This window comes from Nocardiopsis sp. NPDC055824, assembly GCF_053616335.1.
The window spans coordinates 1-48,128 of record NZ_JBSHDN010000027.1 but is presented as its reverse complement, the minus strand read 5'-3'; the positions used below and the strand labels follow the sequence as shown (position 1 = coordinate 48,128).

General features: G+C 74.0%; 35 protein-coding genes. 14 read left to right on the top strand and 21 right to left on the bottom strand.

The annotated features are described in order from the left end of the window. The first annotated feature begins 409 nt into the window (after nt 1-409). A complete protein-coding gene (locus ACWGL3_RS09000) occupies nt 410-1,006 on the top strand; it encodes a DUF3224 domain-containing protein (RefSeq protein WP_267944652.1) in 597 nt (198 codons plus the stop codon). A 266-nt stretch (nt 1,007-1,272) separates the two neighbouring features. Next, nucleotides 1,273-1,896 carry a response regulator transcription factor gene (locus tag ACWGL3_RS08995; protein ID WP_267944653.1) on the top strand — a complete coding sequence of 208 codons (624 nt, stop codon included), beginning with the start codon at nt 1,273-1,275 and terminating at the stop codon, nt 1,894-1,896. On the opposite strand, the gene ACWGL3_RS08990 is transcribed toward ACWGL3_RS08995, so the two are convergent. From ACWGL3_RS08990 to ACWGL3_RS08935, 12 genes are all read right to left on the bottom strand, one after another. Further along, nucleotides 1,838-2,467, bottom strand: a complete 630-nt coding sequence (locus ACWGL3_RS08990) for an SAM-dependent methyltransferase (protein WP_267944654.1) — start codon at nt 2,465-2,467, stop codon at nt 1,838-1,840. The two genes, ACWGL3_RS08995 and ACWGL3_RS08990, sit on opposite strands and share 59 nt — an antisense overlap. Continuing rightward, entirely contained in the window at nt 2,464-3,459 is a 996-nt protein-coding gene (locus ACWGL3_RS08985; RefSeq protein WP_330161957.1) for an NAD-dependent epimerase/dehydratase family protein, read from the bottom strand. The genes ACWGL3_RS08990 and ACWGL3_RS08985 overlap by 4 nt, the downstream gene beginning before the upstream one ends. Beyond that, complete coding sequence (locus ACWGL3_RS08980; protein WP_267944656.1) at nt 3,452-3,940, bottom strand: adenylyltransferase/cytidyltransferase family protein; 489 nt, start codon at nt 3,938-3,940, stop codon at nt 3,452-3,454. Before ACWGL3_RS08980 ends, ACWGL3_RS08985 begins: the two co-directional genes overlap by 8 nt. Further along, the gene (locus tag ACWGL3_RS08975) at nt 3,927-4,496 is read right to left on the bottom strand and encodes a helix-turn-helix transcriptional regulator (protein ID WP_330161958.1); all 570 of its coding nucleotides are present in this window, start codon (nt 4,494-4,496) and stop codon (nt 3,927-3,929) included. Before ACWGL3_RS08975 ends, ACWGL3_RS08980 begins: the two co-directional genes overlap by 14 nt. Continuing rightward, nucleotides 4,489-5,394, bottom strand: a complete 906-nt coding sequence (locus ACWGL3_RS08970; RefSeq protein ID WP_267944658.1) for a carbohydrate kinase family protein — start codon at nt 5,392-5,394, stop codon at nt 4,489-4,491. Before ACWGL3_RS08970 ends, ACWGL3_RS08975 begins: the two co-directional genes overlap by 8 nt. After that, nucleotides 5,391-6,575, bottom strand: a complete 1,185-nt coding sequence (locus ACWGL3_RS08965) for a glycosyltransferase (protein WP_452461114.1) — start codon at nt 6,573-6,575, stop codon at nt 5,391-5,393. The genes ACWGL3_RS08970 and ACWGL3_RS08965 overlap by 4 nt, the downstream gene beginning before the upstream one ends. Before the next feature lie 221 nt (nt 6,576-6,796). Next, nucleotides 6,797-7,459, bottom strand: a complete 663-nt coding sequence (locus tag ACWGL3_RS08960) for a hypothetical protein (protein ID WP_267944660.1) — start codon at nt 7,457-7,459, stop codon at nt 6,797-6,799. Between the two features lie 46 nt (nt 7,460-7,505). After that, the gene (locus ACWGL3_RS08955) at nt 7,506-7,955 is read right to left on the bottom strand and encodes an acyl-CoA thioesterase (RefSeq protein WP_267944661.1); all 450 of its coding nucleotides are present in this window, start codon (nt 7,953-7,955) and stop codon (nt 7,506-7,508) included. Next, nucleotides 7,948-13,671, bottom strand: a complete 5,724-nt coding sequence (locus ACWGL3_RS08950) for an SDR family NAD(P)-dependent oxidoreductase (protein WP_452461113.1) — start codon at nt 13,669-13,671, stop codon at nt 7,948-7,950. The genes ACWGL3_RS08955 and ACWGL3_RS08950 overlap by 8 nt, the downstream gene beginning before the upstream one ends. Beyond that, nucleotides 13,668-14,594 (bottom strand): enediyne biosynthesis protein UnbU, encoded by a 927-nt coding sequence (locus tag ACWGL3_RS08945; RefSeq protein WP_267944663.1) that lies wholly within the window; start codon nt 14,592-14,594, stop codon nt 13,668-13,670. The genes ACWGL3_RS08950 and ACWGL3_RS08945 overlap by 4 nt, the downstream gene beginning before the upstream one ends. After that, on the bottom strand, nt 14,591-16,525 hold the full coding sequence (locus ACWGL3_RS08940) for an FG-GAP repeat domain-containing protein (protein ID WP_452461112.1): 1,935 nt from the start codon (nt 16,523-16,525) through the stop codon (nt 14,591-14,593). Before ACWGL3_RS08940 ends, ACWGL3_RS08945 begins: the two co-directional genes overlap by 4 nt. Continuing rightward, a complete protein-coding gene (locus ACWGL3_RS08935) occupies nt 16,515-17,441 on the bottom strand; it encodes a DUF1702 family protein (RefSeq protein WP_267944665.1) in 927 nt (308 codons plus the stop codon). The genes ACWGL3_RS08940 and ACWGL3_RS08935 overlap by 11 nt, the downstream gene beginning before the upstream one ends. Nucleotides 17,442-17,638: 197 nt before the next feature. Here ACWGL3_RS08935 and ACWGL3_RS08930 point away from each other — a divergent pair, with 197 nt between their 5' ends. From ACWGL3_RS08930 to ACWGL3_RS08895, 8 genes are all read left to right on the top strand, one after another. Further along, complete coding sequence (locus ACWGL3_RS08930) at nt 17,639-18,976, top strand: flavin monoamine oxidase family protein (protein WP_276567166.1); 1,338 nt, start codon at nt 17,639-17,641, stop codon at nt 18,974-18,976. Between the two features lie 116 nt (nt 18,977-19,092). Next, the gene (locus ACWGL3_RS08925; RefSeq protein ID WP_267944666.1) at nt 19,093-19,455 is read left to right on the top strand and encodes a VOC family protein; all 363 of its coding nucleotides are present in this window, start codon (nt 19,093-19,095) and stop codon (nt 19,453-19,455) included. Nucleotides 19,456-19,618: 163 nt separating this feature from the next. Further along, the gene (locus ACWGL3_RS08920) at nt 19,619-20,389 is read left to right on the top strand and encodes a class I SAM-dependent DNA methyltransferase (RefSeq protein ID WP_267944667.1); all 771 of its coding nucleotides are present in this window, start codon (nt 19,619-19,621) and stop codon (nt 20,387-20,389) included. After that, nucleotides 20,376-21,710 carry an aminotransferase family protein gene (locus ACWGL3_RS08915; RefSeq protein ID WP_267944668.1) on the top strand — a complete coding sequence of 445 codons (1,335 nt, stop codon included), beginning with the start codon at nt 20,376-20,378 and terminating at the stop codon, nt 21,708-21,710. Before ACWGL3_RS08920 ends, ACWGL3_RS08915 begins: the two co-directional genes overlap by 14 nt. Before the next feature lie 52 nt (nt 21,711-21,762). Then, nucleotides 21,763-22,509 (top strand): HAD family hydrolase, encoded by a 747-nt coding sequence (locus tag ACWGL3_RS08910; protein WP_267944669.1) that lies wholly within the window; start codon nt 21,763-21,765, stop codon nt 22,507-22,509. Nucleotides 22,510-22,605: 96 nt separating this feature from the next. Then, nucleotides 22,606-23,187, top strand: a complete 582-nt coding sequence (locus ACWGL3_RS08905) for a hypothetical protein (RefSeq protein WP_267944670.1) — start codon at nt 22,606-22,608, stop codon at nt 23,185-23,187. After that, a complete protein-coding gene (locus tag ACWGL3_RS08900) occupies nt 23,184-23,624 on the top strand; it encodes a hypothetical protein (RefSeq protein WP_267944671.1) in 441 nt (146 codons plus the stop codon). The genes ACWGL3_RS08905 and ACWGL3_RS08900 overlap by 4 nt, the downstream gene beginning before the upstream one ends. Nucleotides 23,625-23,814: 190 nt before the next feature. After that, nucleotides 23,815-25,278, top strand: coding sequence for an alpha/beta fold hydrolase (locus ACWGL3_RS08895; protein ID WP_267944672.1), 1,464 nt, complete (start codon nt 23,815-23,817; stop codon nt 25,276-25,278). 199 nt (nt 25,279-25,477) lie between these two features. On the opposite strand, the gene ACWGL3_RS08890 is transcribed toward ACWGL3_RS08895, so the two are convergent. Together ACWGL3_RS08890 and ACWGL3_RS08885 are read right to left on the bottom strand one after the other, a co-directional pair. Next, the gene (locus ACWGL3_RS08890; RefSeq protein WP_267944673.1) at nt 25,478-25,873 is read right to left on the bottom strand and encodes a Fur family transcriptional regulator; all 396 of its coding nucleotides are present in this window, start codon (nt 25,871-25,873) and stop codon (nt 25,478-25,480) included. A 320-nt stretch (nt 25,874-26,193) separates the two neighbouring features. Further along, on the bottom strand, nt 26,194-26,634 hold the full coding sequence (locus tag ACWGL3_RS08885) for a VOC family protein (protein WP_267944674.1): 441 nt from the start codon (nt 26,632-26,634) through the stop codon (nt 26,194-26,196). 437 nt (nt 26,635-27,071) lie between these two features. Here ACWGL3_RS08885 and ACWGL3_RS08880 point away from each other — a divergent pair, with 437 nt between their 5' ends. The 3 genes from ACWGL3_RS08880 (at nt 27,072) to ACWGL3_RS08870 (ending at nt 30,351) form a co-directional block, all read left to right on the top strand. Continuing rightward, entirely contained in the window at nt 27,072-27,692 is a 621-nt protein-coding gene (locus ACWGL3_RS08880; protein ID WP_267944675.1) for a transcriptional regulator, read from the top strand. Beyond that, nucleotides 27,689-29,323 (top strand): pyruvate, phosphate dikinase, encoded by a 1,635-nt coding sequence (locus ACWGL3_RS08875; protein WP_452461111.1) that lies wholly within the window; start codon nt 27,689-27,691, stop codon nt 29,321-29,323. Before ACWGL3_RS08880 ends, ACWGL3_RS08875 begins: the two co-directional genes overlap by 4 nt. Before the next feature lie 155 nt (nt 29,324-29,478). Further along, the gene (locus ACWGL3_RS08870) at nt 29,479-30,351 is read left to right on the top strand and encodes a phosphotransferase enzyme family protein (protein WP_267944677.1); all 873 of its coding nucleotides are present in this window, start codon (nt 29,479-29,481) and stop codon (nt 30,349-30,351) included. 63 nt (nt 30,352-30,414) lie between these two features. Here ACWGL3_RS08870 and ACWGL3_RS08865 read toward each other — a convergent pair whose 3' ends face one another. The 5 genes from ACWGL3_RS08865 to ACWGL3_RS08845 all read right to left on the bottom strand — a co-directional run bounded on the left by ACWGL3_RS08865 (nt 30,415) and on the right by ACWGL3_RS08845 (nt 34,028). Beyond that, complete coding sequence (locus tag ACWGL3_RS08865) at nt 30,415-31,002, bottom strand: histidine phosphatase family protein (protein ID WP_267944678.1); 588 nt, start codon at nt 31,000-31,002, stop codon at nt 30,415-30,417. A gap of 278 nt (nt 31,003-31,280) precedes the next feature. After that, nucleotides 31,281-32,276 (bottom strand): YihY/virulence factor BrkB family protein, encoded by a 996-nt coding sequence (locus tag ACWGL3_RS08860; protein WP_431061424.1) that lies wholly within the window; start codon nt 32,274-32,276, stop codon nt 31,281-31,283. A 108-nt stretch (nt 32,277-32,384) separates the two neighbouring features. After that, a complete protein-coding gene (locus ACWGL3_RS08855) occupies nt 32,385-32,972 on the bottom strand; it encodes a DUF3618 domain-containing protein (protein WP_267944679.1) in 588 nt (195 codons plus the stop codon). After that, entirely contained in the window at nt 32,948-33,388 is a 441-nt protein-coding gene (locus ACWGL3_RS08850) for a phage holin family protein (protein WP_267944680.1), read from the bottom strand. Before ACWGL3_RS08850 ends, ACWGL3_RS08855 begins: the two co-directional genes overlap by 25 nt. 1 nt (nt 33,389) lies before the next feature. Next, nucleotides 33,390-34,028 carry a hypothetical protein gene (locus ACWGL3_RS08845; protein WP_330161216.1) on the bottom strand — a complete coding sequence of 213 codons (639 nt, stop codon included), beginning with the start codon at nt 34,026-34,028 and terminating at the stop codon, nt 33,390-33,392. An 815-nt stretch (nt 34,029-34,843) separates the two neighbouring features. Between ACWGL3_RS08845 and ACWGL3_RS08840 the strand changes: the two genes are divergently transcribed. After that, a complete protein-coding gene (locus tag ACWGL3_RS08840) occupies nt 34,844-35,077 on the top strand; it encodes a peptidoglycan-binding domain-containing protein (protein WP_267944682.1) in 234 nt (77 codons plus the stop codon). A gap of 220 nt (nt 35,078-35,297) precedes the next feature. Here ACWGL3_RS08840 and ACWGL3_RS08835 read toward each other — a convergent pair whose 3' ends face one another. Both ACWGL3_RS08835 and ACWGL3_RS08830 read right to left on the bottom strand, forming a co-directional pair. Then, the gene (locus tag ACWGL3_RS08835; protein WP_267944683.1) at nt 35,298-35,957 is read right to left on the bottom strand and encodes a hypothetical protein; all 660 of its coding nucleotides are present in this window, start codon (nt 35,955-35,957) and stop codon (nt 35,298-35,300) included. A 213-nt stretch (nt 35,958-36,170) separates the two neighbouring features. Continuing rightward, nucleotides 36,171-48,104, bottom strand: coding sequence for a hypothetical protein (locus ACWGL3_RS08830; RefSeq protein ID WP_452461110.1), 11,934 nt, complete (start codon nt 48,102-48,104; stop codon nt 36,171-36,173). Nucleotides 48,105-48,128: the final 24 nt, after the last annotated feature.

The window sequence follows — 48,128 nt, the reverse complement described above, 5'->3', positions numbered from 1 at the left end:
GCCGGGGCCCGTGCGCCGCCACAGGACCGCCGCCCCCGCCCCCGCACCGGGCTCCGGGCTCCGGGCTCCGGGCTCCGGGCTCCGGGCTCCGGGCTCCGGAAAACGCTTCCTCCGCAACCGGGGGACCGCGAACCGTAATTCCATTCCCTCCCCACAGGGGATTCCCTCTCCCTTCCCGGGGGATTTCCAAGGAAAAGCACCGGAGAAAAAAGGCGGCCACTATTTAAAGTAATGGATCGGAAACAGAAGGTGAGGAACCGAGATCTAGGCCCCCGCCGTATCCAACGACTCATGCGACCGTCCGAAATGTTCCCTATGTTCATTTCCAGGGTGAATGACGATCCACCCCCGGTGCAGAGGAGTAGGCATGAGAATCTGCGGCAGAGATTTCGCGAGAGCAACCCCCCTGTTGGCCGCCGGAGCCGCGGCGACGCTCCTGTCGGCCTGCTCACCCGTGTGGGCCGACCCGGGAGACGGCCCGCCCCCGCCCGACGGCGGCACCGCCTCCCCGACGCAGGGCCCCGGCCCCGGCGCGACCCCGGACCCGAGTGCCCAGCCCAGCACCGGCCCCACCCCCGAACCCAGCTCCAGCCCCTCCCAGGAGCGCACCGCCACCGCCGTCGTCCACCTCCTCGACCAGACCGTCGAGGAGATCGGGCCCCCCGGCGACCCCAGCGGGACCCAGATCCTCAACACCGTCTTCCAGACCGACTTCGTCGGCGACCTCGACGGCAAGGGGTACCACGTCTATCTGGACCTCGTGGACGCCTCCGGCGGCGCGACCAGCGAGGGCGCGGGGAGGTTCGTCGGCTCCCTGAACGGCGTCGAGGGCACCTTCGCGATGGACGCGTGGGGCACCGCCGACGCGGGGGGCGCCATCAGCGCCGAGTGGTGCGTCGTGGACGGGTCCGCGAGCGGCGACCTGGCAGGACTCAGCGGCTGCGGGCAGATCCTCACCGACGGCACCCCGGAAGCCCACGTGACCTTGACCTACACCCTGCCATAACCCCCTGACCTGCCCCTTGACCCCCGGCCGAGCTCTTTTGGTCGGGGGTCGCGCCTTCTTCCGGCCGACAGCGCCTTTACACGGACACGAAAACTGTCAATGGACAAGTGAATGCCGGACTTCCTACTCTGTTACCCACTCCGGTTCGAGGATACGGTCACCGCCTGGTACCCGCCACGTTGGAAAGCAGACGCCGCATGCACCTGTTACTGATCGACAATGCCCGACTCTACGCGGAGCCCCTAGCCCGACGTCTTCGGGGACATGTGGACATCAACGAAGTCACGTTGTGCTCATTAAGAGAAATCAATGACCACACGCATGCGGAGGCGCTCAGATACGACGCCGCCCTGATCAACGCGAGCGCCCCCAACGTCGAGCAGGTGATCTCCTCCCTGTCCAAGGTCCCCCTGGCCGTCATCGCCCTGGGGGTCGAGGAGACCGAGAAACAGGTCATCGGGCTCGCCGAGTCCGGTGCGGCGGGCTACGTACCGCTCAGCGGCGACATCGACGACGTCGTCAGGAGCACGAGGGCCGCCGTCCGCAGGGAGATGCACTGCTCACCGGACATCGCCTTCCAGCTGTGGCGGCACATCGGCCTCATGGCCTCCCAGGCGCCGGAGCAGAAACCCGCCGTCCACCTGACCCGGAGGGAGCAGGAGGTCCTGTCCCTGATCTCCCTGGGGGCGTCGAACCAGCAGATCTCACGCGAGCTCTTCATCGAACTGCGCACCGTCAAGAACCACGTGCACAACATCCTGCGCAAGCTCGGGGCGAAGCGGCGGGGCGAGGCCGCCGCGCGGGCCCACGAGCTCGTCGGCTGGTCGGCGGTCACCCCTTCCGACGCTCAAGGACGACGATCTCGAAACCTGGGTCGTCGAGGCTCATGACCGTGTCCAGCCCCATGCGCCCCTCCACCGCCCGGTGCGCGTTGTAGCCGTCCCACCCCTGCCCCGGCGCCGTGCTCCGCCGGTGCACGCAGACGACGTGGCCGCCGGGCCGCAGGCGGTCCCGGAGGCCCTTCGCGAGGAGCTCGAGGTCGTCGGGGGTGAAGTAGTACAGGAACTCGGAGAGGACCACGAGGTCGAAGGAGGCGTCGGGCAGGTCCCGGGGGAGCACCGACCGGCGCACGCTCACGTGCGGGGAGTCGGCCAGCGCGGCCGTGGCGGCCTCGACCGCCGCGGGCGCGCTGTCCACGGCCAGCAGACGGTCGCAGCGTCCGGCCAGCCCCCGTGTCAGCACCCCGATCGAGCAGGCGGGCTCGTATCCGGAGGCGTAGCGCCTCCGGGGCAGGCTGGCGAGGGTCAGGTCGTACTTCCTGCGCTCGTACCAGCGCACCGACAGGTTCCACGGGTCGGGGGACTCGGTGTAGCGGCCGTCGAAGTAGGACGGGGGGATCGAGTGCTCGTGCGGGGCCGCGTCGTCGCCGTGCCGGCGCGGCCGGGGGCCGGCCCCGCTCACGGGCGCTCCCCGAACAGGTCCGGGTTGGCCCGTGTCCAGTCGAGGTAGTGCCGCAGGCCGTCGGCCAGCGTCGTGCGCGCCTCGAACCCCAGGAGGTCGCGCAGGCGGGCGGTGTCGGCCGCTCCGCCGTCCGGGTCCCCGGCCGGGCGGGGGCCGCGGGTCACCCGGACCCCCGGCACCAGGTCCGCCACGGTCCGGGCGAGCTCCGCGATCGGGGTGGCCCGCCCGGTTCCGACGTTGACGGTGCGCCCGGCCGCTCGGGGCGCGGTCACCGCCTCCGCCGTCGCGGCGGCCACGTCGGTCACCGAGACCATGTCGCGCACCTGCGCGCCGTCCCCGTGGACCACCAGGGGCAGACCGCGCAGCGCCCGCACGCAGAAGATCGCCGCGCACCAGCTGTGGCTGCCCGCCTTGGGCACCTGGTGCGGCCCGTAGACGCTGAAGTAGCGCAGGACGGTGACCGGCACCCCGAACCGGGTCCCGTAGAGCCGCGCCTGGCGCTCCGACCAGCTCTTGGAGTTGGCGTAGAGCATGCCGGGCTCCCCCAGGGGGTCGTCCTCGTGGAACCGGTCGCCCCGCGCCGGGACGTCGCCGTACACCTGGGCGGAGGAGGTCAGGACGACACGCCCCGTGCCGTGCCGCCGGGCCGCCTCCAGGACCACCTGGGTGGCCCTCATGCTGGCGAAGTCGCGGTCGGGCTCCGCCGTGCACGCGGCGACGTCGGCCAGGGCCGCGGCGTGGACCACCGCGTCGCTGCGCGCGACCAGCGGTCCCGTGGTCGCGGCGTCGGTGACGTCCCCCCTGACGACCTTCGCCAGCGCGCCGACGCCGAACCTCTCCGCCTGGTCGAAGGCGTAGGCGTCCAGGGAGTCGAGCACCGTCACCTCCGCGCCCGCCTCCGCCAGGCGTCGCACGACGTGGCTGCCGATGAATCCGGCGCCGCCCGTGACCAGCACGCGCCGTCCGGCGACCGGGTGCGGGGCGCTAGGCATGGAGCCTCCTCAGGAGTGCGGTCGAGGACGCGGTGACGGCCTCGTCGGTGAAGACCGTGCGGCCCCCCAGCCGTTCGACCAGTGCCGATTCGGCTCGCAGGCGCACACAGGGGTTGCGCGCGTAGTCCGGTCCCTTGACGTACACGTCGGGGCGCAGTGCCTCGATGACGCGCATCGGGCTGCTGTCCTCGGCGGCGTGGACGTGGTCGACGGCCTCCAGCGCCGCGATCAGGCCGGTCCGGTCGGCGACACCGTACAGGGGGCGCCCCGGTCCCTTCACGCACGCGGCGTCTGCGCTGACGCTGACGACCAGCAGGTCGGCCAGGGCCGCGGCCTCGTGGAAGTGGTGGACGTGGCCGACGTGGAGCAGGTCGAAGCAGCCGTGGCACAGGGCGGTGCGCAGTCCGGAGGAGCGCGCCCGCTCCCCCAGCCGCCGCAGGCCGTCGAGGTCCTCGGCCTTGTCCGGTCTAGGCGTGCCCATGGCCCACGCTCCCCCGTCCGCCCCCGGTCAGGGCCACCACGGCGGCTGTGCGGCTGCCGACGCCGAGCTTGCCCAGGATGCTCTGCACGTGGTTCTTGACGGTGTGGTGGCGTATCCCCAGCCGGGTGGCGATCTCCCTGTTGGGGAGGCCGACCGCGACGAGGGCCAGCACCTGGGTCTGGCGCCGTGTGAGGCGCCTGCCTCCCAGGGCTCCCCTGCGCACGACGTCGCGCAGGGCGCCGACCAGGCTCTCGGTGCTCTCCTGCGCCGACACGAAGCCGACCGCGCCCGCTTCCAGGCAGTGCAGGACGGCCTCATGGCAGACGCCGGAGCCGATCACCAGGGCGGCGGGGCCGTCCCCGCCCGCGAACCGGCGGATGACCTCGACGCGGCGGGGGTGGGCTGCCTCGACCAGGACGACGTCGACGCCGTCGCAGCTCTGCGGGGGGTCGGCAGCCGCCGAGCTGTCGAGCCCGGCCCGGGAGAGCTCCTCGGCCAGGCTGAGTCCTCTGGCGAGGAACTCGTCCACGACCAGTACGTGGGGGCGGTCAACCATACGCGGGCTCCGTCTCTGTGGGGGTCAGTCCGGACGCGACCAGTTCACGGGGGCTGCTGCGGGGGAAGGAGAGCGAGGCCCGGCGGCAGACGTGGCGTCCGGCGTGGATCGCCGCGGCCCTGAGCGAGGGTTCCCAGTCGGCGCCGGAGGCCCTGGCCACGAGCAGCGCGGCGGTGAACGCCTCCCCCGCGCCGTTGGGGTTGCGGGGCGTCCCGCCGCGGGACAGGGCGGGCTGTCGCAGGCGCCGGTCCCCGGTGCGCAGGACGCTCCCGCCCGCACCGCTGGTGACCGCGACGGCGCCGACGAGGGAGATCTCGGGCAGCGGTGCGAGAAGGTCGAACTCGCGCCGGTTGGCGACCAGGAGGTCGACCGCCCCGAGGAGGTCGGCGCGCCGGCCGGAGGGCATGGCCGCGAGTTCGCGGCACTGGGTGAGGTGGGGGACGAGCACGAGGCGGCGCCCGCGTGCCCGGGCGGCGAGGGTGGAGAGCCGGCTCGGTGAGCAGACGACGAGGACGGTGTCCGGCCGCGGTGCGGCGGCCGGGTCGTGCACCGCTTCCAGGGGAGGCTGCTCCCTGCGGGTGACGGTGACGGACTCCAGGCTAGGCGTGACCAGGGTGACCGTGTGGTCCAGCGGTCCGGTGCCCCGGAGAGGGCCGACGCGGACGCCCTCCGACTCCAGCAGCGACAGCGCCCGGGTGCTGTCCTCCTGGTCCCCGAGGGCGGTGGTGAGCTCCACGTCGGCGCCGAGGCGGCGCAGCGCGAGGGCGAGGCAGGCCCCCGGGCCGCCGGGGGTGCGCTCGTGGCCGGAGGCGGTGAGGCTGACGTCGAAGTCGAGTTCGGAGCCGACCCAGTAGACGTCGTCGGTGTAGGTCCCGCCGACGACGTGGAAGGCGGTCACCGCGCCGCCCCGGCGGCCAGTTCCTCGATGTCGGTGACGAGCGTGTCCAGGGAGGGCAGGGCGAGCATGTCGCGCTGCACCCCCCTGGCCCGCGCCCGGAAGGAGGGGTCGCCCAGCACCTCGCGGCAGGCGTCCGCCACTCGCCCGGCGTCGAGGTGCTCCCAGTCCAGGCGCCGGGCCAGCCCGAGCTCCTCGCACCTGGTGGCGACCAGGTGGTTCTCGGCGATCCAGGGGATCGCGACCATGGGCAGGCCCGCGCGCAGCGCCTCCCTGACGCTGGTGAATCCGGCGTGGGTGACCAGCAGGTCGGCCGTGTCCAGGAGGAGGGGCTGGGCGACGAAGTCCACGACGCGGACGTTGGGCGGGGCCGAGCGGGCGAGATCCTGCGCCCGGCCGCGGCCGACGGCGACGACGGCCTCGCAGGCGACCTCGCCGAGTCCGTCGACGATGGACCGCAGCCGTGTGTCCGCGGCTCTGAACAGGGGCGCCACGGTGCCGAGGCTGGCGTAGACCAGCGGGAGGGAGTGGTCGAGCCCGCCGAGCAGGGGCGGCAGCCGGTCGCCGGGGCGGTCCACCGTGCGGTGCCGGTAGCAGCGCAGCGTGGGGATGGCCGTCTCGGCCGGGTCGTAGCCGGGCGGCATGAGGTGGGCGTGCAGGTGGGCGTAGAGGCGCTCCGCCCGGGGGTCGGGCGGCAGTCCGAGCTGCGCGCGGTGCTCGTCCAGGGGCTGTGCGAGGAGGTCAGGGGCCAGGAACTCGGTGACCCGGCCGACCACGCCGACGGAGGCGTGGGCGATCCCGGCGGCCTCGGCCGCGAGGTAGCCGCCCATGTCGTAGGCCTCGCGCACCACCGCGTCGGCGCCGCCCTCGCGGATGTGGCCGAGCACGTCGCGGGCCGTGGCGAGGGCGCCGTCGCCGGGCAGCCCCTCGGAGACGAGCCGGCGCATCAGGGCGTCGACCTGTTCCGGGGGGATGCGTTCGGAGTCGAAGAGGGGGGCGAGCATGCCGGTGATCCAGTCCTTCCCGGCGGGGAGGAAGGGCAGGCCGTAGTGGTCGACCTCGTCCCGGAAGGACTCGGGGGCGCAGACGGCCACGTCGTGCCCCCGGGCCAGGGCGGTCTCCGCGACCGCGACGAGCGGTCGCAGGTGGGTCTCGACCGGCAGGGTGGTGAACAGGATCCGCATGGCGCCTCTCCGTGGGGACGACGGGCCGGGGGTCCTGTGGGGGACCCCCGGCCCCGGTACAGGGACCGGTGTGCCGGGCCCTCCCCGCGGTCGGGGACGGGTCCGGTGTGGGAAGGGCCCGGCCCGGCGGGCCGGACGCCCGCCCGGCGGCGTCCGCGCGTCCGGGCGGTCGCCCGGTGCGGGCCGCCGGGCGGGGCCGGGGCCGGTTCAGGGGAAGGGCCCTAGTCCACCAGTGCGGTGAGCTCGCTCTCGGTCGTGGTCTTCATGCAGACGACCTGTCCGTCGGCGTCGTACAGCGCGACCTGGCCCTGCTGGACGTAGGGCTGGCCGATCGGCGGGATGGAGGTCAGGTCGCAGTGCATGACAGCCGGCAGGCGGTTGTGCAGGGTGCCCAGGGGGGTGTCCGCCTCGACGTACACCTCCTGGACGCTGCGCACCGGGTCGGTGCCGAAGTTGACCAGGGGGTCGATCTCCAGGCGCCCGAAGGTGGGGCGCATCATCGGGTCGAGCCCGCGGCCCACGCGCAGCCGGACGCGCTCGCCCGGCCACAGCACCTCGCTGGTGCCGACGGCGTCGTAGGTGATGGTCTCCAGGTCCAGCCGCAGGGCGCCGTCCAGGGTCAGCACGGGGTCGTGCAGCCTGATCTCGGACTCCTCGGCCACCAGGGTGATGACCTCCTCTGGGGTGTCCGCGGAGGCGTCCCCCCCGAACTTGAGGGTGATGGTGGTCCGGACCCTCGCCTTGAACCCCAGGCTGCCGTCGCTGAGCTCGCGGCGGGGGATCATGACGTCGACCAGGTGGCTGGTCTTGGAGTGCAGCAGTTCGGCCGCGAGCGCCGGATCGGCGGCCCGCAAGCGGTCCTTCAACGTGTCGGTGGTGGTCATCTCACGCTCCTCGTCGGTGACGAATCAGCATCAACTCCGGTCTGGATCATGCGCGCCACCCCGTCCGGACCGGTTCGGCCAGGTAGGCGTCGATTGCGCGGAGCAGCACCTCCGGGACGGGGACGGGCTCGAAGCCGTCCCCGGACCTCTTCAACCAGGCGAGCTGCTGCTCTCCGCGGGCGACCAGGTCCTGTCGACCGGAGGCCCGCCAGTACTCGAAGGAGAGGGTCATGCGGTTCTGGACGACCTCGCCGACCCGCATCCGCACGCTGACCTCGTCGAAGGCGTAGAGCTCGTCCAGGTAGGAGCACTCGGCCCGGACGGTGACGAGGGCGTGCTCGTGGTCCAGCGAGGAGACGACCTCGGGGGCGGTCCTGCGCAGGAAGAGCTCCCGGCAGTGCCCCTGCCAGCGCAGGAAGTGGGCGAAGTACACGTTGCCCAGCTGGTTGGTCTCGTCGAGGGTGACGACGTGCCGGTACTCGAAGCTCTCAGGCACCGTCGCCTCCCCGGACCGCGACGGCGGCGACGTCGTCGCCGTCGTGGTGGACGGCGACGGTGACCCCGCCGCCGTCCAGGAGGATCCACGGCCCGTCCAGGCTCCTCAGGGTCATGGGGCCGCCGGGGCGGCCGGCGCACTTGCGCAGGGCCTCCGAAGCGGCCCAGACCACGGCCGCGTGCTCGTCGCGCCCGCGCCCGGGGTCGCGGTCGGCGAGGGCGTCGCGCAGGGCGAGCGCCTCGGGGCCGAGGACGTCGTCCCAGCGCACGCGCGCCTCGACCGTGTCGGGCATCCACACCAGGTCCACCCCCACGGGAACGGGGGCGGTGGCGACCATGGTGACCGCACCGCAGTGGGTGACCGACACCTGGTCGCCGGTGGACAGCTCGGGGCGGCCGTCGGGCCGTCCGCGGACCGTGACGCCGGTGCCGAGGAGGCGGTGGACGGCACGGGCGCGCCTGCGCACCTGGGTGTCCCCCCGCTCGACGGCCACCCGCACCCCCGCGACCCCGGTGACCTCGGCCGCCCGGCGGTCCAGGTGCGGGCCGAGGAGTTCGACGCCGACCGGGAGCGGCCCGGGGCCCATGACGTTGAGGGCCAGCCCCTCCCAGCGTTCGAGCACGGCCCCGTCGGCACCGGTCAGCTCCAGGTCGAAGACGTGCCGGCCGCCCTCCGCGTGGCGCTCCCTGGCGTGGAGCAGCGCCGGGGCGGACGCGGTGTCCAGGATCGTGACGCGCTCGGCGCCCACCGGGAGCAGGCGGGTGCCGGGCAGGCACGCCTGGAGCGCGTGCAGGGCCGCGTCGCGGCGCCCCGGGTCGCCCAGGAGCAGGCGGCCGGGAAGGTGGTGGGCGAACCAGGCGCCGCCGGGGCCCTCCTCCAGGTCCGCGACGCAGTCGTAGCCGGTGAGCCGCCGGTAGGCGCCGACGCGGCGCAGGGGGCCGTCCTGGAAGAGGAGGCGCCCGTACAGGTGCTCGTCGGGACGGACCGGCACCGGGGCGTCCGGGACCACGGGGAGCACGACCCGGCGGCCCGTGTCCGGCGTGCCCGGGGGCGGCAGGACCGCGGTGAAGTGGTCCACGGCGAAGCCGGTGGCGGAGCTGCGCAGGACCGTGCGGACGGTGCCGTCGGGCAGGGCGAGCGCGGCCGCCCGGAGGGTGACCTCCTCCCCCCGTCCGACGACCACCGGCGCGGTGAGCCTCAGGTCCTCCAGGACGGGGTGCTCGCGCGTGCCGGTCAGGACGGAGGCCGCCTGCGCCATGGCCTCCATGCCCAGCACCGCGGGCAGGAGCCTGTCCCCCTCGAACTCGTGGTGTTCCAGGTAGGGGTCGGTGTCGGCGCGCAGGACGGTGTCGGCGACGGCCTCGACCCCCGGGACGATCCTGCGGGGGCGTTCGAGGAAGCGGAGCATGGGCAGTTCCGCCTCCTCCGCCCGCAGGGTGGGCGCGTCGCCGTAGCGTCCGGTCACGACGACGCCGCCCGAGACGTCCGGCGAGGCGATGAGCCGGTGGAGCAGGTCGAGTCCGGTGTCGAGCGGGATGGGGTCGATGCCGCGCCGGGCCAGCGCGTCCAGGGTCCCCAGGCGTTCGCCCATCCCGGCTCCCGACCACACCGACCAGTCCACAGCGAGGGCGCGGCAGCCCTCCACGCGGGAGGCGACCTCCTCGGTGAGGGCGCCGAGCCATTCGTTGGCCAGGGCGTAGTGGGCCTCGCCGGGCAGGCCGGTGCGGGCGATGAGGGAGCCGAAGGAGACGAAGAGGCGCAGGGGGCCCGGGTCGAGGGCGTCGAGGAGGTTGAGCAGGCCGGAGACCTTGGGGGCGACGGCGTGTTCGAGTGCACCCGGGTCCAGGTCGGCCAGGGCCGCGGGCTCGTTGGCCCCCGCGCCGTGCAGGACGCCGGTGACCGGGCCGAGCGCGTCGACGGCGGCGTGCACCGCCCGCCTCACCGAGTCGGGGTCGCGCACGTCGGCCCGCTGGTAGGTGTGGTCCACGCCGTCCTCCTCGAACCGGGCGAGGTTGCGCGCCAGTTCGGGGTCGTCCGCGGGGTCGGAGCGCCCCAGGACGGCGATCCGCGCCCCGGTGCGCACGGCGAGGGTGCGCGCGCACTCGGCTCCGATGCCCTTGCCCCCGCCGGTGACGAGGAGGACGTCGCCGGGGCCGGGGAAGCGGTGTCCGGCGGGGGGCTCCGACAGGGGGCGGTGGCGCAGTCGCGGCTCGGTGCGCGTCCCGTCCGGGTGGTGGCGGCACTCGGCGTAGCCGCCGTGCTCGGCCAGGGAGGCGGCCTCGGCCTCGACCAGGTCGGCGGCCCCCGGGGACCGCGCGGGAACGGTGACCACGGCGGCGGGCACGCCGAGTTCGAGGTGGGCGCTGCGGGCGAACCCCGCAGCCGTGGCGTGCGCGGGGCCGTCGTCGTCCTGGACAACGAGGAGGCGCCGGGCCCCGGTGAGGGCCTTGGCCGCCTCGGCGACCAGGTCGAGGCAGGCGAGGGGGTCGTCGTCGCGGGCCGGGCGCAGTACGAGGGTGCCCTCCCCCAGGTTGCGCAGGGCCAGTGCGGCGCCCAGGGCGTCGTCGTCGCGGGCGACGACGTGGGCGCCCCCCGCCCCGCCGTCGGCCGGCGCCGTGCGCGGTCCCCCGGTCCCCGGGCGGAGGGGGCGCACCTCGACGTGGTCGACGGTGAACACGCGCACCCAGGGGGCGACGCCCGCGACGGTGTCGGCCTTCGCGGCTTCCGTCCCGGTGGCCGGGCCCTCCGCCAGGAGTTCGGCGATCTGCGCGATGGTGGCCCCGGAGTGCTCGGTGAGGTGCGCGGGGACGGGCAGCGAGAGCCTCCTGGCCGCCTCGGCGATGAGCTGGGCGACGGTGATGGAGTTCAGGTGCAGGTCGGCGCGCAGCCGGGTGTCCCCGGTGACCGAGGCGAGGGGGAGTTCGGCGCGTTCGGCGACCACGGCCCGGATGACGTCGGCCGGGGCCGCCCCGGCGGCCTCCTCGGCGGTGGCGCCGGGGGCGGGGACGGGGGCGGGCCGGCGCTCGGGCTCGGGCGCCGCGGCGGGCGCGGCCCGTTCGCAGGGGTTGGCGAGGAAGCGCTGGGGCCGGCCGGGGTCGATCGGGCGCAGGAAGCGGTGCTCGTACAGTGCCTCGACGCGTACGTCCCGTCCCAGGGCCCAGGCCGCGGCGGCGCAGCGCAGCAGCCCGCCGATCCCGTCGGAGCCGGCCTCGACGGCGAAGGCCGGGACGCCCCTCCCCCGGGCCAGGTGGGTGAGGACGGTGTCGGGTCCGGCCTCGATCCACAGGTCGGTCCCGGCGGCGGCCTCCATGGCCCGGTCGAAGAGGACGGGGGCGGTGGTCTGGCGGACCAGGTGTTCGCGCAGGTCGGACCCGGGGGCGAGGAGTTCCCCGGTGACGGTGGAGTAGACGGGTCGGCGCGGGGCCGTCACCTCGGCGGCGTCCAGTGCCTTGCGCAGGTCGGCGGCGGCCCCGGCCACGAGCGGCGAGTGGAAGGCGTGGGCGACCGGCAGGCGCAGGCCGTCCAGTTCGCGGACCACCCGGTCGACCGCTGCGGTGCCGCCGGAGACCACCGTGGCCCCGGGGGCGTTGAGGCAGGCGACACCGACGCCGTCGGGCAGGAGCGGCCGCACCCGTTCCTCGGGCATCGCCAGGGCGGCCATGGCCCCGTGGTCCCCGGGCAGGGCGGCCATCGCCCGGCCCCGTTCGCGCACGACGGCCGCCAGGTCGGCCTCGGAGAGGGCGCCCGCCCACGCCAGGGCGGTGAGTTCGCCCAGGCTGTGGCCGACCGCCAGGTCGGCGCGGATGCCCAGGGCCTCCAGCGCCGCGATCGAGGCCAGGGACGCGGCGACGATGCGGGGCTGGGCGACGGAGGTGTCGGCGGCCGGATCGCCCTCGGGCAGGTCCGCCCCCTCGTAGAGGTCGGCGACGGCGGGCAGCCGCCGCGCCAGCGCGCCGCCGGTGCGGCCGGCCGAGGCCGCCTGTCCCGACATCAGCAGGCCGATCCGCGCCCCGTCCCCTCCGGGCGGTGCGGTGAAGACGTCGGGGCCGAGGGTGCGGCGGCCGGCGGCGACCGCGTCCGCGGCCCGCCGCAGGAGGCCGGGGAGCCCGGCGTCCGGCGCGGCGGTGACCGCGGCCCGGTGCGCTCCGCCGCCGCGGGTGCGGGAGAGTTCGGCCGCCAGGTCGGTGTACTGGGCGTAGGACAGCGTGTCGGCCGTGCGGGCGGCGTCCTGGATCCTCTCCCGGAGCTCCTCGGCGGAGTCCGCGGAGAACACGAGGAGCTCGCTCTCCTGGGGGGTGCGTCCCAGGGTGGTGGTGCGCGCGTCCAGGCCGGTGCGCCGGTGGGCGGCCAGCCCCTCGACCACGACGTGGGCGTTGATGCCGCCGAAGCCCATGGAGCTGACCCCGGCCCGCAGGGGCCGGCCCTGCGGCCAGGTCTCGGGTTCGCGGACCGTGCGCAGGCGGGCGCGGTCCCCGGAGAGCTCCTCGACGGGGTCCTCGCACCCGGCGGTGGGCGGGACGACCTGGGTGTGGACCGCCATGACGGCCTTGATGAGGCCGGCCGCGCCCGCGGCGGCCTTCGTGTGGCCGATGAGCGCCTTGACCGAGCCCACGGCGGGCAGCGGCCCGTCGCCGGGTTCCCCGACCAGGCCCGAGAGGGCCTTCAGCTCGGCCCGGTCCCCGATGACGGTGCCGGTGCCGTGCGCCTCGAAGTAGGACACGGTCCGCGCGTGGAAGCCGGCCTCGCGGTAGGCGCGGTCCAGGGCGAGGCGCTGCCCCTCGCTCTCGGGCCTGGTGATGCCGCCGGTGCCGTCCGAGGACACCCCCCAGCCCCGCAGGACCGCGTAGGGGCGCAGCCCCAGGGCCTGGGCGTCCTCCAGCCGGGTCAGGACCACCATGCCGCAGCCCTCGCCCGGCAGGAACCCCGAGGAGCCGCGGTCGAAGACGCGCATGCGGTCGCGGGCCAGGGCGCCCGCCCGGGAGAAGCCCACGAGCTCGAAGGGGTCGATGCTCAGGTCCACCCCGCCGGCGACGACGGTACGGGCTCGGCCCTCGGTGATCTCCCGGCACCCGTGGATGACCGCCAGGAGGGAGGAGGCGCAGGCCCCGTCCACGGTGTACCCGCCGCCGCCGAAGCCGAAGTGCGAGCAGATGCGCCCCGCGATGGTGTTGGACAGGCTGCCGGCGAGCGTGTCGCCGTCCGGCTCGGGGAAGGGTTCCAGGAAGCGGTCGCGCAGGTCGTCCAGGAGGCAGGGGTCGGTCTCCCCGCGCTCGGCCAGCAGGCCGGCGACCACGCGGCGGACGTAGGGCCAGCGGGTCCGGAGCACGTGCGACCGGGTGAACTCGCCGGTCAGGGTGTTGCCCACGAAGACCGACGTGTCCGCCGCGCCCGCGGTCGCGTCCAGGCCTGCGTCGGAGAGCGCCCGGGACGCGGTGTCCAGGGCCAGCCAGTGGGTGAGGTCGGTGGCGCGGTAGGTGGGACCGGCCACCCCGAAGGCGGCGCGGTCGAACTCGTAGCCCTCCAGGACGGCGGCGTGGGTGACCGAGATCCGGTCGGGGTCGGTCCCCGACTCCCCGAGGTAGTCGGCGAGGTCCAGCCGCTCGGCCGGGATGCGCCGGAAGGCGCGCCGCCCGGAGAGCGCGTTGTCCCACAGTTCGGCGGGGGTGGAGGCCCCTCCGTAGGTGCACGCCATGCCCACGATCGCGACGCCGTTCATCGGTCCTTCCCCCACTTCGAGAGTCCGTACAGGTACAGGCCACGGACCGCGCACACGGCCACAAGGGCGAAGAACAGCCCGAAGACGACGTGTGCCGCGGTGAGCGCCCCGTAGAGCCCCGCGACCGAGAGCCCGAAGAACACCTGGTTCCTGGGGCTGGAGGGCGTGGTGGCGGGGTCGGTGACCATGTAGAAGGTGAAGAGCACGAAGGCCAGTCCGGTGACGGGTCCCAGGACGGCGGCGAGGGAGGCGTCCAGGAACACGGCCCGCACGATGCCCTGGAGGGCGAAGCCGCCCAGCCACGCCACGACCAGCCATCCGCGCTTGGTGAGTTTGAAGTTGAGCAGGCTGCCGGTGGTGAGGATGAGGGCCGGCAGGATCCAGTCCCAGGCCCCGGACACGTTCTCCGTGAAGTGGTACGGCGGGGCGATGCCGACCCAGGTGAAGGTGACCAGGGTCGCGGCGATGCCGAAGTTGGAGGGGTTGAGGAAGTGCCGGACTCCCTTGCCCGTGTCGACCCTGAGCACGGTCTTGGAGGCCAGGGCGACGACGACGCCGAAGACGACCGGCCACACCCGCTCCCCCGAGTAGAGGAGCATCCCGACGGCGAGGGCGGTGATGTGGGCGGGCAGCAGGAAGTCGACGAGGGTCCGCGCGCCCCCGAGGAACTTGGGGCGGCGGCCGTTGAGCCGCGCGTCCAGGTACTCCAGTCCCAGTTCCATCGTGTAGGCGGTGGCCAGGGCCGCGAGGGGGACGGCGACCATCGGCTCGAAGCCCAGGTAGGCGTAGCCGAGGATGTTGAGGACCGTGATGGCGACGGCGAAGCGGCGCAGGGCGGTGAGGCGCACGTCGCGTGCGGGCGGCGGCGAGGGGGCGGGGCCGCCGTCCTCGCGGTCGGTCGCTCGTACTCGGAGTTCGGTCATGATCCGCTCCCGCTGCCGGTCTCGGAGATCTCGGCGCCGTCGGTCAGGACGACGGTGTGGCGGCCGGGGGTCAGGACGACCTCGGCCGTGTGGACGCGCCCCCGGTCGTCGCGCCAGGTCAGTTCGACCGGGACGGGGTCCTCGTCCGCGGCTTCGCCGAGGCCGATGACGAGTTCGGGCGCGTGCTTGCCGGAGTGCCCGTTGCCGCCGTCGACCTGGGCGACGTGGACCCTTCCGTCGGGCGCGGTCACGCGGACGGCGGTGCCGACGGCGGGCGTGGTGCCGTGCTCGGCGGGCCGCACGAGGTTGAGCGAGACGGAGGCGCCGGGGTCGGGCGAGTCGTTGCGGTAGAGCACCGAGGTGTCCCACTGGTTGGCGACCGCGATGTCCAGGAGTCCGTCGCCGTCGGTGTCGGCCATGGCCACGCCGCGGCTGACCGTGCTCCGGCCGACGCCCACGTGGTCGCCGATCTCGGCGAAGCGGCCCTGCCCCCCTTCCCGGGCGAAGAAGCTCAGGCCCCCGTCGCCGGACAGGTCGGTCTCGGGGCCGAGGTCGGGCCAGACCCGGGGGTCGGCGAGGAGTTCGTCGTTGACGAGGGCGACCTCCTGGATCTCCGGCCACCGGTTGACCTCCCCGGCGACGAAGCCGGTCGCCTGGACGACCTCCTTGTGGCCGTCGTTGTCGAGGTCGGTGAAGCGGATGTCCCACCCCCATCCGGAGCGGGCGAGGCCGAGCTGCTCGCTGCGGTCGCGGAAGGGCGCCCTGCCCTCGGCGATCAGGCCGTCGTCGTCGGTGTTCATCCAGATGAAGTTGCTCTCGAAGAGGGCGAACTCCTCGGTGATGTTGCTGACGGCCATGTCGAGGCGCCCGTCGCCGTCGAGGTCGCCGAAGTCGATGCCCATGCCCTTGAAGGAGTCCTCCCCCAGGACCTTGGAACCGGCGGTGGTCGGCGTCCAGGTCCCTCCGAGCGCCGTGAACGAGGGGTCGCCCGGCACGGAGTCGTTGCGCAGCAGGACGTCGGGGCCGAAGTCGTTGGAGACGTACAGCTCGGGGAGCATGTCCCCGTCGAGGTCGGCCGCGCCCAGGGCGAGGGTCCAGCCCGTGGACGCCCTGCCCTCCAGGACACCGCCGGCTTCGGTGAAGAGGGGGCCGTCGGGGTCGGTGGAGCCGAGCAGCAGGCGGTTCTCCCCCGCGTTGGCGGCCCGGGACATGGAGTGCTGCATGGTGGGCCGCCCCCCGCCGGAGGTGTCCAGGACCGCCGCGTCGTCGGGGAAGTAGTTGCCGATGACGAGGTCGAGCGTGCCGTCGCCGTCCACGTCGGCGGTGAGGGCCGCGTTGGAGTGCCAGGTCTCGTAGCCGCCGTCCAGGAGTTCGACGGCCTCGTAGGCGTCCGCGGAGGGGGCGTCCCCGCCCGCCATGTGCAGCGAGGGGCTGCGGCCCCAGTAGTAGACGAGCAGGTCCATGCGGCCGTCGGCGTCGGCGTCGACGGGCTGGCAGCCCATCGGGGCCATGGTGTCGTCGTAGGGCAGGTCGCCCGTGTCGAGGGCGAAGGGTGCGTAGCGGGAGGGGCCGGTGGGGGCGGGGGCGACCAAGGCCCGGTCCACGCGGGGGTCCACGTAGCACAGGTCGTTCATGAGCCCGTCGCCGTCCAGGTCGGTGACGGCCACGCCCGCGCCCACGCTGGACATCCACGCCTGGATGCCCTCGTAGTCGGGGTGCAGGTCGCGGTCCTCCCTCATGGGGAGCCCGGGGGGCGGTTCGAGTTCCAGGGGGGTGAAGGAGAAGGCGGAGGCCAGGGCGTCCACCTCGTCCGCGCCGGGTTCGGGCACCCGTGCGACGAGGAAGGCGGCGGCGACCAGGAGCAGGGCGACGCCCTTGGCCGCGTGTGCGCGCAGGGGCCGGCGGGGGGACCGTGTCCGCTCAGAGGGCACTGGGGACCCCCTCCGTCAGCCGGGCGGCCACCCGCGACCGCCACACCGCGTAGGCGGGCGTCCCGGTCCGGGGCGCGTCACGGCCCCACGGCGGGAGTGCGGCCCGTTCCTCGTCGGTCACCTCCGCCGCGTCCCGGGAGCCGAGGCCCGCCAGGGTCCGCACCGCCGACTCGGAGTCCGGCGCGACCGGTCCGAGGGTCACCAGGGCCTTGGCCGCGAACGCGGCTCCCTGGGCCAGGGCGGGTGCGTGGACCCCGGCTGCGTCGAGGAGCCGGCGGGCCCGGTCCGGTGCGGCCCCGGTGAAGGCGGCCGCCAGGGCGACACCGCTCCACAGGTCGCCGTGGAACCCGTGTGGGGCCCGGCCGACGGAGCGGGCGATCCGCTCCGGTTCGGCGCAGCGCGCGAACCACAGGGCGCGGCCCGCCCCCTGCGCGGTGGCGTGGCGGACGTATCCGGGCAGCGGCGCGCTCAGCCGCCGGTCGGCGCCGCCGAAGAACACCTGGTGGAAGCCGTATCCGTCCCAGGCGAGCCAGCCCAGGAGGGGGTCGAGCTGGCGCAGGACCGGCCTCCAGAGCACGCGCGGCAGGCGGGCCAGGGCCCAGCCCGCGCCGACGTGCGCCGTGTAGGGGCTGCGGCGGGCGCGCCCGTGGAGCATGCGGGAGAAGTCGGTGCGGCGCGGGAGGCTGAGCGCGTCGGTCAGGCACAGGGCCATGGCCGCCCCCTCGTAGACGAAGCCCGCGTCGGGGCCGTGCTGCTCGGGGAAGGTCTCCGGGGCCCGGGCAGGGTCGTCGAGCGCCGTGCCGTAGCCCCGGTGGAACGCCGCGCCGGCGGCCTCCAGGCGGGCCACCGTCCCCGCCTCCCCCCGGTCGAACCCGCGGGAGGCGAATGTCGTCTCCTCGAGGGGGAATTGCAACACGGATCGGAAGTTCGTTCTCGCCCGGCCTAGGTACATGACCACCGCCCCTGGTTGTATCGCACCCGACGAATCTACGGTCCTTCGCAATTCGTCCCAATAGGAAGGAGGTACCGAATCGAATACAACCGGTACCAGAAAGGTACCGTCCGCAAAATCTGGTCGCACAACGCATACCGAAGAACAGCTATAAAAAACGGATGATCGCCATTGTGGGAGCGGGGCTGGCGGGGCTCGCCTGCGCCGACGAGCTGACACGGGCCGGGCACGAGGTGACGGTGTACGAGGCCTCCGACCGGGTCGGCGGCCGCTGCTGGACGGTCGACGCCTTCGGGGGCCGCACCGTCGAGCGCGGCGCCCAGCTGATCGACTCGGGGGACACCCGGCTGCTGCGGCTCCTGGACCGCCTCGGCCTGGACACGGTCGACCTGCACGCCTCGGGGGACGCGGGGGCCGGGCCCCTGCTGTGGATCGGCGGGGCGCCCTACCCGTTGGAGGAGGCCGACGCGGAGTACCGCGAGCTGGACCCGGTCGTGCGCGCCGACCGGCAGGCGGCGGGCCCCGCGCCGGGCCGCGGCCGCATGACCCCCCGCGCCCTGGAACTGGACGCCATGTCCGTCGAGGACTACCTCGGACGCACGGTCCCCGGCACCCGCCTGGCCCGCCTCCTCGGGACCGCCTACGCCTGGGAGCTGGGGGCCGACGCCGCCGAGCTGAGCGCGCTCCACCTGGTCACCCTGCTCGGCGCCAACCCTCCCGGCGAGTTCGGGCTCTTCGGTCCGGCCGACGCCCGGTACGCCGTGCGGGGCGGGACCGGGCGCGTGGCCGAGCTGCTCGCGGACCGGCTGCCCGGCCGGGTCAGGCTCGGCCACGAACTGGTCGCCCTGCGCAGGGACGGGGCCGGCCGCACCGTCCTGGTCCTGGACCGGGACGGGGGGGTCTTCGAGGCCCGGCCGGACCGCACCGTCCTGACCGTCCCCTTCTCCGTCCTCGCGGCGCGCGTGGACCTGTCCGGGGCGGAGTTCGGACCGGACCGCATGCGCGCCGTCCGGGAGCTGGGGATGGGCTCGGCGGTGCGCACGCACCTGGAGTTCACGGGGAGGCCGTGGACCTCGGTCGGCTGCAACGGGGCGGCCGTCTCCGACGGCGGCTTCCAGTCGTGCTGGGACGAGACCCTGGGCCTTCCGGGGGACGGGGGGCCGGCCGTGCTGGTCAACCTGCGCACCGGGCGGGTCCCCGCCGCCGACCCCGCGGCGATCGCGGACCGGTTCCTGGCCGAGTTCGATTCGCTGGTTCCGGGCGTGGCCTCGTCATGGACCGGACGCGCCGTTACCTGGGACTGGTCGGCGCATCCGTGGTCGCTCGGTTCGTACGCGTTCTACCGACCGGGCCAGTTCGCCTCCCTGGCCGGTATCGAAGCACTTCCGGAAGGCGACTGCCATTTCGCCGGAGAGCATACCAGTCCACACGACAGCGGCATGAACGGAGCAATATCAAGCGGAGTCCGCGCGGCACAAGAGATCATGGGTACCACCTAGGTACCAGAAGTGCCGAATGGACTTTCCAGGGCCGGATTGGATAATGTCTGGCCGGTGCCGGCCCGGCGTTCGGCCCCGATGCCGCGCGCACGGGAGAAACAGGGAAAGAGGAGAACATGAGCGAAGAATTCAGCCCGACCCTCGTCATCATCAACCTCCCGGTCAAGGACCTGGAGGCGGCGACCGCGTGGTACACGAAGGTGCTGGGCCACGGCCCCTCCGGGGAGCCCTCCCCCACCGACGTGGAGTTCGACCTGCGCGAGGGCGTGAGCCTGCTCCTGACCACGGGCGACGAGGAGGCCGAGGCGGCCGGGGCCAAGGTCCTGTTCGGGGTCGAGGACCTGGACGCCGAGAAGAAGCGCCTGGCCTCGGTGAACGTCGAGTGCGGCGAGCGCCAGGAGATCCCGGACGCCCTGGCCTGGTTCGACTTCAAGAGCCCCGAGGACCACCGCCTGAGCCTGGTGCAGATGCTGGGCTGACCCGGCGGTCACAGGTCCCCGGCGGGGGCGGTCCGAGCCCGGACCGCCCCCGTCGGCGTTCGGGGACCGGTCGCGGAGGACTCCGGGGCCGGTCCCGGATACGGGGCGGTTGTGGTACCTATTCCCTATGGAGGAGGGCGTCCCGCCACCCTAGTGTCACGGTATGAGCGATAAGCGGACCGGCCGGAACGAAAAGGCCGATTACGGCGATGGAATAGCCGACGTATTCGACACCTGGTATGGCGAGGAAAGCGACTCCGACTGCCTGTCCGCCCTGAGCAAACTCGCCGACGGCGGCCCCGTCCTCGAACTGGGCGTCGGAACGGGCCGGGTGGCGGTGCCCCTCGCGGCGTCGGGGCTGGCGGTCACGGGGGTGGAGTCCTCGCGGGAGATGATCGACCGCCTGGCCGGCAAGCCGGGCGCCGAGCGGGTCGCCGTCGTCGAGGGCGACCTGGCCGACGTCCCCGTGGACGGCGAGTTCTCCCTGGTGACGTGCGTCGACAACACCCTGTTCCTCCTGGAGTCCCAGGCCGAGCAGGTGCGCTGCTTCACCAACGTCGCGCGCCACCTGCGCCCGGGCGGCGTCTTCGTGGTGGAGGTGCCTGCCCGCGTCCCCCGGATGGACGAGGACGAGCAGCAGGGCGTGTTCGTCGAACACGTCGGCGCCGAGCGGGTCGGCCTGTGGGTCGTGGAGCACGACCGCGCCGGGCAGCGCATGTTCATGCAGCAGATCTCCTTCGAGAACGGGAGCGTGCGCCTGCTCCCGGTCCCGGTCCGCTACGCCTGGCCGGCCGAGCTCGACCTCATGGCACAGATCGCCGGCCTGCGCCTGCGCCACCGGTGGAGCGGCTGGGACGGCGCGGCCTTCACCTCCCAGAGCGTGCACAACGTGTCCGTCTACGAGCGAATCGAGGACCACGTTGACCTCCCCTGACGCGTTCCCGCTGTGGAACAGCACCTCCATGGAGGCGTTCCTGTCCTACCTGGAGCCCGACGAGATGATCGTGGAGGGCGACGGGGTACGGGTGCGCGACGCCGCGGGCCGCTGGTACCTCGACGCCAGGTCCGGGTTCTGGAACGTGACCCTCGGCTACGGGCACCCCGGCCTGGTCGAGGCCGTGCGCGAACAGGTCGGCCGCCTCCCCTACGGCAACATGTGGGGATACGGCCGCCCGGCGCAGATCGCCGTGGAGTGCGCCGAGGCCCTCGTCCGGGTCCTTCCGGAGGGAATCGACCACGTCCGCTTCCAGAGCAACGGCGCCCAGGCCGTGGAGACCGCGGTCCTGCTCTCCCGCCACCTGCGCCTGCTGGAGGGCGAGCCGCACCGCACGGCGGTGGTGGGCCTGTGGGGGGGCTTCCACGGCTTCGGACCGGGCGCCAGCGCCGTCACCGGGCTGTCCTACCTCCACCACCACGCCGGCCCCCTGCTCCCCGACGTCATCCACACGCGGGCGCCCCACGGCGAGGACGCCGCGCCGGCGGACATGGCGCGCGCGCTGGAGCTCCTGGAGGACCACGGCCCCGACCGCGTGAGCGCGATCATCGTGGAACCCGTCATCGGCGAGGGGGGCCACGTCCTGACCCGCGGCCAGGCCGCGGAGCTGTCGGCCTTCTGCCGCGCCCACGGGATCCACCTGGTGGTCGACGAGGTGACCACCGGCATGGGGCGGACCGGCGACTACACCCGCAGCGCCCAACTGGGTCTGGACCCGGACATCCTCCTCCTCGGCAAGGGCCTCACCAGCGGATACGCCGGGCTCTCCGCCGTCTGCCTGGGGGAGCGGGTCCACCGCGCCCTGCTCGCCGCCCCGGTGGAGAGGTTCTTCGCCACGGGCTCCACCCACGACGGGCACCCCGTCGCGCTGAGCGCGGCCCTGGCCGTCCTGCGGGCGCTGGAGGACGGCAAGGTGTTCGCGAACGTGGCCGCCCAGGGCGACCGGCTCCGCACCGGACTGCTGGACCTGGCACGCCGCCGCCCGGCGGTGTCCGCCGTCCGGGGCACCGGGCTGATGTACGTGGTGGAGTTCGCCGGCGCCGCGGCCCAGGACCCGTGGTTCGTCAACAAGGCGCGCCTGGCGCTGGAGGAGCGGGGCGTGCTGGTGTCGGTGCTCAACGCCGTCCCGGCCCTCATGGTCATCCCCCCGCTGGTCTTCGGGGACGGCGACGTCGACGAACTGCTCGCGGCGTTCGACGGGGCCCTGGAGGCCCTCGCCTCGGGGTGGGCGCCCGCCGACGAGACGAAGGGCTTCGTCTGAGGCGGCGCCCGCCGGCCGGGAACCGGCCCGCACGACGACTGGAGGTCCTTCCTTGCCTCTGCTCCTCCTCTGGGACATCGACCACACGCTCGTCACGACCACCCGGTTCGACCGGCGCGCGTACCTGGCCGTCGCGACCCGGCTGCTGGGGACGGCCGACCCCGTCCTGCCGCCGTCGGGAGCGGGCAGAACCGAACCGCACACGATGGCCGAGACCCTGCGGCTCAACGGGGCCGACCCCGGAGGCCCCCTGGTCGGGCGCGCGCTGGAGCTGTTCGGGGACCTGGTGGCGGGCGACCCCGGGGGCCTTCGCGCCCAGGGGCGCGTCCTGCCCGGGGCCCGGGAGGCCATGGCCGCGGCGGCGGCCCTGCCCGGGGTCCGGGTCGGGGTCGCCACCGGCAACCTGCGCTCCGTCGCCCGCGCCAAACTGGCAGCCTTCGGCCTCGACCGGCACGTGGAGTGGGGGTGCGGAGGCTACGGCGACACCGCCGCGACCAAGGCCGGGGTGGTCCTCCGGGCGCGGCACGCGGCCGGGCTCCGCGCCGGGCGGGAGTTCCCTGCCGGGGAGACCCTCCTGGTCGGGGACTCCCCGGCCGACGCCGCGGTGGCGGCGGCCGGCCACGCGCGCGTGCTCGGCGTGGCGACCGGCCGGGCCGACGCCGGCGCCCTGGCCCGCGCGGGGGCGGACGCCGTCCTGGCCGACCTGTGCGACACCCGCGCGTTCACCGCGGCCGTGCTGTCCTTCGCTCGCGACCGGGTCCCGCGGGGAACCGCCCCGCCGGAGGCCCCGGGAGCCTGACACCCGCCGGGGGCGGTGCACCCCGCCCCCGGCCCCGCGGGCGTACCGTCCGCGACCGCCCCGCACCCCGTCCGACCACACACCCGAGGAGTCCCCATGGCAGCCCGACCGGACCCGACCACGCGCCACCGCGGCGGCCTGCTGGCCACCGTGAACAGCGACCGCCACAGGACGGCACTGTGGGTGTTCATGGCGGTCGTGGTCGCCCACTGGGCCGAACACCTGGTCCAGGCCGCGCAGATCTACGTCCTGGACTGGCCCGTGCCGGAGGCGCGGGGCGTGCTGGGCATCCCCTTTCCGTGGCTGGTCACCTCCGAGTGGATGCACTACGGCTACGCCCTGATCATGCTGGTCGGGCTGTTCCTGCTCCTGCCGGGGTTCTCCGGGCGCTCCCGCTCCTGGTGGCTCGCCTCCCTCTGGATCCAGGTGTGGCACCACCTGGAACACCTGCTCCTGCTGCTCCAGGCCCTGTCGGGGTCGCACCTGGGCGGAGGGGCCGCGCCGATGAGCCTCATCCAGTTCGTGGTGCCCCGGGTGGAGCTCCACCTGCTGTACAACGCCCTGGTGTTCGCGCCGATGGTCGTGGCGATGTACCTGCACACGCATCCGCGCCCGGACGAGGCGGCGGCGATGTCGTGCGGCTGCGCCGCGGCGCGGGAGGGGGACCCGGTCCGGTGACGCGGCGGGTCGGGAGGGGGCCGGGCCCCTTCGATGTGGTGGTCCTCCTCCTCGCGGTGCTCCTGGTCTGGCTGGGGGCCACCAGCGTGGAGCGGGTCGCGCGGGCTGCCTCGGCAGACGGCGAGCCGGGCACGTTCACCGCGTCCCGGGTGGAGTGCGTGAGCCACCTCGGCCACGAGTCCTGCACCTGCTACGGCACACACCTGCCCGGCGACGGCGGGGCGGCGCGCGAGGACGTCTACCTGCACGGCGCCGACCGGGCCTCCTGTGTCGCCGGCGCCGCCACCCCCTCCTTCGACGTCGGCTCGGCCACACGCGTGTACGGACCCGAGGGGTCGCGCGAGTGGCTGTTCACGGCGGGGATGATCCTGGCCGGAGCCGCCCTGGGCGTGTGGGCGTCGCGGCCGTGGTGGCCGCGGCGCGGGAGACCGGCCTGACCGGGGCCCGGGCGGCCGGGCGGCGCGTGTCCGACCGGGGCGCCCCCGACGAAAGTCGGTTCGAAGGCCCGTCGGCTCCTCCGGCGGGGGGAGGCGCGCACGGAGCGGCCGACATTAGCCTGCGGAGGACTCCCGCCGTTCGACCGCGGACGGCGGGCCCCGTACAGAGCCATGTGAGTGGAGAACACCCGTGCCCCTTGCCCGAAGCGCCGCGCTGGCCGCAGCCTCCGGACTGTTGCTCACCGCCTCGGCCGCCCCCGCCTCGGCCGCCCCCGGCCCGGAACCGGAGTGGCGGCTGTGCTCCGAGGTCGCCCGGGGGTGGGACGAGAGCGACGACCGCACCCTGTGCGCCACCGTTCCGGTGCCCCTGGACCACGGGGATCCCGACGGGCGCACGATCGACATAGCGGTGACCCGTGTGCCCGCCACCGGGGAGAACGCCTATCCCATCCTGTTCAACCCCGGCGGCCCGGGGCATCAGGGCGTGACCATGCCCGGGCACATCCTCGACAGCGAGGCCGCGGACCTGGCGCTGGGCCACGACCTCGTGGGCTTCGATCCGCGCGGCGTGGGCTACAGCAACGCCGTGGAGTGCGATATGGGGGGAGCCGACCCCGACCCCGGCCTGAGTGACGAGGAGAGTGCACGGCGCGTCGCCGAGGAGCAGAGCCGGATCAACCGCGAATGTCATGCCCACGACCCCGAGCTGGTGGCCTCGCTGACCGCGGAGAACGTGGCCCGGGACATGGATCTGATCCGTGAGGCACTGGGAGCGGAGACGATCGGTTACTACGGGGTGTCCTGGGGAACCCTGCTCGGCGCCGCCTACAGGTCGATGTACGACGACCGGGTCGAGGCCATGCTCCTGGACTCGGTGATGTCGCCCGAGGCCAGTGTCACCGTGTTGGACGAGGGGCAGGCCATGGCGGCCCAGGCCGCGTTCCACCGCTTCACCGACTGGGTGGCCGAGCACGACGGCCACTACGGCCTCGGCACGGAGGCCGACCGCATCCGGGACGAGGTGTACGGACTACGGGAAGAACTGACCGAAGAGCCCCGCACCGGCCCCGACGGGACGGTCGCCGACGGCGGCACCGTGACCGCCCTGCTGGCCACCCCCGAACGTGAATGGCCCGCCAACGCCCGCTCCCTCACCACGCTCCTCGACGGAGGCGTGCCCGAGTGGGGGGTTCGCAACGGGCCCGTCCCCGGCGCCGGTTGGGACGCCGAACCCAGCGGTTTCGACGCCTTCGCGCAGGTGTCGCTGCTGTGCAACGACTCCGACAGCCCGCGTGACTTCGACCAGGTGTGGCAGAACCGGTTGGAACGGGCCGAGCGGTACCCCGTCATGGGCACCCTGGGCTTCTACGAGCACTCCTGTGTCGGGTGGCCCGAGGAGGGTGTGAAACCGGATCTGCGCCGCGGGGACAGCCCCCTGCAGCTGGTGGGCCACGTCGACGAGATGGTCACCCCGCACGTCTGGGCCCTGGACATGGGGCGGGCCGTCGGCGGAGAGGTCATGAGTGTGGAGGACGACGGGCACGGAACCCTCTCCGACCTGGACTGCGCCGCGGCGGCCGTCGACTTCTTCACCACCGGGCAGGCCACCACGCAGACGTGTCCGGGACCGCCCGCGCCGACCCCCTGGGACTGAGTCCGTGTCCGCCCACGGCGGTGCGCCGCCGTGGGCCCGGACCGGCGCCCTGAGGACCCCACCGTGCGCGGTCCGGAAGCACTCCTCGGTAGCCCACCGTGCCCCGGCCGCCCGCACGGGTTCTTCGCACGGGGCGTGTCCTGGCTGCGGAACGGACGCAGTACGCGAGTTCATGACAGCGCGACCTGTCGCTGCGGTGCTAGGCGCAGCGCGGGCACACGCCCGAGAGCTCGAAGGAGTAGTCCAGGGACTCGAACCCGCTGTCGCGCCGCACGCGGTCGGCGACCGCCGCCAGTTCGTCCGCCTGCGCGACGTCCTCCACCCGGCCGCAGACGCGGCACAGCAGGTGGTGGTGGCGGAAGGAGGTCCTGCACAGACGGTAGAGGCGCTCTCCGCCGGTTGAGTGGAGGGTGTCGAGGACGCCCTCCTGGGCCAGCCGGTGGAGGGTGCGGTAGACGGTGGACAGGCTGGGCGGCCCGGGGCCGCTCGAACGCCTCCCGCCGAGGGCGGCGTGGATCTCCTGGCAGCTGCGGAAGTGCGTGCTCCGGTCCAGCGCACCGAGGACGACGTCGTCGTACTGGGACACCCTGGGCATCTCAGCCGACCGCCCGGGGGCTTCTCGCGGCGGGGGGCACGCTCGCGGGTCCCGGCGTCCTGCGCCGTAGCTCCCTTGCTCCGGTCACGTCACGGTCCTCCGGTCCTGTGACACAGACTGTATGGAAATGATTTTCATAACCGTACCATGACCGCGCCCGTACCCCCTCAAAACCCCCGCCGTAGGCGCACTTGACGTCTCCCGGGGGCGGCCGTCCCCGGTCGCGTCCGCCGGCGGACGTACGCGGCCTCCCGGAACATGCCAGGGGCCGGGCCGTGCCCACGGACCCCACCGCCCGGGACGGACGCCCCGGGCCGGTGTCAGGCTCCGAAGGAGGTCAGCGCCCCCCGGTCGTCGAACCCCGCGCCCGGCGCCCAGGCGATCTCCCAGCGGTTGCCCTCGGGGTCCGCGACGTAGGCGGACCGCCCTCCCCAGGGGCGCTCCACCGGTTCGGCCACGACCGCGGCGCCGGCCCGGACCGCGGCCGCGAACGACTCGTCCACCTGCTCGGGGCCGTCCACGTTGCAGGCGAGGGTGAACCCGGACCACCCGGCCGGGGCGGGGGCCCCGTCCGCCGCCTCGGCGGCCAGGTCCTCCAGGGGGTACAGGGACAGCAGCACCCCGCCCAGGAGGAAGCCCGACCAGCCGTCACCGCTGGACTCCACCTCCTCCCATCCCAGGGCCCGGTAGAACCGGCGGAGCCCGGGCATGTCGCGGGCGCCGAGTGTCACCACGGTCAGACGCGCAGGAATGTCGGTCATGCCCGGAGACTAACGCGGCGGGGCCGTGCGCGTCCTCCACGACGGGGCGCCCTTCCCCGGGCGGTCCGCGCCGGAGGGTGTCCGCGTGAAGCGGGGCGGGGACCGGACCCGTCGGCCGCGGCCGGTGCCGACGACGCGGAAGCGGTTGCCCTCGGGGGGCGGTGAGCACGACGAGGCCCGGGTCGTCCGGACAGAGGGCCCGGTCGACGCGTTCGGCGCTCCGGCCCGGGATTCGCGGCCCGCCCCCTCCACATCGAGATGTTCTCAGCATCCAGATTTTATGAGTATCCTGATGGCGTTGGCACGGAGGAAGGGGTGGTGATGGTCCGACAGGATCGGGCACGGCGGCGGGGGCCCGCCCGCACGAGCGCGGCGAAGGCGCGGCCCGCGGGACACGGCCGGAGGACCGGCGGCGCACGGCCCCGGGCGGTCCGCACATGAGCGGCCCCGCGATGACCGGCGCCGACCTGCTGGTGCTGCACGCCCTGCGCTGCGGCGGCCACTCCGGGCCCTCCCGCGTGGCCGCGACCACGGGCCTGGCCGCATCCGAGGCCGAGTCCGAACTGATCGACCTGGCGGTCGCCGGCCTGGTGACCCGCACGGCCGGCGACTTCGGCGGGTGGAGCCTGACGGAGGCCGGCCGCGCGGCGGACGCCGAGCGGATCACCTGGGAGCTGGAGGCTGCCGGCGCCCGCACCGCCGTGACGGCGGCCTACGAGGACTTCCTCGTGCTCAACCCCGAACTGCTCGACCTCTGCACGGCCTGGCAGCTGCGGTCCGTCGACGGCGTCATGACCGTCAACGACCACGGCGACCCGTCCTACGACGCCCGCGTCCTGGCCGCGTTCGCCGGGTTGGACCGGCGGGCCTCCGCCGTCTGCGCCGACCTGGCCGCCGCGCTGCCCCGGTTCGGCCGCTACCGGACCCGCCTCGCCGGGGCCCTCGAACGCGCCCGGGCCGGAGCCCTGGAGCACGTGACCGACACCACCGCGTCCTACCACACCGTGTGGGCCGAGCTCCACGAGGACCTGCTCGCCACCCTGGGGATCCCCCGATGAGGTGGGTGCGCCCCCTCTCGGCGGGGACCCGGGGGACGGCGCGGACACTGGGCGCCAAGGCGCACGGCCTGGTGCTCCTGCACCGCCTCGGCCTGCGGGTGCCCCCGGCGTTCGTCGTCACCACGCAGGCATGCCGCGCCTTCCTGCGCGACGGGCGCCTCCCCGAGGGCCTGGACGGGGAGCTCGCGGCCGCCGTGGGCGGCCTCGAAGCCGCCACGGGTCGCCGCTTCGGCGGGCCGCGGCTGCCGTTGGCGGTGTCCGTGCGCTCCGGGGCCGGTGTGTCGATGCCCGGCATGATGGACACGGTCCTCAACCTCGGCCTCACGGACGGGGCCGCCGCCGGGCTGGCCGCCGAGACGGGCGACCCCCGGTTCGCGCTGGGCTCGCGGCTGCGGTTCCTGTCCACCCTCGCCTCCGCGCTCACGGACGCGGACGGCGCCGGCACCGCCCCCGGCGGAGCCCCCGCGCAGGGGGACACCGACGACGGGGAGGCCGACCCCGCCGGTGCGATCGCGGAGCTCCAGGAACGTATCGGGCGGCGCCTGGGCCGGCCGGTCCCCGACGAGGCGGCCGCGCAGCTGGAGCTGGCGGTGGGGGCCGTGTTCTCCTCCTGGGAGTCCCCGCGCGCACGCACCTACCGCGACCTGCACGGCATCCCGCACAACCTGGGCACCGCCGTGGTCGTGCAGGCGATGGTGTTCGGCAACCGCGACGGTCGCAGCGGCAGCGGGGTCGCGTTCAGCCGCGATCCCGACACCGGTGGGAACGCCCCCTTCGGCGAGGTCCTGTGCGGCCGCCAGGGCGATGACGTCGTCTCCGGCAGGGCGGCGACCCGGCCCCTGCGCGAACTCGCCGACCGGGAGCCGGCCGTGTGGGCGGGCCTGCTCGACGCCCTGGGCCGGATCGAGGAGCACTACCGGGACGCGTGCTACGTCGAGTTCACCTTCCAGTCCGGCGAACTGTGGCTGCTGCAGGTCCGGCCGGGCCGGTTCGTCGGGGCCGCAGCCGTGCGCGTGGCCACCGAACTCGCGGACGAGGGCGCGATCGGACGCCGCGAGGCGCTGCTCAGGGTCTCGCCGCACCACCTGCGGCACGTGCGCACGCCACGGCTGGACCCGGCCGGGGAGGCCGACGTGCTGGCCCGGGGGCTGGGCGCGTGTCCCGGGATCGCTGTCGGCGGGGTGGCCACCACCTCCGAGGCGGCGGTGCGCATGGCCGCGGACGGACCGGTGGTCCTCGTGCGTCCGGAGACCTCCCCGCACGACATGCGCGGCCTGGCCGCCGCCGCGGGGGTCGTCACCGCGCGCGGGGGTCCGGCCAGCCACGCCGCGGTCGTCGCGCGCGCGATGGGCAAGCCGGCCGTCGTAGGGGTCGCCGGCCTGTCCGTGGGAGCCGATTGGATGGAGGTCGGTGGACGCACGCTGGGCGAGGGCAGCGTCGTCACCGTCGACGGCACGGGCGGCGAGGTCGCCCTCGGGCGCCCCCGCATCATCGTGACCGCGGCCGACGAGCACCTCCACCGGCTGCTCGCGTGGGCCGACGACGTGTCGGGGGACCGCTCCGGAGGCGACGAGGCCGACCGCCTCGAAGCCGCCCGTGCCGTGCTCGGGCGCGGCCGGCGCCGCGGCTGAGACCGTTCGCGCCGTCCGGCGGCAGGGCCGCCCACGGGGCGGTCCGCACCGGCCGCCGCACCGCCCCGTCCCCCCGGCCGGGAACTTGGTAGGGTGCGCTGGTCGCACCGCGCGAAGAGGTGCGGCGCCGCTCGAGGGAGAGGGGCCCGGCGGGGATGCAGGCGTCGAAGGTCTCGCACGCGATGGCCGCGGCCGTGTCGGTCGCCTCGTCACTCGGCCTGGCGACGGACGACGCGATCGTCCTCCACGACTCGAACAAGCTCACCCTGCGGCTGCTGCCCTGCGACGTGCTGGCCCGGGTGGCGCCTGCGGCGGACCAGGTCGCGCAGTTCGAGGTCGACCTCTCCCTGCGCCTCGTCGGCTCCGGGTGCCCCGTGGCAGCGCTCGACCCCCGGGTGGAGCCGCGTGTCCACGAGCGCGACGGCTTCGTGGTCACGCTCTGGACCTACTACGAGCCCGTGGCGCCCCGTGAGGTCCCGCCGGCCGACTATGCCGCCGCGCTCGGGCGGCTGCACGCCGGCATGCGCGGGCTCGACGTCCCGGCTCCGCACTTCACGGACCGGGTCGAAGAGGCCCGGCGGCTCGTGGCCGACCGCGACCGCACCCCGGCACTGGCCGACGCCGACCGGGACCTGCTCGGCGACACGCTGCGGAGCCTGGGGCGGGTGGTGGGCGAGCGCGGCGGCGCCGCGCAGCTGCTGCACGGGGAGCCGCACCCGGGCAACGTGCTCGCCACGCGGAGCGGGCCGGTGTTCGTCGACCTGGAGACGTGCTGCCGCGGACCCGTCGTCTTCGACCTCGCCCATGCGCCCGAAGAGGTCGGCGAGCACTACCCCGGCGTCGACCACGAGCTGTTGCGCCGGTGCCGGATCCTCGTGCTGGCGATGGTCACGGCGTGGCGCTGGGACCGGGAGGACCGGTTCCCGGACGGGCGCAGGCTGGGCGAGGAGTGGCTCGGCCGGATCCGGACGGCACTGGGCCACGACGGGCCGGACCCCCGTGGCCGGGAGCGGCCCCTTTCGTCGTAGCCGGTCGGCCGCCGGCGCCGGGATCCGCCTCGGTCCCGGACCCGCCCGTCCGCGGGCGTGCCCTCAGGGCCGTACGCCGGGCCCGAACCCCGTCCAGCGCAGTTCGGGCGGGAGGTGGCCCATGTCGTTGTACGCCAGCACCGTGGATCCCGCGCCGTCGCGGTACTCGATCACGGTGAGCGCCGTGTTCGCGCAGTTCAGCCCGATCCAGCGCGCGGGCGGCGCGTCGAGGGCGTGCCTCACCAGCCAGGCCGCCGGGTAGGCGTGGGTGACCAGGACCTCGTGGGTCACGGTGTCGGCGGGACGGGCGAACCTGCGGACGAGGGCGTCCGCGAGCTCCCTGCCCGAGGCGGCCTCCGCGGCGTCGTACCCGTCGAAGAACCCGGCCCACCCGGGGGGCGGCTCGTCCGGCACGTACGGGACGTGGTCGACCAGTTCGGCCGCCTCCCGCACGGCGGCCCCGCCCAGGCGCCCGCCGATGATCCGGGCGGAGCGCTCCGCGCGGGCGAGGGGCGAGTGCCACACGGCGTCGACCGGCAGGGGGGCCAGGCGCTCCCCGAGCAGTTCCGACTGCCGCCGCCCGGCGTCGGTCAGTTCCCCGAAGGGGTCCGCCTCGCCGTGCCGCACCACGTACAAGTGCCGAGTCGCCATCGTCGAACCGTGCTCCCCACCGTTTCGCGTCCGGGGTACGGCGGCCCCCGCGCGGCCCCCGGGGCGCGGGGCGCCGCGTCGGGGTCGGGCGGAGCTCCGGCACCCCGAAATTCCCATACTCAAAATATCCAGATGATACTAACATCTGAATGAGGGCGAACGGAAGCCGGGGAGGAACCGCCCCGGGGCCCGGAAGAGCCGGACCTGCGGCTCCGGCCGGGGAAGGCGGGCGGACGGGCCGCCCCCGGGCCGGGGCCGCACACGCGCGCCCGCCGAGCTCACGCGCGGCGCCCGGACCGCTTGCCGCCCTCGGCCTTGGGCCGGTCGCGCATCTCCACGTAGGGCTCCTCGCCCGGGGGCTGCCCCGCCTCCTCCGCCCGGCCGCGCTCGATCTCGGCGTTGAACTCCTCGCCCAGCAGGATCGCGATGTTGCTGATCCAGAGCCACACGAGGAAGATCACCACGGCCGCCATGCTCCCGTAGGTCTTGCTGTAGGAGGCGAAGTTGGCGACGTAGAAGGCGAACGCCAGCGAGGCGAGGAGCCAGATCACCACCGCGAGCAGGCTCCCCGGGCTGACCCAGCGGAAGCCGCGCCTGGCGTTGGGCGAGGCCCAGTACAGCAGGGCGATCATGAAGGCCACGACGACCAGCAGCACCGGCCACTTCGCGATGCCCCAGACCGTCACCGCCGTGGGTCCCAGTCCGAGCAGCTGTCCGATCCGCTCGGCGATCCCGCCCGAGGCCGCGACGGCCAGCACGGTGAGGGTCATCAGGACCACGAGCAGCAGGGTGACGCCGACGCGGATGGGCAGCGTCTTCCAGACGGGTCGCCCCTCCGGGACGTCGTAGACGATGTTGGACGCCCGCATGAAGGCGGCGATGTAGCCCGAGGCCGACCACAGGGCGACGGCCAGGCTGATGACGCCGACCAGCCCGGCGACGCCGGCGCTGCCCTGGAGGTTCTCGATGGCGGTCGTCACCAGGCCGGAGACGTCCTGGGGCAGGACGGCCGAGGCGTTCTCGGTCAGCGTCCGCGTGGCTCCCGGCCCCGCGAGGCCGAGCAGGGACACCAGCACCAGCAGTGCCGGGAAGAGCGACAGGATCGCGTAGTAGGTCAGCCCGGCGGCCAGGTCGGTCACGTTGTCCGCGCTGAACTCGCGGAACGTCCTTCGCAGGGAGCCCCACCACGAGGACTTCGACATGCGGGTCGGCGCCGAGGCCTCTCCCGCCGAAGGGTGTCCGCCGCCGGGTTTCTCGTCGCGCTGACGGGCCATCGGCCACTTCCTTCCTCTCCCGCGGGTCCGCCGGAGCCGAGGCCGTGCCCTCCCGGCCCGCCACCGAGGCCGGCCGGGTGGGAGCGCGGCGAGGACACGGCCCGCGGTCTAGGAACCGCGGATCTCCTCCGAGGCGCTCTTGGCCTCGTGCTGGGCCTGCTCACCGGTGGCGTGCGCCTTCTCCGAGGCGCTCTCCTTCAGGTGCTCCCCGGCGCCGCGGGCCGACTCGGTGGCCTGTTCCCTGACCCGGTCCACGGACTCGGAGACGGCCCGTTGGACCGGCTCGATCATCCCGCCCGCACGGTCCTGGACCTGCTGGGCCGCCTGCCGCTCCGCCCTGCTCTCGGAGAGGAGGGAGGCGGCCAGCAGTCCGGCGCCGAAGGCGATCAGGCCCGCGGCGAGCGGGTTGCCCTGGGTCTGCTGGAGGGCCTGTTGGGGAGCCGACCTGACCGCGCCGGCCATCTGGTCGGCGTTCTGCCGGATCGAGCCCCCGGCGGAGTCCCCGCCGGATCCCGGGGACGGCATCGACCCCATGACGCGCTCCTTCATGTCGTGGGCCCTGCGGCGCATCCGGTGGGTGCGCCGGTCGATCACGTTCTTCGGGTTGGCGCGGCTCACCAGACGGTCCGTGTCCTCGGTCAGCTCCGCGCGCGTCCGTTCGATGTCCTGCCTTATCCGGTCGGATGTTTCGCCCATCGGGCATCCTCCTTCAACGTCTCGATGGTGCGGTCGGGCCTGGGGGAGACCTCGCGCATACGGCTGCGCCCCATGAAGAACATGACCGCGCCCGCGATCGCCCACAGCACCGCCACCACCAGGGCCGACCAGCCCAGGCCGATGAGTTCGGCGAGGCCGAACACGGCCGCGAGGCTGAGCAGCACCACCGTCATGTAGCCCGCGAAGCCCGCCCCGCTCAAGAGCCCGGCGGCCTTGCCCGCCTTAACGGCCTCCTCGCGGAGTTCGGCCTTGGCCAGGGCGAGCTCCTGGCGGAACAGCGTCTGGAGGTCGGTGGTCACCTCGCCGACGAGTTCGGCCATGGACCTGTCGTCCTGGACCGGATCCGGCCGGATCCGGTCCCGTGTGCTCGGTGAGGGCCTGGGAACCGTCGCCATGTCAGCCTCCCCCGCTTCCCCGGTCCCGGCCCGGCCCCTCCGAGGCCGCGGCCGGCGGGACCGCCTCGCCCGCCACCGGGTCCCCCTGCCGCGGCAGTGAGGTCCCCCCGCGCCCTTCGACCGCGGGCGTCCCCCGCCCGGAGGCGTCGCCTCCGCCGGATCCCCCCTGGTCGGAGACCGAGGAGGACACCTTGAGGACGCGACCGAGCGCGAACCCGGCCACCGCGGCCCCCACGAGGAACGCCACCGGCCTTCGCCGGGCGAAGTCACGGGCCTCGTCCAGCAGGCCGTCGACTCCCCGCTCGTCCAGGAAGTCCGCGGCCCCGCGGCCGCCGTCGGCGACCTGTCGGACCACGTCCCCCACGGGCGACCCGTCGTCCCCGTGCTCGGCCATGGACCCCAGCTCCTGCGACCACTGCCGCAGGTTGCCCGAGGCCTTCCGGGTCTGGTTGTCGGCCTCCTCCCGGAGGCGGTCCTGCACGTCGCCGACGACGTGCCCCGTCTCCGAGCGGGCCTCTCCGGCGAGGGAACGCGCCTGCTCCTTCGCGGTGGACGCGACCTCGCCCGCCGCCGCGCGAGCGGTGTCGGCCTTCTGGCCGCCACCGCTGTCGGGCCCGCCGGACCCATCCTGCGGGTGCATCACCACAACCTCCTCGGATCGGCTGGTCATGCGTTGGGACGCGCGTACCCCGCGCTCGTGCCGGTACGCACCGGAAGGCCGCGAGTGTGCATTCCTGGACGTTCCTTGCCGTGTTCTTTCCCGCGGGGATGCGGGCCGGTGGCGGGGCGCCGACCCCGAGCAGACCCGGCCCGCCGGGAGCGGGGTCCCGGAAGAACGGTCCGGGGGCGCGCTCCCCCGGCCGGCGATCCCCTGCCGGAGACCGTGGAGGGCCCCGCGGGCCCGGCCCCGGGCGCGGGGGGCTTCCGCCGGGCGCCCGACCGGCGCCCCGCGGGCGTCGGCCCGACCGGCACCGGGCCACCCGGTGCGCCCCACCGGGTGGCCCGCTTGTGCGCCGTTTCGCCGCGCTGGGTAGTAACACACCAGGTCACCGGCCCCGACGTGAGGTGGCCCTCACCCCTCTCCCTCCCTTGGAGGCCCCCATGGCCCACGGACTCGCGCGCGGTCGGAGGCACCGTGTGACGAGTCGGACACGGCCGCTCCGACCCGAACCGCGCCACGGTCCGCCCGCGCAGCCCGACGGCGCCCCGAACGGTTCCGGGACCGTGTGCCCCCGGAAGCGGCCACGGCACCGCCCCGGCAGGTCCCCCGCCTCCCTGCGCCGGGAGGACGGGCGCCCCGCACGGCCCGCCGCGGGCCGGCACTCCCGCGACGGGGCTCGGCCGCACACGACCCGCCTCCTGCCCGCGGGCGCCGGCCGCGACCGGACCGCGGACGGCGGCGACGACACCACACCGCGGGGCTCCACGGGCCCGCACGCACAGACGGAGAGCGACATGGTCGGACTCAAGCTGAACGACACCGGTGAGCGCGTGAAGTACCTCCAGGAACTGCTCACCTTCGCCGGGTTCCCTCCCGGCGCCATCGACGGCGTCTACGGCGCCAGGACCGCCGACGCGGTCCTCGACTGCAGGAGGAGCGAGGGGTCCAACGCGACCTCCGGGAACTCGATCACCGGCGCCGCGGCCAAGCAGATCCTGACCGCGTTCGTGAGGAGGGTGCCCCGGTAGGGCGCACCGGCCCCGCAGACCGGGGCGGGGGTCGGCAGGACGTCCGGCCCCCGTCCCACGGAAGCCGCCGCCCCTCCCCTGTGTCGAGGCCACCGGGGAGCGGTGCGGCGGCTTCCACCCACGGGCGTCCCCGTCCGTCCTGGGCGGACGGGGGCGCCTCCCGCGTGTCCGCGCGCGGAACCGCTCCGGCTCCCGCGGCCCCGCCCCCGGGCGGGCCCGGTCAGTAGCGGCGGTACACGGCGAGGAAGACCGCCACGTGGCCGACCCGCAGGGCCGCGGCGGCCGACAGGAGCCACCAGGGCAGCGGGGACGGGGGTCCGGCCTGGAGGGAGTCCGAGGGCAGGGGGTCGAGGCGGCCGCGCGGGTCGTAGGTGATCTCCGCCGGCTCCCCCTCCGGCCCCGCGCTGTGCCCCAGGGTCATCTCCGCGGGTCCGCCCGGCGGGCAGTCCAGGGTGTGGTCGTACACGGTGCGGGTGCTGGTCGAGGTGGTGCCGTCCGCGTGGTGTGTGGTGGTCGTGATCGTGCGGGACTCCACGGCGAGCAGTGCGCAGGTCACCTCGACCCCCCGGTCGAGCAGGGTCTCCTCGGTGATCCGGTCCGCGATCGCGGAGGCGCTCCCGAGCAGCAGGAAGCTGACCGCGCCCGCGAAGAAGAACTCCGGCATCCAGTCGAAGCGCATGTAGAGCATCAGCGAGAAGAACCCGCCGCAGAACCCCGCGAGACCGAGTACGAGGGCCAGGAGGTCGCCCGGCCAGCCCCGGCCGTGGGCGTCCAGCCACGCGCTCGCGCAGAGCGCGCCCAGGACGAGGAAGGGGATCGCCGCGGCGACGAGGAGGTCGAGGGCTCCGATGAGCCAGGTGGGGAGGGGGCGAGCGCGCACGGGGACCGTCCGGGGGGTCGGGGACACTGTAGGTCCTTCCCCCCGGCGGGCCGCTCCAAGAGCCGCCGGCCGGAGCGGGCCCGGGGGCAGGGCGTGCTCCGGGGGAATCCCGTCGCGCGCTTCCCAGAGCCAGGGGGCGGGGCGCTGTTCGCCGGTGGCGGGCGACCAGGCCGGGGTGGGGCCGTCCTCGGCGCCGTTGACGAAGGTCCGGTCCTATGCCGGTGTGTCGGGATGGCCGTACAGGGACATGCCGTCGTGTCTGTCGTCCGAGTCCGGGTTCGAGTCCAGGTCCGGAGCCGGGTCGGTGTCCGCGTCTCGCCGGCCAGGGTCCCGGCCGTCGCGGGTGTCGCGGCCGCCCCTGCCGTCTGCGCGCGTGGAGCGGCCGCCGTCCCCGTTCGAACTTCCGCCCTCGTCTTCAAGGTCGTGCCCGGCGCCGGAGTCGCCCCTGTCGTCGGACCTGTCGCCGTCGCCGTGGGAGCGGTCGCCGCCGCTTCCCCTGTCGCCGCCCCGGACGCCGCCGGAGCGGTCGCCGCTGCTGCCCGGCCCGTCCTCGTCCCGGCCTCCGTCCTTGCCGTCGTCCTCGGGTTCGTTCCTGTCCCGGGGGGCGTCCTCCTCGCGGTTCTCCTCGTTGCCGTCCTTGTTCTCCGACGCGTCCTGGTTCTCGTTCTCGCGCTGTTGCCGTGCCGGGACGGACTCGGACTCCGCAGGGGCCGTCTCGGGGTCCGCCGCCTTCGGGCCCCCGTCGTCGTCGATGACAGGGGCGGGCTCCGCGGTCGTCTCCTCGCCGGAGGGTGTGCGCGTGGTGTCCTGCGCGGAGTTGCCGTCCCCGTGGTCCACGGTGCCGTTCAGCTCCTGGTCGAAGAACGCGAACAGGTCGGCCGCCGGGCCGGAGATCAGGGGTGCCTGTTCGGCCGGGGGCGGAGTCGCCTCCTGCGGGGGGACGACCGTCTGCTCCCGGGACGGGGCGGGGGAACCCTCGCCCCCCAGGCCCTCGGAATGGGACCCGGACGGAGCGGTGGGGTTTTCCCCGGGTTCCGGCCGGGCCGGTGGCGCGGTCGCCCGGTCCTGCTCTTGGCCGTCAAGGTCCGGTTCCGTCCCGGTCGGGGCGGGGGAGCGCGGTTCCTCCCGTGCGGTCTCCGTCGGGGGGACGGGCCGGCTCTCAGGAGCGCTGGGGGTCTGTGCCCGGTCGGGGGAACCCTGCGCCGCACGGCCGCCGAACGGTTCGGTGCCGTGCTGGGAGGGTCCGCTCCCGCCCGGTCTGGTCGTGGTCGGCAGCGACCACCGGGCCCTCCACTCCTGCCGCAGACGGTCCTCCTCCTCCGGTGTGCGCGCCCTGTGCTGCCAGTTGGCCCTCCAGTCCTGCATGGCCCGGAGCCGGTTGTCCCACTCGCTCCGGTCCGGGTCCGTGGAGGGGGCGGGCAGGTCAGGGGTCTGCGGTCGGCGGGGAGCGGGCTGCTCCTCGGAAGCGCGGCCGGTCCGCTCGGGGGAGCTCTGCCGGCCGTGGTCCCCCGTCGGGCCGGTGTCGGCCGGGGACGGCCGGTCGCCCTCGGAAGGGACCGGGCTCGACGAGCGCAGCCGCTCCAGCCGCAGCCGCATGTCCCTGAGTGTGTCCGAGTCCGGCGTGGACGCCTCCGAGAGGGAGTCCAGGGCCGCCGCGGCCATCTCCTCCTCGGACGGTGTCGGCTCCGGCCGCCGCTCCGGGCCCTCGACGGGCCGGTCCCGCTCCTGCGGCGTGCTCGGGTCCGTGGAGGCCCCGGGCGGGCCATCGGCCTCCGGCGGCCGGAAGGAGTGCTGCTCCGCGGGGCCTCCGGGCCAGGCGGTGTCGTGGGGGCCGCCCAGGTCCAGTTCGTACCGGGCCCCGTCGGGAAGGGGCGGGCCCGCCGCCAGCGTCCGCTCCCCGTGCGACCGCACCAGGCGGGTGCGCTCTTCCCCGCTGAGCTTCGCCGCCTCCTCCGGGAAGTTCCTGTCGAACCAGCGGACGTGCGGCGCCTCCTCCTCGTCACCGGCGTCGTACAGGTTCTCCGAGCCGTCCCTCTCGCGCTCGCCCGTGGGGGCGACGACGCCCTCCGGGACGGAGGTGTGGGGCAGGAGCGGAGTGGTGTCGTCCTCCTCGTGGACCTGGACCCGGTAGCTCTCCGGAACCAGGGCGTCCCCGTCGTCGGACTCGTGGTCGAAGGGCCGGCCGGAGTCGGTTCCGGAGTCCTCCCCCGTCCCCGTGAGGGTGATGCCGAAGGTCTCGCCCAGCCTGTCTCGCAGCGCCTGACCGCTGTCGGCCTTCGTGGGCGGCGCACCGTCCTGTCCGGCGGCCGTGCCGTCGCCCCGGCCTGTCGGGTCGGCGGAGGGACCGCCGTCGGCCGGACGCTCGGGGGCCTTGCCCTTGTCGGCGCCGTCGTCGGGGGACGTGCTCTCGGTGAGCGGCAGTCGCACGGCGGGCGTGTCGGTGAATCCCCGGCGCAGGGCGCGCAGGGCGTCGGCCCACTCCCGCAGCGCCGTGTTGAAGGCGCCCAGGTTCTTGTCGTGGGCGTCTTGGAGCTTGTCGTACTCCTCCCGCGCCCTGCGCGCGTCCTCGGCCCTCTGCCCACCGGGGTCGGACCGGGTCTGCCCGGTCCCCTCGGCCCGCTCCGGACCGGAGGGCGCCCCGTCGGCCGCGCCGTCCCGGCCCGAGCCCTCGCCCTGGGCGGCGTCCAGTGCGTTCCGGGTGTCGACGACCTTCGCGGCGGCCTTGTCCAGCGGCTCGCGCGCGTCGAGGTAGTTCTTCTCCGCCGTGGCCAGGGTCTCCTGGGTCTTGGCGATCCGGTCCATCAGCGGCTTGAGGTGGTCGACCCCGTCGGGGGCGATGATGCCGAGCTTGACCGCGTCGCCGTGGGAGATCCAGGTCCGGACCTTGGTGTTCACCTCACCGCGCTGCCACCGTGCGGGCTTCTCCCGGGAGGAGGTGTGCCGGGGCTCCTTGCCGAGCCCGCGGCGCGCCCGGTCGACGGTTGCCCGGCCCATGTCCGCGCTCTTGTGGCCGATGCTCTTCGCCGCTCGCTTGTACCAGGCGCCGCGCAGCTCCGTTTTGGCGCCCACGCCCCACGTGGTGTCGAACTCCACGAGATAGCCGGGGCCGGTGCGGGTGCGGGTCGTCGTGGAGGGGTCCTTGGCCTTGGTGTCCTGGGAGGCGGCGCCGCCCGCGGACGTGCTGTCCCCCGCGCCGGCGGAACCGAAGAGTCCGCCCCGGGGCGGCTGGTCGGTTCCGCCGACCCGCCCGGCGGGCATGTTGTCCAGGTTCGCGGCCAGGGAGTCCGAGGTGCTCTGGGAGGAGGTGACCGTCTGTTCCGACTCCGACGAGTCGCTCAGGCGCACGTCGGGGTTGTAGTCGATGATCTTCCCGGACCTCAGGTCGGGCAGGGCTTGGACGGCCAGCCGCGTCCGGCCCATCTGGATCATCTCGACGCCACCGGGTTCGAGGGCCTGGAGGAAGAGCGACTTGAGGGAGAGCAGGTTGAGGCTGTGGTCGATGGCGTCGTTGCGGACGTTCAGCCCGATCTTGTCCGCGACGAGTGCGCGGGCCTCCTTGACGGCCCCGGGGGTGTAGCGCCCGTCGACGACGGCGTCGGGCGACGGCGTCCAGCCGAGCGACTTGGCCACCACGACATGGGCGATGTCGCGGGGGTCCTGGCCGTCGAGGACGATGGCGGTGGGCATGACCACGGCGTCCCGGATGTCGCGGCCTCCGACCGGACTCCTGCTCGACATCCAGTCCCGCATCATCTGCTCGAGGGACGCGTGGGTGTCCGAGGAGGGGTTCTCCGGGGCCGGTGGAGTCGGGGGGCGGTGGGTGCTCCGGCCTTCGGTGCGGGTGGTCGCGGTGTCGTCGGGGGCGCTCCGGGGCGGGTCATCCGGAGCGGCGCCGGTGCGGTCGGTACCGCTGCCGTCCTGGGTGCTCAGGGGGTCGGCGGCCGTGTCCCGGTCGAGCGGGGCCCGGTCGCCGGGTGGGGCTGGGCGGTCGTCGCCGGAGGTGTCCGTGGAGCCGTCCGCCCCGTCCCCCGCGCGGGGCAGGTCGATGGAGAAGGCCGGGTAGAGGGCCTTGACCGTGCCCGAGTCGCCCTCGCCCCGGAAGCTGCGCCGTTCGTCCTTCTCCAGCCCCTCCCAGGCCAGGGTGTTGGAGAAGCCCTGCTTCTCGGGGATCTCCAGGTCGATGGTGAGCCGGCTGTCCATGGACGTCTTGGCGTAGGGGATGTCCATCGACACCTGCACGGTCCGCTTGCCCGAGTCCTTGACGGCGACGCCCTCGCTGTGGGCCCTGGCCCCGGACTGGTCGCTGAACACGCCCATCATCGTCGGGCGGCTCGCCGGCCCCGGTTCCCCGCTCGACGGCTGGCCGCCTTCGCTATGGGGCAGCGGCGGCATGACCGCCTCCTGGACACCCGCGCCGGCACTGCCGGAGCGCTCCTGCTGCCCCTTGTTGCCGGTCTCCAGGGTCTGCTGCTGTTTGAAGAGGGTCTTGCCGCCGATGTAGTCGACCTGTGTGTTGCTCGTGTCCAGCTTCAGGTTCACGACGGCGTCGAAGGAGACCGGTGTGGTCGACGTGGTGTTGCCCTTGAAGACCGAGTGGCCGACGGGCTTGATCCGCACCGCGAGCGGGGGCCCGGAATTGGGGCGCAGGCCCCGGTACGAGGTCAGCGCGTCCAGGATGTCGGACTGGGATTTCCCGGTCAGTTCCCAGCCCGACGCGGCGAGCTCGTCGGCGAGGTCCTTGAGGGCCTCGTCCGCGGAGGGGGGCCTCATGAACTTCCCGGAGTCCTCCGCGCCCGGACGCACCCGCGCCTGCCCGGGGCGCTCCGGCTCGGGCTGGGGGGCCGTCGACAGGGTACCGTCGGCCTCCTCCACGACCCTGTCCTCCACCAGGCCCGACTGCTGGGCGTCGCGGACGTGGAGCAGCCCCCGGGTGAGGTCGTGGAGGTGGGCCTGCCAGCCGCGATAGCGCGGGGAGTGGGGGACGGGAGGTCCGTGGCGCAGGTTCCTGGAGAACTCGACGGCCTGCTTGATGAGACCCGAGGCGTGGAACTTGTACGACTTGTTGATCCCGGGACTGAACCCGATCGTCTCCGAGAACTTCTGCGAGGGCTTGTCGCTGACGGTCCAGTCGTAGATGCTCTTGCCCAGCGCGGGGCCGAGGTGGACCTGCGGGTCGGAGGCGGAGTCGGGCGCCTCGGAGTGCCGGGCGCCGCCGGCGGTCGGCTCCGCCGGGTTGGGGTTGTACCGGCCTCCGCCCGCCCCCTGGACGGTCAGGTCCTTCTTCGTCGAGGTGTTCGTGGACACCTCGTGGCTGGTCTTGTCCTCCCAGCTCAGCGCGGCGTCGGACTGTTCGAGGCGGGTGATCGCCCCGAGCTCGTACCTGGTCGCCGACGTGATGCGCGCGTTGTGGCCGGAACGCAGGTCACCGGTCATGTCGGTGTTCGCCCGCAGGCCGGTGGAGCTGTACGTCTGCGGGTTGTTGCGGACGTTGTCCTCGGAGAGGACGTGCTCCATGTACTGCCTGTTGCCCTCGGACCTGGTCAGGTAGGAGCGCAGCTTCTTCAGGTTGCGTTCGAGGCTCAGCTCTTCCAGATAGCTCTTGAACCGCTGGAAGTCCGACTGCTTGCCGGGCCCGTTCGTGTCCCAGGGAGCGCGGTTGGGGAAGTTCCCGTAGAACGCCTCGACCAGGCTGTTGACCTGACCGTCCTCGGTCGTGAACGTGGTGGCGGCGTATTCGAACGTGGCCCCTGTGTCCAGGACGGTGTCCGCCTGCCGCTGCTCCTTCGTCCGCTGGTCGGTGGTGTCGGTGCCGTCCTGGCTGGCGCTGTCCTGACCGGTGCCGTCGGTCTGAGCGGTCGTGTCCGGCTGCGGGGTCGTTCGCCGGTCGGCGTCGGTCCGGTCGGTGGGGGCCCGGCCCCGGTCGGTGCCGTCCGACTCGGTGTGGAAGCGGTTCGCGAACCGCTTCGTCGCGCGCACCAGTCCTCCCGGGCGCTGCTGGACGTTTCCGGGGGCCGCCGTCGTGAAGCCCCGGAGCATGTTCTCGGCATCCTCCGACGGCATCGGGGTGATCACGACGACCTCGGGGCTGCCGGGCTCCCGGCTCCGGCCCGCCCCGGTCCCGCCCTGGTCCCCCTGCGGTGTGCCGCCTTGGGAAGGGGTGTCCGCAGGACGGCCTCCGTCGTCCGCGGTGTCGCTCGCCTTCGTGCGGAACGGCCTCAGGAACCGGTCCCGCCGCCGGTCGGACCGCTCCGGCCGTTCGCCGGAGGCCTCCGGATCCGCCGTGGTCCGGTCCTGGGGGTTGTCCTGCTGCTGGTCGGTCCGGGCCTGCTCGGCCCGGGCTGCGTCGGAGCCGGTCTTGGGGGTTTCCCCGGTGAAGAGCGTCTCGACGGGGTCGAACAGCGCGATCCCGCGTTCGGACACCGGTTTGGTCTTCGCGTCGGGCTTGGCCATGCCGATGTCGTCGTGCTCGTACAGCCGGGCCGAGATCATCGCCGTCGCGGTCCAGGTGTCGACGGTGTCCTCGGGATAGCTGACACCGTGCTCGCTCTGGACCTTGGTGCTCAGGTTCTGTGAGCCCGACTTCGTCTTGCTCAACGTGGTGGAGGCCGAGGCCCTACCCGACCGGGGCGCGTACCCGTTCGCGTCCGCCGCTCCGGTCTCGCGGGCGTAGGCGCCGGACGTGCCCTTCGCCGTGCTGCGATCCTGGGTGCCGGTACCGCTGCTGTAGGAGGAGGCGCCACCGTACTTGAAGGAGAGCTCCTTCTTGCCGTTCTTGCTCTCCTGGTCGTCCTTGTCGTCCTTGCTCTTCTCGCCGCCCTTGCCGTTCTGGCCGTCCTTCCCGCCTCCGCTGTGACACACGTCCGAGAAGTCGGCTCGGATACGCAGGGTGATGGTCGGGGCGTGCAGAAGGTAGGTGCCCGTCGACTTGCCCGAGGAGGCGCCGGTTCTCGCGGTCTCGGTCAGGGTGACGGAGATCCCGTTGTCCCTCAAGGAGTCGAGCCCGCCGAGGAACCCGGCGTCGGAGATCGCCTTCTCGATCTTGGCGGTGTTGGATTCGGCGGTCCTCAGGTCGCGGCTGAGCAGCCTCTGGCTGCGCAGCACCTCCGCGAAGCTGCGCGATCCCTCCCCCGGCGGACGGTTGAAGTTCTTGGAGTCGCTGGTGATGCCGGGCATGACCAGGCCGGGCCGGTGCTTGGCGATGCCGGTCAGCACCTGGTGCAGGATCTGGTCGTAGACCGTGCGCTGCGGGGCTTTGCCCTGGCCGTGGTAGAGGTCGCTTTCGGGCCAGGTGAAGTCCTTCGGCACGATCTCGCGCGGGAGTGCGGTGCGGTCCTCTCCCGTCCGCTCGCGCCGGGAGTCCTGTGCGTCCGGGGCCGGCGTGCCCGTCGGATCGGCTCCGGTGCCGTCGGTCCGGGTGTTCGGGCCGGGGGCCGTCTCAGGGGTCTCGGGGGTGCTCCGGTCCCGGGAGGCGTCGGTCTCCGCGCCGTGGTCGTCGGTGGTCCTTTCCTGACCGTCGGCGTCCCCCTCGCCCGCGGGGTCCGGGGGCGTCTGGCCGCTGATGGTCCACGCGTCCGCGTCGGTGAGGATCTCCAGACTGGTGCCCGTGAGCCTGTGCGGCTCCGGATCCCCCTGGAAGTGCACGTAGTAGTTGCGCGTGACCTCGTAGACGCCCGAACCGGCCCTGTCCGTGGAGGTGCGCTTGACCGAGCCGGAGTTACCGGTTCCGCTCTCCTGCGTCGAGCGGTGCCGCTGGCCTCCCTCGCCGGACACGATGTCGAACCGGACGCCGTGGTTCGTCCCGGGAAAGCCGACGTCGAGGCCGACGCCCCCTCCCCCGGTCCCACCCGTGATCTTGTGCTTCTGCAACGAGGAGGAGGCCTCGTGCTCGGATTTGGCGGAGCGGTTCTGTCCGCCCTCGGGGAGGCTCGACGGCTTGGCGACGTAGGAGATCGGGATCGACCTGATCGTCACGCGACGTTGTTCGCCATCGGGGGTGGTCAGGGTGATGGCGTGTGCTTTCCGCGTCGACTTGGGCAGCACCTCCAGCATCACTTCGTCGGAGAACTTCTTCTTCGTCTGGTTCTGGACGTGCTCCAGGAGCTGTTGCCGTCGTTCCTTGCTGACGGGGGGAAGCAGGTGGCGGGCGGCACGCTTGAACCGCCCCGGGCCGGAATCGGGGGGCGCCACCTTGTCGGCCACCCAGCCGGCCAGGGAAGGGACGTCCTGGGTCTCCTCCCCGTTCTTCCCCGTCCGTTCCCGGAAGCCCCCCAGGCTGATGGGCTGGCCGTTGGCCACGTTCGCGTGGGGGGTCCTGGCGGAGGGAGTGCCGTCCTTCCGGACGGGACCGCCGCTCAGGGGATCGGACAGGGTGATCGTCGCGGGGCCCTTGTGCGGGGTGACCTTGCCGGGCAGGATCAGCGCGAGCCCGTTGGACGAGTGCGTCCGCCGCTGCACCCGGGGGTTCGCTTCGGTGGCGTTCCCCTCCTTCGGCGGTGCGGGCGTTCGCTCCCGGCCCGAGGCACCCCGGGCCTCAGGGGACCGGTCCGTCGACGGCACCGTCCCGTCCTTCGAGGCGGTGTCCGGTGTCGGGGAGGACGTCGTCGGCGGTGAGGTCCGCTCCAGGACGAAGTCCATCCCCAGGTCCGCGGCGTAGACCTCCGGGGTGCCCATGGCCTCGTAGCCCATGGCGGACTCGAAGGTGACGGTCGTGCTGGCCGCGGTCTGCCGCTGACGCGTGGAGCTGGTGAAGCTGAAGATCGCCCGCGGGCCGACGTCGCCGACGCCGGTTGCGCCGAGCATGAGCGGCGAGAGGGTGAAGCCGAGGTTCAAGGCCTTGTTGCCGCCGTGTCCGCCGCTGCCCTCGAAGGCGGCGCTGTTACCCACCTCGGCGGCCATCTTGGCCTGGGGGGTCTTCGTGCCCGGGGCGGCCTCCGAGGAGGCGTGGTAGAAGTTGCCCTCCGGCAGGGTCAGCTTCACCTGGGCCGTCCAGACGGAGCCGTCGTCCCCCTTCACCTCCGTGGAGTATCCGTCGGGTGTGAAGAAGGTGGACATGTTCTTGTCCTGCTGGGCGGCGATCCGGTCACGGACCTCGTCGCGCACGCTGTCGGGGGCCGTCACATCGTCGTTCCCGAGCGTGCCGTCCACGAACGCGTCGAGGTGCTGGGCGTGGACCATGCTGGCGTTCACCAGAGACGAGTTCAGGAGGTATCCGATGTCGTGGGGCGTGTTCCGGTCCGAGACCACCGTCCCGGCGTAGTCGGGGTCCGGTTCGGGAGCCGGCTCGGTCTCCGGAGCCCGGTCCCGGGACGTCCCCGTGGCATCGGTGCCGCCGTGCTCCGCGGGGGCCTGCTCCTGATCCGTGTCGCGCTCGCGTGAGGGATCGTCCCCGCCGCTGTCCTCGGTCGGGGTCTTCTCGGCGCCCTCGGGCTCGGGGGTGTTCTCCGTCTTCGCGACGTTCGGGGCATCCCGGTGCTCCTGGGGGTCGGGGGCCGGAGCGCTGTCGGTGCTCTTCTCCCCGTCCTGCTGCTTGTCGTCCTGGCCGTCGGCGGAGGACTCCTCCGGAGCGGGCTCGTCGTCCGCCTGCTTCTCGTCCCCGCCCTCCTCACCGTCCTTCTTATCGTCCCTGTCGTCCTGGCCGTCGGTTTCGTCGTTGTTCTGGTCCTGGAAGTGGTCTTCCTGGTCGTCGCGCCTGTCTCCGCCGTCACCGGAGCGGTCGCCGCCCTGCTCACCGGTCCGGTCCCCGCCCTCTCCGGTCCGCTCCTTGTCGCTGTCCTGGGTTCGGTCGTCGTCGCGGGAGGCGTCCTCGCCGCGCTGGTCGGGCTGTTCTCCGTCGCGGTCGGAGGGAGTGCGCCCGGTGTCCTCCGTGTCCTGGGGCGGTCCGCTCACGGTTGTGGTGTCGGTGTCGTGCAGGCCGTCGCTCTCGGTGACGGGAGACGGGGGCAGCGGGACCTCGGCCGGTGAGGTCTGCTGTTCGGGGGCAGGTGCGGTGTCGGGTGCGGTGTGGGGGGACGCCCGCTGTTCGTCCGTCGAGTTGTCCGGGTTGTTCTGGCCGGTGGTCTCGGTCTCCGGAGCGGGCGGTGCGCCCTCGGTGACGACCTGGGAAGTGTCGTTGGCGGTCGACCGCTGCTGTGACGGGTCCGAGGCGCGGGTGTCGCCGGTGTTCTGGGACGGACGTCCACCGCTGTTGCGCTCGGTGGGTGTGGAGCGCTGGTTGTTGTCGGTGGCCGAACTCTGCGGTGTGGTCGCGGGCGGTGGAGCTGCTTGGCCGATCGGCGCGGCCACGAGGGGAGGGGCGGTGTGCTGCTCGGGGGCGGGGGTGGAGCGGTCGGCCGGGTTCGTGGCGTTGCCGGTGTCGGGTGTGGTCTGTTCGGTGCCGGGAGGCGGGACCGTCATCGGGTTGTCGGGGACGATGGCGTTGAGGAAGTTGACGGTCAGAGGGCCGTCGTTCATCCCGGGGTGGAAGAGGTCGCTGCCCAGGCCGGGGTGTTTGACCTCGGTGGTGGCGAAGGGGTCCTTGCCGGTGTCGGGGTAGGGGGTGCGGGCGTCCTCGTCCTGGTGGACGCGGACGGTGTCGTGGTTGTTCAGGTCGTGGTCGTCGGCGTCGCCGAACTCGGAGCCGTCGTCGCCGAACTCCGAACCGGAGTCGGAGTCGGTGTCGGTGTCGCTGACCAGGTCGGGGACGTCGTCGATGTCGGAGGAGTCGTCGCGGCCGGTGTCGTGTGAGGCGGTGGCCGGGGGACCGTCGCGGTCGGGCCGCCCGTCCTGCCCCCGGCCGGGGCCGTTGTCGCGGTTGTCCTCCCGCGGGGGTCCCTCGCCGCCGCGGTCGCGGTCGGGGCCGGGGACGTGGTCGCCGCCCCGGCCGGGGTCCTCGCCGCCGCCCTCCCACGGGCCGGGGATCTCGGGGCCGGTGGGGTTGCCGTTGCGGTTGGCGGTGCTGTCGGTTTCCGTGGGCGGCGGGTTGGTGATGTTTGGTCTGTCTTTGTCGCTGAACAGGTCGAGGCCGTGCAGGGCGCCGTCGGTGGCGCCTTGTTGGATGCCGGCTTGGGTGGCGCCGGCGGTGGCGGAGTAGCCCGAGGCCTCCCAGCCGCGTCCGTCGGCCAGGCTGCCCAGGCCCTCGCCGAGGTAGCCCTCCAGGGCTCCGGTGCCGATGCTGCCGCCGACCTGTTGGGTGTAGGCGCCGGTGGTGGAGAAGTACTCGCCCAGGGGTTTTTGCAGGTTGACGGGGACGTCGGCGAGGTGGTCGCGCATGTGCGGGGGCAGGCGGTCGCCGATGGTGTCGCGCAGGTGCCGGCCCAGGTCGGGGTCGTTCCAGTGGCGGGCCAGGGTGGTGGCGTAGTCGCGTCCCAGGTCGCGGGCGGCCGCCTCGCCCAGGTGGTCGCCGAAGTTGCGGGCGAAGAGGTCGGCGAAGTCCTGGCGTGCTGCGGCGGCCTTGGTCGCGTTGTCGAAGGCGCCGGCGCCGACGGGGCTGGCGGGGTTGTAGGGGGTGAGGAACTCGTCGTTGTGGCGGCCGAACACCTCGGCCAGGTCCTTGTTCAACGACGGCGGCGGGGGCGGTCCCTCTTTGGGCGCGGGCACGGGTGTGGGACCCGTGTCCTTGGGTGCGGGGGAGTCCGGCCCCCGGTCCGGGTTGACCGGGGGGTCGTCCTTGACCGGTCCGGCCGGGGGGTCGTCCTTGGGCCTGGTGGGGGGTCCGTCGGGACCGCCACCGCCGCCGGGGGGTGGCGGGGTGTCGGTGTCGCGGTTGAGGGGCGGCGGGTCGTCCCTGACCGGCCCCGAAGGCGGCCCGTCGGGGGGACCGGTGGGCGGTCCGGGCGGGGGCCCGTCGGGGGTCTCGCGCAGCGGCGGGCCGGTGGGGGGTCCGGGCGGGGGCGGCCCGTCGGGGCCGGTTTTGATCAGCGGGGGCGGGTCGGGCAGGAGTTTGAGGTCGGTGAGGCCTTTGCTGAACAGGTCGGACAGGTGTTTGCTGAACAGCCCGTCCATGCCCGCGGAGAAGACCGCGGAGAGCACGCCCTCGATCGCGGCGCCCTTGTGGGCGCTCGCGGTCAGGGCGCTGTCGCGGTGGTGGCGGGTCCCCCTGCCGATCTGGATGCGCTGGATGATGCTGTCCATGCTCGCGAAGATCTGGCTGATGATCTGGTGGCCGGGCACGGTGATGAGCAGCCAGGTCAGGAT

Bases quoted from the DNA above. Each gene is read 5' to 3' on its own strand.
- ACWGL3_RS08945 (WP_267944663.1), bottom strand. From the start codon at position 14,594: ATGACCGAACTCCGAGTACGAGCGACCGACCGCGAGGACGGCGGCCCC.
- ACWGL3_RS08885 (WP_267944674.1), bottom strand. From the start codon at position 26,634: ATGACCGACATTCCTGCGCGTCTGACCGTGGTGACACTCGGCGCCCGC.
- ACWGL3_RS08965 (WP_452461114.1), bottom strand. From the start codon at position 6,575: ATGCGGATCCTGTTCACCACCCTGCCGGTCGAGACCCACCTGCGACCG.
- ACWGL3_RS08870 (WP_267944677.1), top strand. From the start codon at position 29,479: ATGCAGGCGTCGAAGGTCTCGCACGCGATGGCCGCGGCCGTGTCGGTC.
- ACWGL3_RS08905 (WP_267944670.1), top strand. From the start codon at position 22,606: ATGGCAGCCCGACCGGACCCGACCACGCGCCACCGCGGCGGCCTGCTG.
- ACWGL3_RS08880 (WP_267944675.1), top strand. From the start codon at position 27,072: ATGAGCGGCCCCGCGATGACCGGCGCCGACCTGCTGGTGCTGCACGCC.
- ACWGL3_RS08840 (WP_267944682.1), top strand. From the start codon at position 34,844: ATGGTCGGACTCAAGCTGAACGACACCGGTGAGCGCGTGAAGTACCTC.
- ACWGL3_RS08865 (WP_267944678.1), bottom strand. From the start codon at position 31,002: ATGGCGACTCGGCACTTGTACGTGGTGCGGCACGGCGAGGCGGACCCC.
- ACWGL3_RS08985 (WP_330161957.1), bottom strand. From the start codon at position 3,459: ATGCCTAGCGCCCCGCACCCGGTCGCCGGACGGCGCGTGCTGGTCACG.
- ACWGL3_RS08890 (WP_267944673.1), bottom strand. From the start codon at position 25,873: ATGCCCAGGGTGTCCCAGTACGACGACGTCGTCCTCGGTGCGCTGGAC.
- ACWGL3_RS08930 (WP_276567166.1), top strand. From the start codon at position 17,639: ATGATCGCCATTGTGGGAGCGGGGCTGGCGGGGCTCGCCTGCGCCGAC.
- ACWGL3_RS08960 (WP_267944660.1), bottom strand. From the start codon at position 7,459: ATGACCACCACCGACACGTTGAAGGACCGCTTGCGGGCCGCCGATCCG.
- ACWGL3_RS08920 (WP_267944667.1), top strand. From the start codon at position 19,619: ATGAGCGATAAGCGGACCGGCCGGAACGAAAAGGCCGATTACGGCGAT.
- ACWGL3_RS08925 (WP_267944666.1), top strand. From the start codon at position 19,093: ATGAGCGAAGAATTCAGCCCGACCCTCGTCATCATCAACCTCCCGGTC.
- ACWGL3_RS08975 (WP_330161958.1), bottom strand. From the start codon at position 4,496: ATGGTTGACCGCCCCCACGTACTGGTCGTGGACGAGTTCCTCGCCAGA.
- ACWGL3_RS08855 (WP_267944679.1), bottom strand. From the start codon at position 32,972: ATGGGCGAAACATCCGACCGGATAAGGCAGGACATCGAACGGACGCGC.
- ACWGL3_RS08850 (WP_267944680.1), bottom strand. From the start codon at position 33,388: ATGGCGACGGTTCCCAGGCCCTCACCGAGCACACGGGACCGGATCCGG.
- ACWGL3_RS08875 (WP_452461111.1), top strand. From the start codon at position 27,689: ATGAGGTGGGTGCGCCCCCTCTCGGCGGGGACCCGGGGGACGGCGCGG.
- ACWGL3_RS08950 (WP_452461113.1), bottom strand. From the start codon at position 13,671: ATGAACGGCGTCGCGATCGTGGGCATGGCGTGCACCTACGGAGGGGCC.
- ACWGL3_RS08980 (WP_267944656.1), bottom strand. From the start codon at position 3,940: ATGGGCACGCCTAGACCGGACAAGGCCGAGGACCTCGACGGCCTGCGG.
- ACWGL3_RS08845 (WP_330161216.1), bottom strand. From the start codon at position 34,028: ATGCACCCGCAGGATGGGTCCGGCGGGCCCGACAGCGGTGGCGGCCAG.
- ACWGL3_RS08860 (WP_431061424.1), bottom strand. From the start codon at position 32,276: ATGGCCCGTCAGCGCGACGAGAAACCCGGCGGCGGACACCCTTCGGCG.